Here is a 57,671-nt window from a genome sequence, read left to right on the forward strand (position 1 = left end):
GGATGACGGAGCCGATGCGGCGGTCGCCGCGGGAGAGCAGGCCCTCCACGATGCCGGGCTTGCCGTCGTGATAGCGGAAGCCGATCGAGCGGCCGTACTTCTTGTCGCCGCGGATCTTGTCGCGGAGCTTCTCCAGGCGGGCGTCCGTGTCCTCGGCGGACAGCTGCGGCGCCCACTGGAAGGGGGTGTGCGGCTTGGGGACGAAGCCGCCGATCGACACCGTGCAGCGGATGTCGTTCTGGCCGGAGACCTTGCGACCCTCGGCAATCACGTTCATCGCCATGTCGGCGATCTGCATGACGTCCTCGTCCGTCTCCGTCGGCAGGCCGCACATGAAGTACAGCTTCACCTGGCGCCAGCCGTTGCCGTACGCGGTGGAGACGGTCCGGATCAGGTCCTCCTCCGAGACCATCTTGTTGATGACCTTGCGCATCCGCTCGGAGCCGCCCTCGGGGGCGAACGTCAGGCCGGAGCGCCGGCCGTTGCGCGTCAGTTCGTTGGCCAGGTCGACGTTGAAGGCGTCCACGCGGGTCGAGGGGAGGGAGAGGCCGATCTTGTCTTCCTCGTACCGGTCCGCCAGGCCCTTGGCGATGTCACCGATCTCCGAGTGGTCCGCGGAGGACAGGGACAGGAGGCCGACCTCCTCGAAGCCCGTCGCCTTCAGGCCCTTCTCGACCATCTCGCCGATGCCCGTGATGGAGCGCTCGCGCACCGGGCGGGTGATCATGCCCGCCTGGCAGAAACGGCAGCCGCGCGTACAGCCGCGGAAGATCTCCACCGACATCCGCTCGTGGACCGTCTCGGCCAGGGGGACGAGGGGCTGCTTGGGGTAGGGCCACTCGTCGAGGTCCATGACGGTGTGCTTGGACACGCGCCACGGGACGCCCGACTTGTTCGGGACCACACGGCCGATGCGGCCGTCCGGGAGGTACTCGACGTCGTAGAAGGCCGGGATGTAGACGCTGCCCGTCTTCGCGAGACGGAACAGGACCTCCTCGCGGCCTCCGGGGCGGCCCTCCGCCTTCCAGGCGCGGATGATCTCCGTCATGTCGAGCACGGCCTGCTCGCCGTCGCCGATGATCGCCGCGTCGATGAAGTCGGCGATCGGCTCGGGGTTGAAGGCCGCGTGGCCGCCCGCGAGGACGATCGGGTCGTCGATCGTGCGGTTCCGGGACTCCAGCGGGATGCCCGCGAGGTCCAGGGCGGTCAGCATGTTCGTGTAGCCCAGCTCCGTGGAGAAGGACAGGCCGAACACGTCGAAGGCCTTCACCGGGCGGTGGCTGTCGACGGTGAACTGCGGGACCCGGTGCTCGCGCATCAGCTCCTCGAGGTCCGGCCACACGCTGTAGGTGCGCTCGGCGAGGACGCCCTCGCGCTCGTTCAGTACCTCGTAGAGGATCATGACGCCCTGGTTGGGCAGGCCGACCTCGTAGGCGTCCGGGTACATCAGCGCCCAGCGGACGTCACAGGACTCCCAGGGCTTGACCGTGGAGTTGAGTTCTCCGCCGACGTACTGGATCGGCTTCTGCACATGCGGGAGCAGAGCTTCGAGCTGTGGGAAGACCGACACGGCGGTTTCGGCAGGCATCTCGCGAACCTTCGTGAGCTGATGGGGGTGACCATCTAGCGTAACGCGGCCGGAGGGCCCCGCCGCACCGCCGGACGGGCAGCGGGGGCCCGGCGCAGCTCGTCCCGGCCCCTGACCTGCGACGACGACGCCGGAGCCCAGTCTGCGGCAACGCTGTCACAGCTCGATCCGGGGCGATGTCGTCAGAGCCCGGTCTGCGTCGACTCCGTCAGCGCCCGGTCTGCGTCGGCGCCGTCACAGCTCGGTCTGCGTCGCGATCGCCTCCCAGGCCCGGGGCAGCTCCGCCTCGGCCGCGGCGGCGCGCTGCTCCTCGCGGCCGTAGAGCACGCCGTACGTGAACGTGTTCTCCCCCGCGGCGTGGGCGAGGGCCGACAGTTCCCGCAGGGCCTCCCGGGTCATCACGCTGTCCTGGTGGTCGCCGAGCAGGCTCTGGAGCGACTTCATCGACTTGACCAGGCCCGCGGCCGGCCCGCCCAGGGCGGGGGCGGCGGCCTCGGCGGCGTAGCGGGTGCGCTTGGCCTTCTTGCGGGCCTCGTGCATGGCGTGGTCGCGGTCGGCGCCCGGGGGCTGGCCGAGGGCCTCCTCCACGAGGCCGGAGACCTTGGCGAAGTCCTTGCGGACGGCCTTCGCGATCGCCTTCGCGGGGTCCTGCCCTGCCGCCCGGAGCAGCGGCGGGTCGGTCACGAGGGCGTCGAGCGTGGTGAGCAGCGCCAGGTACCGCTTTCCGTCGAGAACGGCGATCAGACGGCGCCTGGAGCCGCCCCGGCGGGCGTTCGCCCAGGTGCGCAGCCGGGTGCGGACGGGTCCGGAGACAAGGGTGCGGGGCAGCCCGCCGAGGGACTCGGTGAGCCGCTCGGTCAGGACCTCGTGATCGCGGTCCACGCCGAGTTCGCCGGCCAGCCATTTGAGCTCGTCGCCGATCGGGTCGGTGACGGCGCGGTCGAGGATCTTCCCGTACGAGCGGAAGGTGCTGCGCATCCGGCGGGTGGCGACGCGCATGCTGTGCGCGGAGTCGGGGAGGTCGCGGCGGACGGCCGGGTCGAGCTCGACGATGGCGTCGAACTGAGCACGGAGGTAGGCGAGGACGTGGTCGCCCGCGGTGACCGGGGCCGCCTCGGGGGCGGGCTTCCCGGCCCCGCGGCCCTCGCCGCTCCCGGAACCCTTGCCGGCCCCAGAACCCTTGCCGAGTGCCGATTTCCCGGCCCCGGACGCCTTCCCGGCCCCGGACACCTCCCCGGGCACGGGCGCGGCCTTCCCGGCCCCGGCGCCCTTGCCCCCCGCGGCCTTCTCTGCCCCGGAACCCTTCCCCCGTACGGGTTTCCCGGCCCCGGCACCCTTCCCGCCCGCAGGCTTCCCACCCTCGGCCCTCTCCCCCGGAGCGGCCTTCCCCGAAGCGGCCTTCCCCGAATCGGCCTCCCCAGGAGGGGCCTTCCCCGAAAGGGCCTCCCCCGGTGCGGCCTCCCCGGCCCCCACCCCGCCCGTCTCGGCCAGTGCCCTGGCCAGTTTGGAGGGCGAGTCGGAACGCTTGAACCCGGCCTTGCGGAGCTTCTTCTCGACCTTGTCGAGGAACGCGGGGTCGCCGTCGTCGGCGAGCTCCGCCTCGAGCTCGGTCCAGGCCGCGCTGCCCGCGCTCGCGCCCCCGCCGAGCCGGTCCGCACGGACGCGGTCGAGGCTGACCTCGGCCAAGAGCGCGCCGGAGTCGTCGACCAGGTGGCGGATGTCGCGGGCGGAGCGCAGCCGGACGACGGGGACGAGTTCGGCGTCGCGGACGCGGGAGCGGACGAGGCCGGCGATCGCGCGGGGCACGGTGTCCGAGAGAGGGGCCTGGATCTCGTCGCGCACGCCCTCGGAGACGGGGAGTTTGAGATGCCAGCCGGCGTCCGCTCCGCCGGTGCGGCGGCGCAGGGTGATGGAGGCGGCGGCGAGACGTTGGTCGGGGGTGTCGTAGTAGGTGGCGTCGAGTTCGGCGACACCCTTGTCGACGACGCCCGCGACGCCCGGGACCCGGCTCAGGTCCGGCATCACGGTGTCGCCGTCGGTGTCGCCTTCGGCCGCCGGACCCTCGTACTTACGCTCGATCTCGCGCTTCGTGTCCGCCATGAACCGAATCTAGACGGGTTTGGGGGCCGTGGGCAGTACCCAACCGGCCCCTGCTCGACCGGCGGGTGCCTTTTCCCGTTGGCCCGGGTGTCACCTCGTGTTCTCCGAGGCGCCACCCGGACTCCGACCGGGGGTGTTGCGAGCTGTGCGGCGGCCCGGCTAGGCCGACATCGGGCGTTGCACCCGGATCGACTGCAGGAGGCCGATCGCCACCCAGACGGCGAACATCGAGGATCCTCCGTAGGACACGAAGGGCAGGGGCAGACCGGCGACCGGCATGATCCCGAGGGTCATGCCGATGTTCTCGAACGCCTGGAACGCGAACCAGGCGATGATCCCGGCGGCGACGATCGTGCCGTACAGCTCGGTCGTCTCGCGGGCGATGCGGCAGGCGCGCCACAGGACGATGCCGAGGAGCATTAGGATCAGGCCCGCGCCGACGAAGCCCAGTTCCTCGCCGGCGACCGTGAACACGAAGTCGGTCTGCTGCTCGGGCACGAACTGGCCGGTGGTCTGCGAGCCGTGGCCGAGGCCGGTGCCGAAGAGACCGCCGGAGCCGATGGCGATGCGGGCCTGGTTGGTGTTGTAGCCGACGCCGGCCGGGTCGAGGTCGGGGTTGGCGAAGGCGGCGAAGCGGTTGATCTGGTACTCGTCGAGGACGTGCAGCCGCCAGGCGGCGACCGCGCCGAGGGCACCGGCGCCGATGAGGCCGAACACCCAGCGGTTGGAGGCGCCGGAGGCGAGCAGCACGCCGAGCACGATGACGACGGCGACCATGATCGTGCCGAGGTCGGGCATGAGGAGCACGATCATCATCGGGACGGCGGCGAGTCCGAGCGCCTGCACCACCGTGCGGTGGTCCGGGTACATCTTGTCGCCGGCGTCCACCCGGGTGGCCAGCAGCATGGCCATGCCGAGGATGATCGTGATCTTGATGAACTCGGCGGGCTGGAGCGACAGTCCGCCCGCGACCAGCCAGTTGCGCTGGCCGTTGATGGTCGCGCCGAGCGGGGTCAGCACCAGCAGGATCATGAAGACCGAGAGGCCGTACAGGATCGGCACGGCCGTCCGCAGGGTGCGGTGGCCGAGCCAGATGGTGCCGATCATCAGGCCGAAGCCGATGCCGGCGTTCATCACGTGGCGGATGAGGAAGTAGTACGGGTCGCCCTGGTTGATCTCGGTGCGGTTGCGGGTCGCCGAGTAGACGAGGGCCGAGCCGATGGCCGAGAGCGCGACGGCCGACAGCAGTATCGGCCAGTCGAGCCGGCGGGCGATCGAGTCGCGGGCGAACAGGCGTGTCCAGCCGCCGCGCTCGGGTCCGTACCCGGAGACGGAGAAGTTGTTGGCTCCGGTCATGTCAGGATCCTCTTCCCCCGCCCCTTCGGCGGGCGGGCCGTACGCCTTCGGGTGACGCGGTTGCCGCCGGTGGGCGAGGCGGTGGTGCCGGCGGGCTGGTTCGGGTCGGGGGTGGTGTCCTTGGGGTTCTGGCTGGCCTGCTGGTCCTTGGCCGGGTCCTTGGTGATGCGGCCGGACTCGATCGTGCCGTCGGTCTGGATCTTCGGCAGGCCCTTCTGCGGGGTGGGCAGAAGGCCGTTCTTCTTGTTGATGGTGCCGTCGGCGGAGACGCCGTAGAGCGCGTTGTAGATCTTGCGCACGGCCTCACCGGAGGCTCCCGAACCCGTACCGGCCTGGGAGATCGTCATGATGATCGCGTAGTCCTTGGAGTACGTGGCGAGCCATGACGTCGTCTGCTTGCCGTAGACCTCGGCGGTACCGGTCTTGGCGTGCAGCGGGATCTTGTCCTGGGGCCAGCCGCCGAACTTCCAGGCGGCGGTACCGCGGGTGACGACGCCGGCGAAGGCCTCGTTCATGCCCTTGAGCGTGGCCTTGCTGACCGGCAGCTTGCCGTTGACCTTGGGCTTGATCTCCTGGACGGTCTTGCCGTCGGCGCTGACGACGGCCTTGCCGATGGTGGGCGCGTACAGGGTGCCGCCGTTGGAGACCGCGGAGTAGATGGCGGCTTCCTGGATCGGGGTGACGAGGGTGTCACCCTGTCCGATGGAGTAGTTGATCGAGTCGCCCTCGCGCATCTTGTTGCCCTCGAGGCAGTTCTCGTACTCGATGCGCTGGACGTAGCTGCCGTTCTTCTTGCCGGTCTTGCACCAGGCGTTCTTGTTGGCCTTCCAGTAGTTCTGCTTCCAGGTGCGGTCCGGGACGCGGCCGGTGACCTCGTTGGGGAGGTCGATGCCGGTCTCCTGGCCGAGCCCGAACTGGTGGGCCGTCTTGTAGAAGTAGTCCTTCGGCTTCTTCTTCGGGTTGATCCCGCCGTCCTTCTTCCACTCGTTGTCGGCGAGTCCGTAGAAGACGGTGTCGCAGGAGACCTCGAGCGCCCGGCCGAGGGAGATCGGGCCGAAGCTCTCGCCCTCGAAGTTCTTGAAGACCTGGCTGCCGACGGAGTAGGAGCTGGTGCACGGGTAGTGCCCGTCGAAGGGGTATCCGGCCTGGACCGCGGCGGCGGTGGAGACCACCTTGAACGTCGAACCGGGTGCCGACTGACCCTGTATGGCGCGGTTCAGCAGCGGGTAGTTGGACTTCTTGCCGGTCAGCGCGGTGTAGTCCTTGCCGGAGATGCCGCCGACCCAGGCGTTCGGGTCGTACGTCGGGTTGGACGCCATGGCGACGACACGGCCGGTCTTGGCCTCCATGACCACGACGGCGCCGGAGTCGGCCTTGTAGTTCTCGCCGGTGATCTTGTCGAACTGGGTCCGGGCGACCTTCATCGCGTAGTTCAGCTCGTACTCGGCGACGCGCTGGACGCGGGCGTCGATGCTGGTGACGAGGTTGGCGCCGGGTTCGGCCTTGTCGCTCTTGGCCTTGCCGATGACCCGGCCGAGGTTGTCGACCTCGTAGCGGGTGACGCCGGCCTTGCCGCGCAGGGCCTTGTCGTACTGGCGCTCGAGGCCGGAGCGGCCGACCTGGTCGGAGCGCAGGTAGGGCGAGTCGGTGTCCTTGGCCTTGGTGATCTCGTCGTCGGTGACGGGCGAGAGGTAGCCGAGGACCTGGGCGGTGTTGGCCTTGCCGGGGGCGGCGTAGCGGCGCACGGCCTCCGGCTCCGCGGTGATGCCGGGGAAGTCCTCGGAGCGCTCACGGATCTGCAGGGCCTGGCGGGCGGTGGCCTTGTCGGTGATCGGGATCGGCTGGTAGGGCGAGCCGTTCCAGCACGGCTGCGGCGTCTTGGCGTCGCAGAGACGGACCTTCTGGATGACGTCCTGCGGCTTGAGGCCGAGGACCCCGGCGAGCTTGGTGAGGACGGCCTTGCCGTCGTCCGCCATCTTCAGCAGGTCGGTGCGCGAGGCGGAGACCACGAGCCGGGTCTCGTTGTCGGCGATCGGAACGCCGCGCGCGTCGAGGATCGAGCCGCGCACGGCGGGCTGGACGACCTGCTGGACGTGGTTGCCCGACGCTTCCTTGGCGTACTGGTCGCCGTTGCGGATCTGGAGGAACCAGAGCCGCCCGCCGAGCGTGCCGAGGAGGGAGAGGACGAGAATCTGGATGACGACGAGACGGATCTGGACCCGTGGGGTCCGGCCGGTCTCCGGGATGTTGGTCACTGCTGCTGCCTCCCCCTCTCAGTGTGTGTACGAGTCATACGAGTACACGGCGAACCTGTGGGCGCCGGCCTCGGCGCCGGTCAAGTCGCGTGGCGTGTCGGGCGCTTGGCCCTGGTGCCGGACGGTGCTCGTCGCCGCTCTCACAGGCGCTTGACCCCCTTGATGCGTCCGGCGCGGGCCACCCGGGCCTTGGCCGCCTTCACCCGCAGACCGCCGCGCTGGCTGCCGATGCGCAGGCCGGTGCCGGAGGAGGAGAGCCAGCCCGAGGAGACGTCGGCCGCCTTGGAGGCCGCGCCGCCGTCGGCGAGCGGATCGTTCTCGGCCCGCCGGGCCAGCGCCATCAGCACCGGCACGACGAACGGCGCGAGCAGCAGGTCGTAGAGGGCGGCCGTGATGAGCAGGCTGCTGAGCCCGACGTGGCGGGCGGCGGTGTCGCCGACGAGGGCGCCGACTCCCGCGTAGAGCACGGTCGAGCCGATCGCGGCGGCCACGACCACGACCATGGGTCCGGTCGCGGACTTGAGGCGGCCGTTCTCGGGCTTGGCCAGTCCGGCGAGGTAGCCGACGACGCAGAGCACGAGGGCGTAGCGTCCGGCGGCGTGGTCGGCGGGCGGGGCGAGGTCGGAGAGCAGGCCGGCGCCGAAGCCGATGAGCGCGCCGCCGACGTGGCCGTAGACCAGGGCGAGGGCGAGCACGGTCAGCAGCACCAGGTCGGGGACGGCGCCCGGGAGATGGAGTCGGGCGAGGACGCTCACCTGGATCACCAGGGCGACGACCACCAGGGTGACGGAGAGCAGCATCCGGTTGAAACGCATGGGATTCGGCTCCTCCTGATTACTGCTGCTGGCCGAGGTCGGGGGCGCTCGCCGAGGGGGTGACCGTCACGGTCACGGTCGGCGTGGGCGTCGGTTTGGGTTTCGGGGGCAGCACGGTGTCGCGCGGGTCGCTCTTGGGCGCGGCGACGACAACACCGACGATGTCGAGCTTGGTGAACGAGACGTAGGGCGTCACGTAGATCGTGCGGGTGAGGTCGCCGCCGGACGGGTCGACCCGGGAGACGACGCCGACGGGGACGCCGGGCACGAACGGCTTGTCGGACTGCGAGCCGAAGGTGACCAGCCGGTCGCCCTTCTTGATCTTCGCCTTGGCGTTGAGGAGCTCGACGCGCAGCGGGCGGTCGCCCTGGCCGGAGGCGAAGCCGAGTTCGTCGCTCGACTCCATGCGGGTGCCGACGGTGAAGTCGGGGTCGTTGGCGAGCAGGACGGTCGCGGTGTCCGGGCCGACGGTGGTGACCCGGCCGACCAGTCCGCTGCCGTTCAGGACGGTCATGTCGCGCCGGATGCCGTCGTTGGCGCCGACGTCGATGGTGACGGTCCAGGAGAAGCCCTGGGCGGCCCCTATGGCGATCACTTCGGCGCCCTTGATGCCGTACTGGCCCTCGCCCGCCACCTTGATCATCTTGTCGAGCTGCTTCAGGCGGCTGCGGTTGCGGTCGTCGCTGCCGAGCTTCGCCTTCAACGCCGCGTTGTCGTGCTCCAGTTGCGCGATGCGATCGTGCCGTTCGCCCGAGTCGCGGACGGCGGAGATCGCGTTGCCGACGGGGTCGACCGCGGACGCCACCCCGTTCTCGATCGGGCCGAAGACCGTCGCGGCGGCCTGGCGGGCACCGTCGACCGGTGAGTCCTGCCCGCCGCGGATGTCCACCGTGATCAGTGCGAACGCGATGGCGATCAGCAGCACCAGGAGCAGCCGGCTCTCTCGTGTGTCCCTCACGTGCGGCGGCCGTGCCTTCCTCGTCGTATTGGGTCAACAGGGGCGCGCCCTGGGCGAAACGGATGCCCACGGTGCGATGAGGCTGGGGTGGGGGTGGTGTGACGGGGTGGCTGTTATGGGGGAGGTTATGACTCTATGTCGCAGGAGTTTATGCCTCCATACCAACGATCCGCCGCACGAGAAGGGGTGATCTCGTACGGCGGAATCGAAGTGTTACTTCATCTGCGGGGCTGGGCGTCCAGGACCTGCTGGAGCGCCTCGAACTCCTCGACGCACTTGCCGGAACCGAGCGCCACGCTGTCGAGCGGGTCCTCGGCGATGTGGATCGGCATGCCGGTCTCGCGGCGCAGCCGTTCGTCCAGGCCGCGCAGCAGGGCCCCGCCGCCGGTGAGGACGATGCCCCGGTCCATCACGTCACCGGAGAGCTCGGGCGGGCACTTGTCGAGCGTCGTCTTCACGGCGTCGACGATGGCGTTGACCGGCTCCTCGACCGCCTTGCGGACCTCCGCGGCGGAGATGACGACCGTCTTGGGCAGACCGGAGACCAGGTCCCGGCCGCGGATTTCGGTGTGCTCGTCGGTGTCGAGGTCGTACGCCGATCCGATCGTGATCTTGATCTGCTCGGCCGTCCGCTCACCGAGAAGGAGGCTGTACTCCTTCTTGATGTACTGGATGATCGCGTTGTCCAGCTCGTCACCCGCGACGCGGATGGACTGGGCGGTGACGATCCCGCCGAGCGAGATGACCGCGACCTCCGTGGTGCCGCCGCCGATGTCCACCACCATGTTGCCCGTGGCCTCGTGGACCGGCAGGCCGGCGCCGATGGCCGCGGCCATGGGCTCCTCGATGATGTGCACCTGGCGGGCGCCGGCCTGGGACGACGCCTCGATGACGGCACGGCGCTCGACGCCCGTGATGCCGGAGGGCACACAGACGACGACACGGGGGCGGGCGAGATAACGCCGCTTGTGGATCTTCAGGATGAAGTAGCGGAGCATGCGTTCGGTGATCTCGAAGTCGGCGATGACGCCGTCCTTCAGCGGGCGCACGGCAACGATGTTGCCCGGCGTCCGCCCGATCATCTTCTTGGCTTCCGCGCCCACCGCGAGGATCCCGCCGGTGTTGGTGTTGATCGCGACGACGGACGGCTCGTTGAGTACGATCCCTCGACCCCTGACGTACACCAGCGTGTTGGCGGTCCCGAGGTCGACAGCCATGTCACGGCCGATGAACGACATTGAGTTCCCCATCAGGATTCGTCTGGCCTTCCCAAAGCGAACGTTGACGGCTTTTTAGGGACGGCGCGAGGTTGGTGCAGCGACGTGAACGCTTCCATCGTAGACGCGCCTGCACGAACACTGCGCGAGGGTCTTGGCCATTGTCGGCAGATGGCGGAGCGACTCGCTTGTGGAGACGGGCCATCGGGGTCACGCGTTCCCCCGATCAGCGCGCATATGCCACGGGACGGCCGGATTTTTCACGGCCGTCCCAGGTCAGACTGTCGGGGAGCTGCTGACGCAGTCTCAGAAAATTCTTTGAAAAATGTACTGCGCGGCGCCGCCGTAGATCGTCCCGGGCGGCTTCCGGAGGGCCGCCCGTGACCTCGGCGAGGCCGTCCGTACGCGAGACCGTGACCGTCCGTGCTCACCGGCGCCCCACGAGAGCGCCGTGGAAGGGGTCAGGCGCGGCCGGGGAAGAAGATCTTCACCTCGCGCTCGGCGGACTCCTCGGAGTCGGAGGCGTGGATCAGGTTCTCGCGCACGATGACACCGAAGTCGCCGCGGATGGAACCCGGGGCGGCGGCGATCGGGTCGGTCGGGCCGGCCAGGGCGCGCACGCCCTCGATGACCCGCTCGCCCTCGACGATCAGCGCGACGACCGGGCCGGACGCCATGAACGTCACCAGCGGCTCGTAGAAGGGCTTGCCCTTGTGCTCGCCGTAGTGCTGCTCCAGCGTGTCCTGGTCCAGGGTCCGCAGCTCCAGCGCGGTGATCTGCCAGCCGGCCTTGCGCTCGATGCGGCTGATGATCTCGCCGGTCAGGCCGCGACGGACGGCGTCGGGCTTGAGAAGGACGAGGGTGCGCTGGCTCACGGGAAAGCTCCTTCGGGTCACTCTTGTGCGGATGAACGAGGCTACAGGGCGTGTCCGGGTGGCGGTCCCGGCGTGCCGGGTGCTAGGCGCTGTCCGAGACGCTCCCAAGGGGCGCACGACTCCGGGGTCCGGTGGCACGCGGCCGCTCGGGCCCCGGCCAGGGTGTGCGGCCGGGGGCTCAAGTGCCACTCCCGGCGGCCGGGGTGCCCTCCGGTCAGGCCGGGTGCCTGTGGCCGGGGTTGGGTGCCCTCCGGTCAGGCCGGGGTGCCAGGTCCTGCTAGGCCGGGGTGCCGTCCGGTCCCGACTGGGCCTGGGCCTGGGCGGCGAATCTGGCCTTGGCCTCGTCGATCTTGCGGCCGTAGTGCACCGAGGCCCACCACAGGGCCGCGAAGGCCGCGCCCAGGATGAACATCGAGGGCACGACGAACCCGCCGGCGATCAGCAGGACCTGCAGCGCCCAGCCGAGCTGGACGCCGCCGGGCCGCGTGATCATGCCGCACAGCAGCACGCTCAGCGCCATCAGGACCCCGCAGACCGTCCAGACCGTGGCCGTGGACAGATCGGGTTCCTTCATGGCGACGAGCCCGGCGAAGCCGATGACGAAGAACTCGCCGATCAGCGTGGAAGCACAGAGCGTACGCACGTGGGTCAGCCCCTCCCGAGGAGCAGTCGGGCCTCGCCGACCGTGATGACGGATCCGGTGACCAGGACGCCCCCGCCCGCGTACTCGCCCTCTTCCTCGGCGAGCGTGATGGCGGCCTCCAGGGCGTCGTCGAGCCGCGGCTCGACCTGCACCCGGTCCTCGCCGAAGACCTCGACGGCGATCCCGGCGAGTTCGTCCGCGTCCATCGCGCGATGGCTGGTGTTCTGGGTGACGACGACCTCGGCGAAGATCGGCTCGAAGGCCTCGAGCACCCCCCGCACGTTCTTGTCGCCGCTCGCGCCGACGACACCGATCAGCCGGCTGAAGTCGAAGACCTCGCTCACCGCCTCGGCGGTGGCACGGGCGCCCGCGGGGTTGTGCGCGGCGTCGAGCACCACGGTGGGCGAGCGGCGCACGATCTCCAGGCGGCCCGGCGAGGTGACCGAGGCGAACGCCTTGCGCACGGTGTCGATGTCGAGCCGCTGGGCGTGCGCCGAGCCGACGCCGAAGAACGCCTCGACCGCGGCGAGCGCCACGGCGGCGTTGTGCGCCTGGTAGGCGCCGTGCAGCGGCAGGAAGACCTCTTCGTACTCCCCGCCGAGGCCGCGCAGCGTCAGCAGCTGTCCGCCGACCGCGATCTGCCGGGACACGACCCCGAATTCGAGGCCCTCGCGGGCCACGGTCGCGTCGACCTCGACGGCCTTCTTCAGCAGCACCTGGGCCGCGTCGACCGGCTGCTGGGCGAGGATGACGGTGGCGTCCTGCTTGACGATGCCCGACTTCTCGGCAGCGATCTCGGCGAACGTCTCCCCGAGGCGGTCCGTGTGGTCGAGGTCGATGGGGGTCACGACGGCGACGTCCCCGTCGATCACGTTCGTGGCGTCCCAGCTGCCGCCCATGCCGACCTCGACGACGGCGACGTCGACGGGCGCGTCGGCGAAGGCGGCGTACGCCATCCCGGTGAGCACCTCGAAGAACGACAGCCGGTACTCCTGCTGCCCGTCGATCATCTCGACGTAGGGCTTGATGTCGTTGTACGTCTCGACGAAGCGCTCGGCGGGGATCGGCACCCCGTCCAGGCTGATCCGCTCGGTGATCGACTGCACGTGGGGGCTGGTGTAGCGGCCGGTGCGCAGGTCGAACGCGCCGAGCAGCGCCTCGACCATGCGGGCGGTGGAGGTCTTGCCGTTGGTGCCGGTGATGTGGATCGAGGGGTACGCGCGCTGCGGCTCCCCGAGCACGTCCATCAGCGCCTCGATCCGGGCGACGGACGGCTCCAGCTTGGTCTCGCCCCAGCGGGTGGCGAGCTCGGCCTCCACCTCGCGCAGCGCCTTGTCGACCTCGGGGTCGGCGGGCCTGGCGGGTACGTCGGCCTGGTGACCGCCGGCGCCCTGGGTCCGCAGGGTGCGGCTGCCGGCCTCGATCACGGCGAGGTCGGGGTCGCGTTCCGTCTCGTTCGCCACGATCTCGTCGAAGAGGCCGTGCGGGTCACGGTCTTCCGACTCGTCGGACGCGCTGCTGTCGTGCGGGGGGAGGTCACTCACGGGGCCAGTCTACGGAGACGTCGGGGTGTGGGGTCTTTCGCCCCCTCCGCCCCTACCCGTCCCGTCACGGGGGCGCTGCCCCCGGACCCCCGCTCCTCAATCGCCGGAGGGGCTGAACTTTTCCCCGCCGGGGAGTTCCAGCCCGTCCGGCGATTGAGGACGAGGCCGTCCAGGCCGAAGCGGGGGTCCGGGGGCGGCAGCCCCCAGGGACGGGACGGGTAGGGGCGGAGGGGGCGAGAGAAGGTCGGGTGCAGACCGAAGGCCCCCGGAACTGGGGAGTCCCGGAGGCCTTCGGTCGGGCTGGGAGGCTACGCCTCCGGCAGCCGCTCCAGCTGGGTCTGGATGCGGGCGATGTCCTCGTCAGCCTTCGCGAGCCGGCCGCGGATCTTGTCCACGACGTTGTCCGGAGCCTTGGCGAGGAACGCCTCGTTGCCGAGCTTGGCGTTGGCCTGGGCCTTCTCCTTCTCGGCGGCGGCGAGGTCCTTGGCCAGCCGCTTGCGCTCCGCGGCGACGTCGATGGTGCCCGACAGGTCGAGCGCGACCGTGGCGCCCGCCACCGGCAGCGTCGCCGTGGCCGAGAAGCCCTCGCCCTCCGGCTGGAGGCGCAGCAGCTGGCGGATGGCCGCCTCGTGCGGGGCGAGCGCCGTCCCGTCGAGGGTCAGCCGGGCCGGGACCCGCTGGCCGGGCTGGAGGCCCTGGTCGGCGCGGAAGCGGCGGACCTCCGTGATGACCTGCTGGAGCTTCTCGATCTCCTGCTCGGCGGCCTCGTCGCGGAAGCCGCTGTCCTTGGGCCAGTCGGCGATGACGACCGACTCGCCGCCGGTGAGCGTCGTCCACAGCGTCTCGGTGACGAAGGGGACGATCGGGTGGAGGAGACGGAGGGTGACGTCCAGGACCTCGCCGAGGACCCGGCCGGAGACCTTCGCGGGCTCGCCGCCGGCCATGAACGTGGTCTTGGACAGCTCGACGTACCAGTCGAAGACCTCGTCCCACGCGAAGTGGTAAAGGGCGTCGGAGAGCTTCGCGAACTGGAAGTCCTCGTAGAACGCGTCGACTTCGGCGATGGTCTCGTTGAGCCGGGAGAGGATCCAGCGGTCGGTCGCCGACAGCTCCTCCGGCTCGGGCAGCGGACCCTCGACCGTCGCGCCGTTCATCAGCGCGAAGCGGGTGGCGTTCCAGATCTTGTTGGCGAAGTTCCGGGAGGCCTGGACCCAGTCCTCTCCGATCGGCACGTCGGTACCGGGGTTGGCGCCCTTGGCGAGGGTGAAGCGGACGGCGTCGGAGCCGTACTTGTCCATCCAGTCGAGCGGGTCGACGACGTTGCCGAAGGACTTCGACATCTTCTTGCCGCGCTCGTCGCGGACCAGGCCGGTGAGGGCGATGGTCTTGAACGGGACCTCGCCGTCCATCGCGTACAGGCCGAACATCATCATCCGGGCGACCCAGAAGAAGATGATGTCGTGGCCGGTGAGCAGGACATCGGTCGAGTAGAACTTCTGCAGGTCGGGGGTGTTCTCCGGCCAGCCCAGCGTGGAGAACGGCCACAGGCCGGAGGAGAACCAGGTGTCGAGGACGTCGGTGTCCTGCGTCCAGCCCTCACCCGTGGGCGGCTCCTCGTCGGGTCCGACGCAGACGACCTGTCCCTCGGGCCCGTACCAGACCGGGATGCGGTGCCCCCACCACAACTGGCGCGAGATGCACCAGTCGTGCATGTTGTCGACCCAGTCGAAGTAGCGCTTCGACATGTCGGCGGGATGGATGGCGACCCGGCCGTCGCGGACCGCGTCACCGGCGGCCTGCGCCAGCGGGGCGACCTTGACCCACCACTGCATCGACAGGCGCGGCTCGACCGTCGTCCTGCAGCGCGAGCAGTGGCCCACGGAGTGGACGTAGGGGCGCTTCTCGGCGACGATCCGGCCCTGCGAGCGCAGTGCGCCGACGATGGCGGAACGGGCCTCGAAGCGGTCGAGTCCCTGGAAGGGGCCGTGGACCGTGATGACGGCGCGCTCGTCCATGACCGTGATCGACTCCAGGCCGTGGCGCTGGCCGATCGCGAAGTCGTTCGCGTCGTGGGCGGGGGTGACCTTGACGGCACCGGTGCCGAACTCGGGGTCGACGTGGGTGTCCGCGACGACGGGGATGGAGCGGTCGGTCAGCGGCAGCTTGATCCGCTTGCCCACGAGGTGCTTGTAGCGCTCGTCGTCCGGGTGGACGGCGACGGCGGTGTCACCGAGCATGGTCTCGGCACGGGTGGTGGCCACGACGAGGGTCTCGTCGCCCTCCCCGTACTTGATGGAGACGAGCTCGCCGTCGTCCTCCTGGTACTCGACCTCGATGTCCGAGATGGCCGTGAGACAGCGCGGACACCAGTTGATGATCCGCTCGGCACGGTAGATCAGCTCGTCGTCGTAGAGCTTCTTGAAGATGGTCTGGACGGCCTTGGACAGCCCCTCGTCCATCGTGAAGCGCTCACGGTCCCAGTCGACGCCGTCGCCGAGGCGGCGCATCTGGCCGAGGATCTTGCCGCCGTACTCTTCCTTCCACTGCCAGACCCGCTCGACGAACTCCTCGCGGCCCAGGTCGTGACGGGACTTGCCCTCTTCGGCGAGTTGCTGCTCGACCTTGTTCTGCGTGGCGATTCCGGCGTGGTCCATGCCGGGGAGCCAGAGCGCCTCGTACCCCTGCATGCGCTTACGACGCGTCAGCGCGTCCATCAGCGTGTGCTGGAAGGCGTGCCCCAGGTGCAGGCTTCCGGTGACGTTCGGCGGCGGGATGACGATGGTGTACGGAGGCTTCTCGCTCTTCGCGTCGGCGGCGAAGTAACTCCGTTCTACCCAGCGCTCGTACAGCTCCCCCTCTACCTCGGCCGGCGCGTACTGGGTCGGCAGTTCGGTGTTGGGCTCTGATGGCTGCTGATGAGCGTTCTCGGTCACGGGATCAGTTTAGGGGCGTCACGCCGGTGTCCCGAAACGGGATTACTTCGTAACGGTGCACCCCCTGCGGACCTGGGGGCCTGACCTGTGCGTCAGGATGTCAGGAACACATAAGGCATCTGGAGGGGAACCCAGAAATGAGCTACAACCAGCCGGGCCCGTACGGCGGGCAGCCCCAGCAGCCCGGACCCTACGGTCAGCCGGGCGGCCAGCCCGGCCCCTACGGCCAGCAGCCGCCGGCCCCCCAGCCCGGCTACGGCTACCCCCAGCAGGCTCCCCCGGCGCAGCCCGGCTACGGATACCCGCAGCAGGCTCCGGGCGTGCCGCCGCAGACCCCTCCGTACGGCCAGCCGCCCGCCTACGGGCAGCAGCCGCCCTACGGCACGGTCCCGATGCCCCCCGCGCCGTCCGGCGGCAAGAAGAAGACGGCCCTGATCATCATCGGCGTGGCCGTGGTGGCGGCGGTCGCGGTGGGCGCGTACCTGGTGTTCGGCGGCAGCGGCGGCAACGGTGACGTGGCCGACGACGGGCCCCACAAGCTGACGACGCCGGCGACGGTGATCGACGGCCAGTACAAGCGCATGGGCAAGGACCAGGGCCCGCAGGACCCGTCCTCCGGGGACGCCAAGGACCTGGCTGCCAGCGGCATCACCAACTCCAAGTCGGTGAGCGGGATCTACTCCACGATCGACCTGAGCAACCCGGACACCCTGAAGGACCCGACCGCGATCGCCGGGTCCAAGGCCATCACCTTCTCCGGCCTCTACGGCAAGGTGAAGGACCCCGCGGCGGCCATCGACGCCTCGTTCGCCAACATCAAGAAGGACTCGGCCAAGGAGTCCACCTCCAAGATCGAGTTCGTGGGCGACGCCAAGTCCGTGAGCCCGGCCGGCCTGGACGGCGCCATCATGAAGTGCCAGGAGGCGAAGGCACTCAACTCGGCGACGGGCAAGACGGACACCCAGTACATGTGCATGTGGGCCGACTACAGCACGCTCGGCTTCGGCGTGGCCGCCCAGGGCGGCCAGGGCGTGAGCATGGACGAGTCGGCCCGGGTGACCGCGGCGCTGCGCAAGGACATCCGCGTCCCGGCGTGACCTTCCGCCCCGCAGAAGACGAAGAGGCGCCCGGCGTTCCCGCCGGGCGCCTCTCGTCTGTCCGGTGACTACGCGGTCTTCGCCTCGCCCGGGCCGCCGCGGCGGGCGTCCCTCGGGATCAGGGTGGGGTTGACGTTGCGCAGGACTACGTCTGCGGTGATGACGACGCGGGCGACGTCCTTGCGGGACGGGACCTCGTACATTACGGCCTGGAGGACTTCCTCCATGATGGCGCGCAGGCCGCGGGCGCCGGTCTGGCGCAGGATGGCCTGGTCGGCGATGGCCTCCAGCGCCTCGCGCTCGAAGTCCAGCTCCACGCCGTCGAGTTCGAAGAGGCGCTGGTACTGCTTGACCAGCGCGTTGCGCGGCTCGACCAGGATCTGCAGGAGCGCCTCGCGGTCCAGGTTGTGGACCGAGGTGATGACGGGCAGACGGCCGATGAACTCGGGGATCATGCCGAACTTGACCAGGTCCTCCGGCATGACGGCCTCGAACTGGTCCTTGGACTCCAGCTCGCGCTTGGAGCGGATCGTCGCGCCGAAGCCGATGCCCTTCGCTCCCGCCCGGGACTCGATGAGCTTCTCCAGGCCCGCGAAGGCGCCGCCCACGATGAACAGGACGTTCGTCGTGTCGATCTGGATGAACTCCTGGTGCGGGTGCTTGCGTCCGCCCTGCGGCGGCACCGAGGCCGTCGTGCCCTCGAGGATCTTCAGGAGCGCCTGCTGCACGCCCTCACCGGAGACGTCGCGCGTGATCGACGGGTTTTCGCTCTTACGGGCGACCTTGTCGATCTCGTCGATGTAGATGATCCCGGTCTCGGCCTTCTTGACGTCGTAGTCGGCGGCCTGGATCAGCTTCAGCAGGATGTTCTCGACATCCTCGCCGACGTACCCCGCCTCCGTCAGCGCCGTGGCGTCGGCGATGGCGAACGGGACGTTCAGCATGCGGGCGAGAGTCTGGGCGAGGAGCGTCTTGCCGGAGCCCGTGGGGCCCAGCAGGAGGATGTTGGACTTCGCCAACTCGATGGCGTCCTCGCGGTTCTGGCCCGTGGCGTTCTCACCGGCCTGGACCCGCTTGTAGTGGTTGTACACCGCGACGGAGAGGGCCTTCTTCGCCGACTCCTGGCCGACGACGTACCCCTCCAGGAACTCGTAGATCTCGCGGGGCTTGGGGAGTTCCTCCCAGCGCACCTCGCTCGTCTCGGCGAGCTCCTCCTCGATGATCTCGTTGCAGAGATCGATGCACTCGTCGCAGATGTACACACCGGGGCCTGCGATGAGCTTCTTGACCTGCTTCTGGCTCTTGCCGCAGAACGAGCACTTGAGCAGATCGCCGCCGTCACCGATGCGTGCCACGGTGTGCTTCCCCTTCGCCTGGGAGCCGCCTGGGTCCAGCGGCTCCTGGTGCTGCCTTATGTCCGACGGTACCTTGCCGAGCCCCTCGTTCGGGCCCCCCTTGGCGCGGTTCACTTTGTCGTGAACCGCGCCAAGGAGCGGCAGACGATACAGCGATACGTCACACCACCGCGGAGTTGTTCATCTTCCGGGTGGAAATGATCTGGTCGATCAGGCCGTAGGCCAGCGCGTCCTCGGCCGTGAGGATCTTGTCGCGCTCGATGTCCTCGCGGATCTTCTCGATCGGCGTGGTCGAGTGCTTGGCCAGCATGTCCTCCAGCTGACCACGCATACGAAGGATCTCGTTCGCGGCGATCTCGAGGTCGGAGACCTGTCCCCGACCGGTCTCGCTGTAGGGCTGGTGGATCAGCACACGGGCGTTCGGAAGTGCCATGCGCTTGCCCGGGGTGCCGGCGGCCAGCAGGATCGCGGCGGCCGAGGCGGCCTGGCCCATGCAGACCGTCTGGATGTCCGGCTTCACGAACTGCATCGTGTCGTAGATGGCCGTGAGGGCCGTGAACGAGCCGCCGGGGCTGTTGATGTAGACCGAGATGTCGCGGTCGGGGTCCATCGACTCCAGGCACAGCAGCTGCGCCATGACGTCGTTGGCGGAGGCGTCGTCGATCTGCACGCCGAGGAAGATCACGCGCTCCTCGAACAGCTTCGCGTACGGGTCGTACTCACGCACGCCCTGCGAGGTGCGCTCGACGAAGCGCGGGATGACGTAGCGGGACTCCGCGCGAGGACCGGTGTACTCGGCCTGCGTGCGGGCGTAGAGGCCGCTGCCGGGGAAGTCGTTCACTGTGTCTCCTGGAAAACCTGAAAAGGGCTGAGCGGTCGGCTGAGGGCGCGCGACGGGCCTGGACCCACCGGGAGGCGGGCAGAGGCCCCGCGCCGCCCTCGGGGGCGCTGGAGGGGCTTACGACGCCCCGGTGCCGCCGCCGCCCGGCATCCCGGCAGCGGTGGGCACGATGTCGTCGATGAGGCCGTACTCCTTGGCCTCGATCGGGTCGAACCAGCGGTCGCGGTCCGAGTCGCGCGTGACCTGCTCTACGGTCTGACCGGTGTGGAAGGCGGTCAGCTCCGCCATCCGCTTCTTGGTGTGCAGCAGCCGCTCGGCGTGGATCTTGATGTCCGACGCGGAGCCCGCGAGACCCGCGGAGGGCTGGTGGATCAGGATCTCGGCGTTCGGCAGCGCGAAGCGCTTGCCGGGGGTGCCGGCGCTGAGCAGGAACTGGCCCATCGAAGCCGCCATGCCCATGGCGATCGTCACCACGTCGTTCTTGATGAACTGCATGGTGTCGTAGATCGCCATGCCGGCGGTGATCGATCCGCCGGGGCTGTTGATGTAGAGGTAGATGTCCTTGTCCGGGTCGGCGGCAAGGAGCAGCAGCTGCGCCGTGATCTTGTTGGCGATGTCATCGTCGACCGCCTGGCCGAGGAAGATGATTCGCTCGCCGAGCAGTCGGTTGTAGACCTGGTCGCCGAGGCCACCACCGATGGGGTCGCCGGCAGCTGTGGGCATCAGATTCGTCACGTATCCACCTGCTCGTCTTACGACGGCGCCGGGCCGTCTCACGTCTTCTGCAGGGCCTGGGACCCCGGGTTCCGCGCCGCCTCCCGACGGCGTCCGGAGACTCCCCTGCCCTCGTATTCATGGACCCTAACGCGCGGGTCCCTCCGGGGAATCCCGCAGAGGGAACTGTTCGCTGTGAGCGCATGCGCTGCGCGGGCTTCACCAGGGTGCCGGGCGCCCTTGCCCGGCGGGCTCGCGGGGTGAGGGGCACCCTCGAACGGCCGCGCCCGCGACGCGGGGGTCGGGCTCGTGCCGGGCCGGCTCGGCGCCGAGCGGCTGCCGCCCGGGCGCCGCGGGCGGGTGCGGGCTGTCGTGGGCCGCTCGCGCGGTTCCTCGCGCCCCTGGGTGGGCCGGTAGGGCCTGCGGGGAGGTGTCCCCGGGGCTGTGGGAAGGCGGGTCGCGGGCTGCGGGGAGGCGGGTCGTGGGCTGCGGGGAGCCGGTGAGGTTCCGGCGCCCTTGTCCGGGTACGGCGACGGGCCCCCGGGGACGTGGTGTTCCCGGGGGCCCGTCGGAAGGTCTACCGCTGAGGCGATCAGGCCTCGGTGGTCTCCTCGGACTCGGTGGTGGCCTCGACGGTCTCGCCCGTCTCGTCCTCCTCGTCGTCCAGGTCGACGATCTCGCCGTTCGTGTCCTTGACCGTGGCGGCCTCGACGACGACCGCGAGCGCCTTGCCGCGGGCGACCTCGCCGACGAGCATCGGGACCTGGCCGCCCTCGACGACGGCCTGGGCGAACTGGTCGGGGGACATGCCGGAGGAGGCCGCGCGCCGCATGAGGTGCTCGGTGAGCTCCTCCTGGTTGACGTTCAGCTTCTCCTTGTTGACGAGCTCGTCGAGGACGAACTGCGTCTTGATGCCCTTGACCGCGGCTTCCTTGGTCTCGGCGTCGAACTCTTCCTCGGTCTTGCCCTGGATCTCCAGGTACTTCGCGAGGTCGAGGCCCATCTGGCCGAGCTGGTGGTGCTCGAGGTTGTGCTTACGGGTGTTGATCTCGTCCTCGAGCAGCTTCTCGGGGACGGGCACCTCGACGAGCTCCAGCAGCTTCTCCAGGACGCGCTCCTGGGCCTGCGTGGCCTGGTCGTACTGCTTCATGTTCTCGAGGCGCTTGCGGCTGTCGGCCTTCAGCTCGTCGAGGGTGTCGAACTCGGAGGCGAGCTGCGCGAACTCGTCGTCCAGCTCGGGCAGTTCACGCGCGGCGACCTGGGTGACCTTGACGGTGACCTCGGCCTCCTTGCCGGCGGCGGAGCCGCCCTTGAGCTCGGAGGAGAAGGTGGCCTCGCCACCGGCCTCCAGGCCCTTCACGGCCTCGTCGATGCCGTCGAGCAGCTCGCCGGAGCCGATGGTGTACGAGACGCCGCTGGCGACACCGTCCTCCAGGACCTCGCCGTCGACCTTGGCCTCGAGGTCGATCGTGACGACGTCGGCGTCCTGGGCGGCACGCTCGACCGGGGAGGTCGACGCGAAGCGCTCGCGCAGGTCGGAGACGGCCTTCTCGACGTCCTCGTCGCTGACCTCGATGGCGTCGACCTCGACCTCGATGCCGGAGTAGTCCGGGATCTCGATGGCGGGACGGACGTCGACCTCGGCGGTGAAGTTCAGCGTCTCGCCGTCCTTCAGCTCGGTGATGTCGACCTCGGGCTGGCCGAGGACGTTCAGCTCAGCCTCGTTGACCGCTTCGGTGTAGAACTTCGGGAGCGCGTCGTTGACGGCCTCCTCGAGCACGGCGCCCCGACCGAACCGCTGGTCGATGACGCGCGCCGGGATCTTGCCCTTCCGGAACCCCTTCACCGTGACCTGCTGGTTGATCTTCTTGTACGCCGCGTCGAGGCTGTCCTTGAGCTCCTCGAAGGGCACCTCGACAGTGAGCCGAACCCGGGTCGGGTTCAGGGTCTCCACGGCGCTCTTCACGGTTCGGTCTCCTTGTGGCTGACTTCTTGGGGGGTTCTGCTGCGTGCCGCTGCCGGCCGGGCAGAGCCCTGGGCGGATTCCGCGGCCCTTGAGAGACGTAACAGTGCAGACATACGGGCACGCAGCTTGCATAGTAACCGCAGGCGGTACACGGCCCAAAAGGCGATCTTGTCCGGGCGGATCCTGCGCGGCCCTGCCGGTGGTCGGGGTGGCGGGATTTGAACCCACGGCCTTCCGCTCCCAAAGCGGACGCGCTACCAAGCTGCGCCACACCCCGTCGGTGCGACACGTAGGGTACATGCCCGCAGACGCTGCGGCGGCCGCATTTCGCGAGCGCCGACGCGGGCGGGAACGGGGTGTGCATTGCGGGCCCTCGACCCGCTACGATGCATCCTGTGCCGCGGTCGCTGACCTGCGGCGCGTGCCGTGCGGGTGTAGCTCAATGGTAGAGCACTAGTCTTCCAAACTAGCTACGCGGGTTCGATTCCCGTCACCCGCTCCAGATGGCAGAAGGCCAGGCCGGAAGACAATTCCTCCGCCTGGCCTTTGTCGCATCCGAGGGCTCCGATCAGCCCTCCGTGCCCGCCCCGTGCCCGTCGGGCTTCTTATCTTTCTTCTTGCTTCTACGCGCCCCCCGTTTGCGCCCCTTTTTCACCAGCCCGCTCACCGCGTCGGCGATCAGCCGGTCACGGTCTGCACTGGCGTGCTGATAGATCAGTGCGGCGCGGGCGGTGCTGTGCCCCATGCGTGCCATCAGCTCCCGCGTGCTCGCTCCCGTGGAGGCGGCGAGAGTGTTCCCCGTGTGCCGAAGATCATGAAAATGCATGCCCGTGATCCCGGCGTCCGCGCAGGCCCGGCGCCACAGCAGGTTGACGTGGTTGCGGCGCGGGGTGGCCCCGTCAATGTCCGCTCAGGTTGGTTGTGGTCGCGCTTTACCGGTTCGTTTGGCGAGCAGGCCTGCCAGCAGCAGGACGATCAGGCTGCATCCCACGCCGACCAGCGTCCACAGCAACCGGTAGCCCTCGGCGGCATAGTCGGAGGGCTGTGGAAGGTCCACCAGGATGAGCGCGCCCGCGGCGATGGCCGCACTGTAGAAGCTGTAGTTCCAGAAGCGGATCCCCGCCCCGTGCATCAGCAGGACGAGCGCCACCACTTCAAGGCCGCGCTCGACCGCAAAGAGTCTGAGTCCGTGTTCGCCGGCGGGCACCAGCAGCAACAACCCGGCTGCGACCGCGCCGATCAACGTTCCGACAAGACGTTGCGCGCTGACGAGCGCGGCCTGTTCCAGACTCGGCTTCATCGCGACCATGGCCGCGATCGGGATCCAGGAGCCGTGCGTCAGATCCAGTCCGAACGCCAGCGCAACGGTGCCGGCGATGACCACGGCGCGGATCACCGCGAACAGGATCAGCGGCGAGGTCAGCTTCCTCCGCGAGTTGTCGCCCGGGAGCTCCGAGAAGGGCTGGTTCTGATCCGTACGTCCCCGGATCAGCCACCACAGGAACGTCACCGCGATCCACAGCGCCGCGCCTCCGCTCCAGGCGAGCACCTGGGCCCAGAGGTGGCTGGTGACGTGGACCGCCTTGTGGACGCCGAACTCGTATCCGATGGCGACGACGAACCAGATGTTGAGCAGCATGGCGTTGATGAATCGGTGGACCCCGAAGGCGACGGCCAGCCCGGCCGCCAGTGTGACCACGAAAGCCGCGAGCACCATCCAGCCCCAGGCATCCGCCCCGACCTCGAACGCCAGCGCGGTCACGCCGGCACCCACCAGCGCGAAAACGGCGACGGAAAGCGCCCGGTGCCCGTAGCTGCCTCCCGGGTCGCTCAGCGCCGCGAACAGCAGCCCGAACACTGCGCTGAGCAGGTAGACCTCATGCCCGATCGCCCAGAAGACGAACAGCGGCACCAGTCCGGCATCCAGGAACGCCACCGCTCGCGGCCAGTTCAACCCTGCGGCATTGAACTCGAACACCTTCGACAGCCAGCTCATGACCTTTCCCCTGCCAACGGGCTGTGCGGCTCGGCTGCTTGCGCTCGCCACGGGTGTCTCTCTTCCGATCATCACAAATGCCGCTCATCGAGCGTCGCGGTACGGCTCCGCATGGGGATTCGTCGGCGAACCAGCTCCGAGCGCTTGCGCCCGCTTACTGCGGACCTGAAAAGCCCCTGGCGGCACCAGGGGCCGGCAGAGGGTGCCCGCTCGGTTCACTCGGCGTCGGCTTCGGGCGCATGATCGGCAGACGCCTCTCGGGCCTTCCTCATTGCCTCCTCGGCCTTCGCGGCGGGATCGTCCTGACCGCTCTTGGCCTTGTCCGCGGCTTCCCTCGCCTTGTCCTTGAACTGATCACTGAGTCCCATGACTCTCCTCGCGGTGGGTTCGACGTCCTGCCCCCCTCAGGAACTCACGGAAGCACGTGCCCCCACCTCCCGAGTTCCACCGACCGGGTGAGCACGCGACGCAGCCGACACCACCCGAGTGCATGACCAGTCAACGAGGCCACATCGCGACCTACTCGAATCCGGTCGGAATCAACCACACTTGAACACATGGGTGGTTTATCCGATCAATCCCAGTTCACATGTGATCGCTGTGGTGTCGGCGGCTCCACCGTGCGCGAGCGAGGGCGCATCGACCTCATGGCCAGGCTCTGCGATGCCTGCTGGAACACCGTCGCCAACGAGGTGGCCGAAGTCGACAGGGCCACGGCTGCCCCGCGACCGGATCCCGACCCGGACGACGCGTCATGGATCGAGCCACCCACTTGCCCCACATGTGGCGCATTGGTTCAGGTATGTCCCACGAACTATGACCGCTGGGTCAGCCTCGCCACCGTGGAGTTGCCTGCCAAGGACGTCCCAGAGCCCTTCCGGTGGCGTTTGACGAAGCTCCCGGCCAGATCCCCCATCGTCACGGACATCGTCGCCGTACGGGTCCGTGGAGTCGACCCGCTCCCGGGTGAGCCCGTCGCGCCGGCCCACCGCATGATGTGCGCCCCCGAGTAGCGCGCGACGTCGATCACAGCGCGAGGTCCGCGGGCCGCCGTGCCCGCTGCGCGCCCGATCGAGCGGCGACCCGCGGGGAGTCGCGGGGAACGTCGGTGGGCGGTGCGAGATCTCGCACGTCAGCGTCTCGCCGGCTCAGCCCGGACCCTCGTATGCGATCTTCCAGACCTTCCGCCGCGTCCCGATTCAGAAGCTGATCGAGTTGATGGTCTGCGCTATCGAGTCGAGGAACCGGTTGATGGACGGCGCCATGCCGGTCGACGCGAGGAAGAAGCCGAAGAGCACCGCGACGATGGCGGGTCCCGCCTTGATCGATCCCCCTCGGATCAACACCACGAGGATGATCGCCAACAGCAGCACAACTGACAGCGAAATGGCCACAACTGATCACACCCTACGGTCGGTCGCTCTCCCGGCCCGGGAGTGCAGCCCCGCACACCCCCGCCAGAACCATCGTGCCACCAACCGGCCACTCGTATGCGGCGGGTGACGCATCGTTGGCCGACGATCGGCCCGGCGGTGGCCCCGAGTCCCACCCGGGCGGCACGGCACCGCCTTCCCCGGGCGGCACCGGAGCACACCGGGCGACACCGCCCGTGGCGCAATTCGGCGGCTCGTCCACAGTGAATTCCCAGGAACCGTTGCCATGTCCACACATCCCGTTCGCCGGCAATTCGAATTGTTGCCAGACGCACACCGCGAGCATGGATCCGGTGTCCCGTAATGGCCTCTAATCGGACATATCGCCAGAGTCGCCCGCGGGCGTTATGCACTACTTCATCACCATCAAACAGGACAGAACGCCCCTCGCGGGTAAGCGAATCGATATACGGAACCACTTGCGGACCGGGAGGCACACATCTCCGAATCCGGGGTAAGCGCAGGCGATAAGCAGGAATGACACAGGGCGTTTTACGAGAACGCACAGACGACGCTAGGGTGCCTCAGATGTTCCACGCCGCCACGCCCCCCGATCGCGCAGCGAGGTCCAGAATCGTCCCCCGGAGTTCTTGGCGGGAGGGCCTGTGACGAACTCGCTCCGACCCCACGGCCACCACAGATCACCGCTCCCCCCGGCCCCGCGGCCGGCGGACGGAGTGCCGAGTCCTCGCTCGCCCCGGACGGCCGTGACGACGGTCGCCCCGGCGGGCGCCGCACCGGGCGCCAAGCCCGCCAAGCAGCGCGACGCCTTCTTCGACAACGCCAAGTACCTGGCGATCGTCCTCGTGGCCATGGGTCACGCGTGGGAGCCGCTGAAGGGTCAGAGCCGCTTCCTGGAGGCGCTGTACACGGTCGTGTACACCTTCCACATGCCGGCCTTCATCATCATCTCCGGCTACTTCTCGCGCAGCTTCGACATGCGTCCCGACCGGCTGAAGCGGCTGGTCACCGGCGTCGTCGTCCCCTACGTCCTGTTCGAGACCGCCTACTCGCTCTTCGACCGCTGGGCCGGCGGGGACCCCGACCAGGCGATCAGCCTGCTGGACCCCTGGTACCTCACCTGGTTCCTGGTCGCGCTCTTCATCTGGCGGCTGACGACGCCCCTGTGGAAGGTGGTGCGCTGGCCGATCCCGCTGGCCGTGTGCCTCGCCCTCCTCGCGTCCGTCTCCCCCGAGATCGGCGACGACCTGGACCTCCAGCGGGTGCTGCAGTTCCTGCCGTTCTTCGTCCTCGGCCTCTTCATGAAGCCCGAGCACTTCCAGCTGGTGCGCCGCCGGGAGGTGCGCCTGCTGTCGGTGCCGGTCCTGGCCGTCGCGCTGCTCGTGGGCTACTGGGCCGTGCCCCGGATGAACACCGCCTGGTTCTTCCACCGCGACAGCGCGCAGGAGCTGGGCGCCCCCTGGTGGGCCGGCGTGGTCATGACGCTCGCGCTCTACGGCTGCTCGCTGGTGCTCACCGCGTGCTTCTTCGCCTGGGTCCCGCGGCGCACGTTCTGGTTCACGGCGCTCGGCGCGGGCACGCTGTACGGCTATCTGCTGCACGGCTTCGTCGTCAAGGCCTCGGAGTACTGGGGCTGGTTCGACCACGGGTGGCTGCACAAGCCGGTGGGCGAAGTCCTCGTGACCGTGGCCGCGGCCGCGCTCGTCACCGTCCTGTGCACCCGGCCCGTCCAGCGGGTCTTCCGGTTCTCGATGGAGCCGAGGATGGAGTGGGCGTTCAAGCGGGACGCGGCGGAGGTCGCCAGGGAGCGGGCCAAGGCCGGCGTGTAGCCGGCGGACGCCGCGCGGCGGGCGAGAGCCTCCCGCGGCACGTGAGGCGTACGTGAGGCACGTGAGCCGCACGTGAGGGGCGGGACCCGGAACTCCGGACCCGCCCCTCACGCATGTCGACTCGGCACTCCGGGCCCGACTTCACGCATGCCGGCACGGGATTCCGGGTCCGCCCTCACGCATGCCGGCGCGGGACTCCGGCCCCGTCCCCCCATCCCGGAGCTCAGCCCGGCGGCAGCCCCAGCAGGCCGCGCATCGTCGCGTACTTCCGCGTCAGGCGGGCCCGGGTGAGTTCGTCCAGGACCGCGAGGCGCCCGGGATCGGCGTTGTGCGCCAGGTCGGACGCCTTGACCAGCAGGGCGCCCCGGGTGGTGCGGATGCGCTGCGCGTACGACTCCGGGGACTCGCCCTTCGCCTTGGTGAGCGCGCGCACGATGTCCTTCGTACGGGGGCTCAGCGCGGCCTCGTCGAGCCAGTCACCGGTGAGGGCGTCGTCCTCGACGGCGTCGTGCAGCCAGGCCGCCGCGATCTGGTCGTCGTCCCCGCCGCGCTCCCGGACGCCGTCCGCCACGGCCTGGAGGTGCTCGGCGTACGGCCGGCCCGCCTTGTCGGTCTGGGCGGCGTGCGCCGCGCGGGCGAGCGCCTCGACTTCGGCCAGGGTCAGCAGGGGTCGGGTCACGCGATCAGTGTCTCCTCGGTGCGGGCCGCCTTCACCGCGGGTTTCCGCGGGGCGCGGTCAGCGTACCGGGGCCAGGCCGTCGCGGCAGATGAGCAGGAGGGCCCGGTCGTCGTTGACGTCCCTGGCCACCGCCTCGATGAGATGCCAGGCGGCACCGTGGAAGCCGCCGGCGACATAGCGGTCGGCCTCACCGGTGAGCCGGTCGATGCCCTCGACGATGTCCCGGTCGGCGGTCTCGACCAGTCCGTCCGTGAACAGCATGAGCACGTCCCCGGGCCGCAGCGAGCCCTTCACCGGGTCGAACTGGGCGCCGTCGTACACGCCGAGCAGGGGGCCTTCGGCGGCCTTCTCCTCCCAGCGGCCGCTGCCCGCGCTGAGCTGGAGGCCCGGCGGGTGTCCGGCGGAGAAGAGTTCGTAGTCGCCGGAGTCGAGGTCGAGCACCAGATGGATCGAGGTCGCGAAGCCCTCGTCCCAGTCCTGGCGCAGCAGATAGCCGTTCGCGGCGGGGAGGAAGGCGTGCGGCGGCAAGGAGCCGAGGAGGCCGCCGAAGGCCCCGGACAGCAGCAGGGCGCGGGAGCCCGCGTCCATTCCCTTGCCGGAGACGTCGGTGAGGACGACTTCGAGGGTCCGGCCGCCGTTCGTCCGGGCGGCCACGACGAAGTCGCCGGAGAAGGACTGGCCGCCCGCCGGGCGCAGCGCCATCTCGCGGTGCCAGCCCACCGGCAGTTTGGGGAGCTTGCTCTGCACCCGGATGCGTTCGCGCAGGTCGAAGAGCATGGTGCCGCCCCGCCGCCAGGGAACTCCCACCCGGCTGCGGAACTGTGCGATCAGCAGTCCGAAGAAGCCGCAGGCCGCGACCACGAGGACCACGCCGGGTGTCACCCGGGAGGGGCCCTCGGTGTACGGGCCGAGCTTCACGGACTCCACTATCAGCGCGGTGGCGGCGGCCGCGTACAGCCCGAGCAGGCTGGCGGGCCGCAGCAGCAGTCCGCCGGCCACGATCGGCAGGACCAGGGCTGCGGGCGAGCACCACACCGAGTTGACCAGCGTGGTGGAGGCGATCACCGGGATCATGATCAGCAGGCCGGCCAGCGCGATCCAGTCGGAGCCGTCCCCGCGGAAGTAGTCGACGGCGGATCTGCGCAGCCCTGTGCGGGCCCGGTGCCATTGCATCTTCAACCGGGCCGTGAACGTATCGGCTTCAGCGCGCCGCTCTCGTCCTGCTGCCATTAGTTCGGGACCCTATCCATCGGACCAGGCGCTTGGCACGTGAGGTCCCACTTGTCCCCCCTCCGAGCGCTCAACTTCACAGGGAACCGCTGCGGCGCGTTCCGGTCGGGGGCTGTCACGGCCGGGCGAAATTCCCTCGCTCGTACCGCATTGCCCTGGTAGGCATGGGCTATGACGACTGACGTTCGGGTACTGCGGCAGGCCGACTGGGACGAATGGTACGAGAGCCTGCTCCGGGCGTTCGGGGGTGTGGCGGAGTCGTCCGAGGAGCGCGAGCTGTGGAGCGAGCTCACAGAGTACGACCGATCGCTGGGTGTGCGGGACGGAAAGGACTGGGTGGGTACGGCGGGGGCCTTCTCCTTCCGTGTCACGGTCCCCGGCGGCGCCTCGGTGCCGGCGGCCGGCGTCACGATGGTCAGCGTCGCGGCCACGCACCGGCGGCGCGGGGTGCTCACCGCGATGATGCGGCGCCAGCTGGACGACGTACGGGCCGCGGGTGAGGCGCTCGCCGTCCTGGTCGCCTCGGAGCCGGCGATCTACGGACGGTTCGGCTACGGCATCGCGACCTCCTCCCTGAGCGCGGAGATCGACACCGCCCGGGTCCGGCTCTCGGTGCCGCCCGGGACGGACGGCGTGAAGCTGCGGTACGCGGCGCCCGGGGACGTGCTGGAGGCGTGCGAGGCGGTCTACGCGCGGCTGGTGCCGGGGCGCCCCGGGATGCTGGCCCGCCGGCCCGGGTGGCAGCGGCTCGGGCTGCTCGACCCGGCGAGCGAGCGCGGCGGGGCCTCGCCGTTGCAGTGCGTGGTCGCCGAGCGGGACGGCGAGACCGTCGGGTACACGCGTTTCCGGGTGAAGCCGGAGTGGGGCCCGGCCGGGCACAACGGCGTGGTGACGATGGTGGACCTGGAGGGTCTGGACCCGGCGGCGCGGGCCGCACTGTGGCGGTTCCTCTTCGACATCGACCTGACGTCCACGCTGCGCACCCGTTCCCGTCCCGTGGACGACGCCTGGCAGCACCTGGTCTCCGACATCCGCCGCTGCCAGGTGCGGCTGAAGGACTCGCTGCACGTCCGGCTCGTCGAGGTCGGGGCGGCGCTGGAGGCGCGGACCTATCAGGCGCCGGTGGACGTGGTGTTCGAGGTCGAGGACGCCTTCTGCCCCTGGAACGAAGGGCGTTGGCGGCTCACCGGCGACGCGAAGGGCGCGGTGTGCGTACGGACCGAGGACGCGCCCGATCTCGCGCTGTCGGTGCGGGAGTTGGGGGCCGCCTATCTCGGCGGGGTGTCGCTGGCCTCGCTCGCGGCCGCGGGCCGGGTGCGCGAGCTGCGCCAGGGGGCGCTGGCGGAGGCGGCGACGGCGTTCGGCTCGACGGTCGCGCCCTGGCTGCCGCACGGGTTCTAGCGTTCTCCCCCGGTGGTCCGGGTCCGGTGCGGGGTCAGGACCGCTGGCAGGCGGGGCACCAGAAGAGGTTGCGGGCGGCGAGGTCGGCGGTGCTGATCTCGCCGCCACAGATGTGGCAGGGCAGGTCGGCCCTGCGGTAGACGTAGACCTCGCCGCCGTGGTCGTCCACGCGCGGCGGGCGGCCCATCGCCTCGGGGGTGTGCTCCGGCCGGACCGTGTCGATGCGGTTGTTGCGGACGCCCTCGCGCATGAGGTCCACGAGGTCGGCCCAGATCGCGTCCCACTCCGCGGCGCCGAGGTCCTTGCCCGCGCGGTAGGGGTCGATGCCGTGCCGGAAGAGGACCTCCGCGCGGTAGACGTTGCCCACGCCCGCGATGACCTTCTGGTCCATCAGCAGCGCGGCGATCGTCGTGCGGCTGCGCGCGACGCGGCGGTAGGCGGCCGCCGGATCGGCGTCCGGGCGCAGCGGGTCCGGGCCGAGCCGGTCGTGTATCGCGTGCTTCTCGTCGTCCGTGATCAGCGCGCAGGTGGTGGGGCCGCGGAGGTCGACGTACGCGGTGTCGTTCACCAGCCGCAGCCGGACGGTGTCCGTGGGCGGCGGGGCGGGGGTGGCGCCGAATCCGACCTTGCCGAAGAGGCCCAGGTGGATGTGGACCCAGCGGCCCGGGCCGAAGCCGAGGAACAGGTGTTTGCCGTGTGCCTGCGTCCCGGTCAGGACGGAGCCGTCGAGGAGGGCCGCGGCGTCGCCGAACTTGCCCTGGGGGCTGGTGACGCGGGCGCCGCGGCCACCGAACGCGGCGAGGTAGTCCTCGGCGAGCCGGTGAATGGTGTGCCCCTCGGGCACCGTTCCTCCTGCTGTCCGTCCGGTCCGGCGGTCCGGGTCGATCCGTCCCGCCGGTCCGTCCGCCGGTGTTACGGCTGCTGCGGGTGGTGGGCCGGGATCGGCGGGAGTTCCCGGGTCTTCTCGTAGTCCGCGAGCATGTCGATGCGGCGGACGTGCCGCTCCTCGCCCGTGAAGGGCGTGCCCAGGAAGGTCTCGACGAACTTCGTCGCCTCTTCCTCGGTGTGCATGCGGGCGCCGACGGAGATGACGTTCGCGTTGTTGTGCTCGCGGCCCAGTGCGGCGGTCTCCTCGCTCCAGGCGAGCACGGCCCGCACCCCGGCGACCTTGTTCGCGGCGATCTGCTCGCCGTTGCCGGAGCCGCCGATGACGACGCCGAGGGCACCCGGGTCGGCCACGGTGCGCTCCGCGGCGCGGAGGCAGAACGGCGGGTAGTCGTCCTGGGCGTCGTAGATGTGGGGCCCGCAGTCGACGGGCTCGTGGCCGGCGGCCTTGAGCCACTCGACGAGGTGGTTCTTCAGTTCGAGACCGGCATGGTCGGATCCGAGATACACGCGCATGGTCCGAGTGTGACATGGCCGTTTCCGGCCGGCCGCGCCGGGTCCCGCACGGCAAAACTGTGACTCAGCCTACAGAACCTCAAGAAAACCTCAAGTAACGATCTGGATTCAAAGGTTCACGAATTCCTTTGCCTCCGTTTCACTGGACCAACTTGTACGCCGACCCCTACAACGGATCGGTGGGCGCCCCGTACACCGCTCGTACGGATTGGGTGCTCTGTACGGGAATCTGCTCATCCGGCGCAAAGGAATCCCCCTCATGACCTCGCAGCCGACCCCCACGAAGGCCTCACAGGCCCCCGGAGGCCCCGGAGAACCCGGTGCCGGCCTCCAGGCCGGGCTCAAGAACCGCCATCTGTCGATGATCGCCATCGGCGGTGTCATCGGCGCCGGGCTCTTCGTCGGCTCCAAGGCCGGCATCGCCACGACCGGCCCCGGCATCCTTCTCTCGTACGCCCTCGTCGGCACGCTCGTGGTGCTGGTGATGCGGATGCTCGGCGAGATGTCCGCCGCCAATCCGACCTCGGGCTCGTTCTCCGCGCACGCCGACCGCGCGCTCGGCCGCTGGGCCGGGTTCTCCATCGGCTGGCTGTACTGGTTCTTCTGGGTGGTGGTGCTGGCCGTGGAGGCCACCGCGGGCGCGGACATCCTCCAGAGCTGGATCCCCGCCGTACCGCAGTGGGGTTGGGCGCTCATCGTGATGGTGGTGCTGACCGCCACCAACCTGGTCTCCGTCGGCTCCTACGGCGAGTTCGAGTTCTGGTTCGCCGGGATCAAGGTCGTGGCCATCGGCGCGTTCATCGTCGTCGGCGGTCTGGCCGTCTTCGGGCTGCTGCCCGGTGCCCACGCCGACAAGGCGGGGCTCGGCAATCTGACCGACCACGGCGGATTCCTGCCGCACGGACCCGGCGCGATCCTCACCGGTGTGCTGCTGGTCGTCTTCTCCTTCATGGGCAGCGAGATCGCCACGCTCGCCGCCGGTGAGTCCGAGGACCCGCAGCGGGCCGTGACCAAGTCGACGAACAGCATCATCTGGCGCATCGCCGTCTTCTACCTGGGCTCGATCCTCGTCGTGATCACCCTGCTGCCGTGGAACGACCCGTCGATCAAGGACAAGGGCTCCTACGTCGCCGCTCTCGACTCCCTCGGCATCGCGCACGCCGGTCAGATCATGAACTTCATCGTGCTCACGTCCGTGCTGTCCTGCCTCAACTCCGGTCTGTACACCGCCTCCCGCATGGCCTTCTCGCTGGGCGAGCGCGGGGACGCCCCGAAGGCGTTCGCCAGGACCACCCGGCGCGGCGTTCCGATGGCCGCCATCGTCGTCTCGGTCGTGTTCGGCTTCGTCGCCGTCTTCTTCAACTACAAGTTCCCGGACTCGGTCTTCCTCTTCCTGGTCAACTCCTCCGGCGCGGTGGCCCTGTTCGTGTGGCTCGTCATCTGCTTCTCGCAGCTGCGCATGCGGAAGATCATCGAGCGCGAGTCGCCGGAGAAGCTGGTCGTACGGATGTGGCTCTACCCGTATCTGACCTGGGCGACGGCCGCGATGATCGTCTTCGTCCTCGGCTACATGCTGACCGACACCGAGCACGACGGCCGGGAGACCGTGCTGCTGTCGCTGCTCGTCGCGGCGGTCGTCCTCGTCATCGCCTTCGTCCGGCAGAAGGCCGGCGCGGGTGCCCGCACCACCGCGGAGCCGCTCACCGACGGCTCCCGCGAGAAGACCCAGGCCGAGGTCGGCGCCTGACCCGCCACCTCGACCTGAGAAGGGGAGGGGCCCGCGGCTGATCGCCGCGGGCCCCTCCCCTTTCCTGCCCGGCCGGTGCCTCACGGCCGGTGTGTCACGGCCGGTGGGATCGTCGCCGCACCGGCGCGGACGTCACTTCTTGTCGACGAGCTTCCACGCGGTGGGCAGGATGCCCATCGCCAGCGCGGCCTTGAGGGCGTCGCCGATCAGGAACGGGGTCAGGCCCGCCGCGACGGCGGCGGTCGCCGACATGCCGGTGGCCAGGGCCAGGTAGGGAACGCCGACCGCGTAGATGATCGCCTCGCCGAGCAGCATCGAGCCCGCCATGCGCAGCGCGGAGCGGTCGGCACCGCGGCGGGCCAGGGCGCCCACGACGGTCGACGCGAGCAGCATGCCGAGGATGTAGCCGAAGGACGGGGCCGAGGCGCCGGAGCCGCCCTCGGCGAACCACGGGACGCCGGCCATGCCCGCGATCGCGTACACCGCGAGCGACAGGAAACCGCGACGGGTGCCGAGCGCCGTGCCCACGAGCAGCGCGGCGAAGGTCTGGCCGGTCACCGGCACCGGGGAGCCCGGGACGGGCAGGGAGATCTGGGCGGCGAGACCGGTGAGCGCGGCACCGCCGAGCACGAGGGCGGCGTCACGGACGCGGGAGGCCGGAAGAAGGTCGGCGAGGACCTCGCCGGGGCGGGCGGGCGTGGCGACAGCGGTGCTCATGAGGACTCCGGCGAACGGGGATACCCCCTCGGCTCTGGTGGAGCCCCGGGGGAGGACAGGGTCGGAACACGGCGACGCTATCCCAGCGGCACACGGGTGATCACCGTCAGCGGTCGACAAAGCACGGATCTGGAGCTTGGTGGGCTCCTTACAAAGAGTGCCTGGTACACCTGTCCGAAGGTGATGCTGGTCACGGAGGTGACGTCGGTTTCGCCCCGGGCGAGTCCCGGGAGCGGACTGTGGGGACTCACCAAAGAGCGGGGCGCGTAATGCGCCGGCGGCCGGGGGGGGGCCCCCCGGGGGGCCCGCCCGCGGGGCGGCAACGGGCCGGGGCTGTCCGGTCCTTGGGCGCGGCCTGGCGGGTCCCCCGGACGGCCCCTACCCTTCACCCATGGTTCCCCAGGCCCTGAACTTCGCGTCGCGTCGCTACGTCGACCTGCGACGCCAGGGCACGGCCACCTGTCGCCACCGCTTCTGAGGCGGGGCGGAGCGGATCCGGCCCGCGGAGACCACAGCGGACCACACCAGGCGCGCCCGCCGCTTCCGTGGCGGCGGGGCGTATGTGACGGCGCTCGGCCGGACCAGCTCCCGAGGAAGAACTCCATGCCCACTACGGCGGCACCCCCTTCCCTGTCCCCTCCTACCCCCGTCCTCGACCGGCGCCGGGCGAGCGCCAGCGTGATCCTGCGGTCCGTGCTGGAGCACGGGCCCGTCGCCCGCAGCACCATCTCCCGGCTGACCGGGCTCTCCCCGGCCTCGGTGACCGACTACTGCGCCCGGTTCACCGAACGGGGCCTGATCCGGGAGGCCGCCGCGCCCCTGCGGTCGGGCGGGGTCGGACGGCCGCACCTGCCCGTGGACCTGGACCACTCCCGTTTCGTGGTCGGCGGGGTGCACGTGGCCGTGCCGTACACGACCGTCGCGCTCCTCGACCTGCGCGGACGGGTTCTCGCCGAGCGGCGTCTGCGGCACGACAGCACCGAGTCGGGCCTCGTGCTGGCGAACGCGGCGGACGCGCTCACCGAACTCCTCGCCGGTGTCCCCGGCCGGTGCGCCCTCGGCGTCGGGGTGGCGGCCGGCGGCTGGGTGGACCCGGACTCCGGCACGATCGTGGAACACCCGCTGCTGGGCTGGCGTGACGTCGCCGTCCGGGAGGCGATCGCGGCCCGCACCGGGCTGCCGGTCCATGTGGACGGCCACGGGCGGGCGCTGGTGAACGGGGAGCGGCTGTTCGGACGGGCCCGGGGCAGCCGGAGCGTGCTGCACCTGTTCGTCGGCAACGTGGTGGACGCCGCCTTCGCCACCCACGACCAGGTGCACTACGGGCCACGGTCGCAGGCCGGCGCGATCGCCCATCTGCCCCTGACCGGTGGGTCGCAGCGGTGCGACTGCGGCCGGACGGGCTGCCTCCAGGCCGAGCTGAGCGAGCGGACCCTGAGCCGGCGGGCCCGGGAGCGCGGTGTCACGGACGGCTCGAACCCGATGGACGTGGTCCTCGCCGCGGCCGCGGGCGATCCGGTGGCGGTGGAGCTGCTGACGGAGCGGTCCCGGATGGTCGGACGGGCGGCGGGGCTGCTGCTCGACGTGCTCAACCCGGAGACGGTCGTCGTCACCGAGGTGGGGGTCATCCACCGGGAGGACTGCCTCGACGCGCTGCGGGAGGCGGTGGGGCCGGAGCGGGCGCCCGCGGTCGTGCCGAGCAGCTTCGCCGATTCGGTGCTGGCGGTGGCGGGCGGTTCGGTCGTGCTCGACGTCCTGTACCGCGATCCGCTGGGCTCCCCGGGCTCCCCACCAGGGGTCAATTAATTCAGAAAGTCGGAATGTTGACAGGGCTCGTTCGCGAACAGGAGCATCGTGGGCATGAGCAGCGCGCGGGTGCAGGTTCCGCTCACCAAGTGCCGTGTGGTCGACCTGATGCGGGTCGCACGCACACGTTGTTGCTGACCCCTCGTCGCCGGCCGGCCGTTCCTGACGTTCCGTCATCGGCACCGTGTCGCCGATCCCTTGAGACGCCGCTGCGCTGACGCGCCCGTTCGCCGGCCGGCCGGTCCTCTCTCCGGCTGATCCGCCGGAGCGCGGGGTTCGCTCGCCGGTCCCCGCCGAACGGTCGCCCTGGCTCGGTCGGCCCCGCGCGTCACGTCTCCCCCATGGATCGGCGGGCCGACGCCCCACGGGCCGCGCGTGCCGTTCTGCCGTCGACGTCTGTGTCCCCAGTTCCTCCAGGCACGCCGCCGGCGTGTGTCCCTTCGGTGCGCCCGCGTCCCTTCCGGCTTCGCCCTGCCCGGAGCTCCGCTCGCCCTCCCGCCACTTGGAATCCCCGGAGTCCTTCCATGCCACCACTGTCCGCACGGTCCACCCGTTTCTCCTCTCCCCTGTCCACGTCCGGTGTCGACCGGCGCGTATTCCTCTCCACGCTGCTCGGTGCCGCGGCGGCGGCCGGACTGAGCGGCTGCGCCGACGCCGACGCGGCCGGCAGCCGGTCCCAGGGGGACCTGTCGGCCCCCCTGGCGGACAAGGTGCCGCAGGGCACCAAGCTCGCGATCGCCTCGTACCAGGGCGTCCAGGAACTCCAGTTCAAGCTGGCGGGGCTGTCCGGGCTGCCGTTCACCGTCTCGGACTGGGTGAACATCGGCGCCGGACCCGATGTCATCAACGCCTTCCGCGCCAAGTCCCTGGACGTGGGCAACAACGCGGGAATCCCACCGATCCAGGCGCACTTCCAGGGCTTCGACGCGAAGATCGTCGCGATCAACATCACCCGTAAGCCCAACTACCTCTTCGCCACCAAGCCCGGCAGCGGCATCAAGGACGTCCAGGGCTTCAAGGGCAGGAAGCTGGCCTTCTCCCAGGGGCAGGCACAGGGTGTCGTCCTGCTGCGCGCGCTGAAGCAGGCCGGTATCGCCTACGACGACGTGAACCTCGTACCGCTGACCAGCAACCAGTTCCTCACGGCGCTCCAGGCGGGCCAGGTGGACATCGCTCCGCTCGCGAACAGCCAGGCGCCGGCCTATCTCAAGCAGTACGGGTCCAAGGGCGCCCACACGATCGCCACCGACGTGGTGGATCTGCTCAACCTCCTCTGGGCACCCGCCTCGGTGCTGGCCGACCGGGCCAAGGCGGCCGCCGTCGCCGCGTACATCCCGCGCTGGGCGAAGGGCCAGGTGTGGGCGTACGAGCACCCCGACGCCTGGAACGAGGAGTTCTACGTCAAGACGCAGAACCTGACCCTCGACCAGGCCCGCTCGATCACCGCCCTCGCCAACAAGCCGCTGTTCCCGCCGAGCTGGGACGAGGCCGTCAAGTGGGAGCAGGAGACCGCCGATCTGCTCGCGGAGGGCGGCTTCGTGAAGGAGTTCAAGGTCGACTCGCTGTTCGACCGGCGCTTCGAGGCCATCGCGGCCCGGGCCGTACCCGCGGAATACCGGAGGTGACGGCCATGACGACCAGGACCACGACGACGACCACCGCTCCGGACACGACCGACACCGGGAACGGGACCGAGGCCGGAGCCGACACCGCCACCGACACCGCGACTGCGGCCACGACCGCACCCGGCACCGGAACCGCGGCTCCGGCCGTACCCGCGTACGGGACCGATACCGCTGCTGCGGCCGCGCCCGGGACGGGGACAGCGGCGCCGGCCACGGCCGGGAACGCTGCCGGCACCGCAACGACCGGGACGGAGCCGGGCGCGGCGGAAGCGGTCGGTGGGGCCGAGGCGGGCGACCGCCGGTCGTGGCGGACTCCCCGTGCGCGGCGGCGCGGTCTCGCGCCCGGCAAGCGGCTGCCCGCCTCCCGGCTCATCGGTCCGGCGCTGTTCTTCGCCCTGTGGGCCGTCGCGTCCGCCGCCGGACAGCTCGACCCCGGCGCGATCCCCGCGCCCTGGACGGTGCTGAAGACCACTGGGCATCTGTGGACCGAGGGCACCCTGCCCACCGATGTGCTGACCTCCCTGGAGCGCGCGGGCTACGGGTTCGCCCTCGGCCTGACCGCCGGTGTCCTGCTCGCCCTCGCGTCCGGGCTCAGCCGGGTCGGCGAGGCACTGATCGACGGGACCGTGCAGCTCAACCGGGCGATCCCGACCCTCGGTCTGATCCCGCTGTTCATCCTCTGGCTGGGCATCGGCGAGACCTTCAAGATCGCGATCATCGCCATCGTCGTCTACATCCCGATCTATCTGAACCTGCACTCCGCGCTGTCCGGCATCGACCACCGGTTCGTGGAACTCGCCGAGGTCCAGGGGCTGTCACGGCTCCGCTTCGTCCGGGAGATCGTGATCCCCGGGGCGCTGCCCGGCTTCTTCGTCGGGCTGCGGCTCGGGGTGACCGGCTCCTGGCTCTCCCTGGTGGTCCTGGAGCAGATCAACGCCACCAGCGGCCTCGGCTACATGATGTTCCAGGCCCAGAACTACGGCCGGACCGACATCATCCTCGTCGGCCTGCTCATCTACGGCATCTTCGGGCTCGTCTCCGACAGCGCGGTTCGTCTCGTCGAACGAAAGGTGCTGTCATGGCGACGCACGCTCAGCAGCTGACCCGCTCCGACACGGTCCGGCTGCGCGGGCTCACCCGATCGTTCGAGGGCCGCACGGTCCTCGACGGAATCGACCTCGACCTCCCGGCAGGCCAGTTCACGGCCCTGCTCGGCCACAGCGGCTCCGGCAAGAGCACCTTGCTGCGCGCCGTCGCCGGCCTCGACCACGGCGTCGCCGGGAGTGGTGAACTCACCGCCCCGGACAGGGTGTCCGTCGTCTTCCAGGACTCCCGGCTGCTTCCGTGGCGCCGCGTCCTCGACAACGTCCTGCTGGGAACGGACGGCCGGGAGGCCGCGGAGAAGGGCCGCTCCGCCCTCGCCGAGGTGGGGCTCGCGGGGCGCGAGAGGGCCTGGCCCAACGAGCTGTCCGGCGGCGAGGCACAGCGCGCGGCCCTCGCCCGCTCGCTCGTCCGCGAACCCGAACTGCTGCTGGCCGACGAGCCGTTCGGTGCGCTGGACGCGCTCACCCGGATCCGGATGCATGTGCTGCTGCGCGAACTGTGGGAGCGCCACCGGCCGACGGTGCTGCTCGTCACGCACGACGTGGACGAGGCGATCGTGCTGGCCGACCGGGTGCTCGTGCTCGACCACGGCCGCATCGACGTCGACCTGACCATCGACCGCCCGCACCCCCGCTCCTACCGCGATCCCCTGCTCGGCGAGTACCGCGAACGCCTCCTGAACGCCCTCGGGGTGACCGAGGACGTGACAGGAGGCACGGCAAAGACCCCATCCGGGGCGAAGGCGGAACCCGCGGCGAGGACGGAACCCGCGGCGGCGGCACGCACCGCGGCCGAACCCGACACGGCGGCGGACGGCGGCGCCGGGCCCGGCGTGTCCGTACCCCGGAAGGAGAAGCACCTGTGACCAGCTCGCGCCGGCTCCATCTCAACGCCTTCCTCATGAACACCGGCCACCACGAGGCCTCCTGGCGGCTGCCGGAGAGCGACCCGTACGCCCATGTCGACACGGCCCATTACGTGCGGCTCGCGCGGATCGCCGAACGCGGCACCTTCGACTCGCTCTTCCTCGCGGACGGCCCCGTCCTGTTCAACAGCGTGGCCCAGCGCCCGTCGGGCTCGCTCGAACCCATCACCCTGCTCACCGCGCTGGCCACCGCGACCGAGCACATCGGCCTGATCGCCACCGCCTCCACGTCCTACAACTCGCCCTACAACCTGGCCCGCAGACTCGCCTCCCTCGACCACATCAGCGGCGGCCGCGCGGGCTGGAACATCGTGACCACCGCGGGCGCGGAGGCCGCCCGCAACTTCGGCCTGGACGACGAACCCGCGCACGCCACCCGCTACCGGCGGGCCGCCGAGTTCCTGGACGTGGCGCTCAAGCTCTGGGACAGCTGGGAGGACGACCTCGTCGTCGCCGACAAGGCGGCGGGCGTCTGGGGCGACCCCGGCAAGATCCATCCGGCGCGCCATCACGGGACGTACTTCAGTGTGGAGGGCGCCCTCAACGTGCCCCGCACGCCGCAGGGTCACCCCCTTCTGGTGCAGGCGGGCTCGTCGGAGGACGGCAAGCGGTTCGCGGCCCGGTACGCGGAAGCGGTGTTCACGGCACAGCAGACCCTCCCGGACGCCCAGGAGTTCTACGCCGACCTCAAGGCCCGCACCGGGCGCGCGGGCCGGAACCCGGACCACATCAAGGTGCTCCCCGGCATCGTCCCGGTCATCGGCTCGACCGAGGCCGAGGCGCGTGCCCACGAGCGGGTCCTGGAGGACCACATCGTGTACGAGCACGGGGTGAACCGTCTGGAGCACCTGCTGCACCTGGAGCCGGGCACCCTCGGCCTGGACGCGCGGCTGCCCGACGGCCTGCCGCCGGAGAGCGCGATCGAGGGAGCCAAGAGCCGCTACACCCTCGTCGTCGAGCTGGCCCGGCGCGAGCGGCTCACGGTCCGCGAGCTGATCGGCCGGCTCGGCGGCGGGCGGGGTCATCTGACCTTCGCCGGGACGCCCGAGCAGGTCGCCGACGCGATCGAGGAATGGTTCCGCGGCGGCGCCGCCGACGGCTTCAACATCATGCCCGCCGTGCTGCCCGCCGGGCTCGACCTCTTCGTCGACCACGTGGTGCCGATCCTGCGCGACCGGGGTCTGCTCCGTCGGGAGTACGGACCCCGCCAGACCCTGCGGGAACGCTACGGGCTTCCGCGCCCGGCCAACCAGTACGCGACACCGACGGCGGCCACGCCCCCGCCCGCGGCATCCGCGCAGGACCCGGCGACGGTCTCCGCCCTCGCCTGACCCCGCTCGCGCCGTCCCACCCTCCGACCCTCGAATCCCCGCATCCCCGTACCGAAAGGACCCGCAGCCATGACCGAGATCGAGATCCAGAAGGTCACCGCGCACATCGGTGCCCGTGTCCTGGGCGTCGACGTCTCCAAGCCGCTGGACGACATCACCGTCTCCGCCCTGCGCGCCGCGCTCAACGAGCACAAGGCGCTGGTCTTCGACGACGTCGACCTGGACGACGAGGGCCAGCAGGCCTTCGCCCGCCACTTCGGCGACCTGACCACCGCGCACCCCACCGTGCCCGCCGTGGACGGCGCCCCGAACGTGCTGCCCGTCGACAGCGAGCGGGGCCGTGCCAACCACTGGCACACCGACGTGACCTTCGTGCTCAACCCGCCGCAGGCCAGCACGCTGCGCAGCATCACGATCCCCCCGTACGGCGGTGAGACGCTCATCGCCAACTCGGCCGCCGCCTACCGCGATCTGCCCGAACCGCTCCGCGCGTTCGCCGACACCCTGTGGGCCGAGCACACCAACGACTACGACTACGCGGTGCCGGACGAGAACGTGGGCGACGAACAGGCCGCCCAGCGGGCCCAGTTCACGTCCATCACGTACCGCACCGCGCACCCGGTCGTCCGGGTCCACCCGCTGACCGGTGAACGCGGCCTGTTCATCGGCGGGTTCGCGCAGCGGATCGTGGGGCTGTCGGTCGGCGAGTCCCGCAAGATCCTCGACCTGCTCCAGGCGTACGTCACCCGGCCCGAGAACGTCCTGCGCTGGCGCTGGTCCCCGAACCAGCTGGTCCTGTTCGACAACCGGATCACCCAGCACTACGCGGTCGACAACTACGACGGCCGGCCGCGCCGGCTGCACCGGGTGACGGTCGCCGGTGACGTGCCGGTCGGCGTCGGGGGCGAGGAGAGCCGCTCGATCACGGGCGACGCCTCGCACTACACCTCGGTGGCCGGGTGACGCCCGGAAGGTGACGGGTGCCGGGCCGGTTCCCGCGGGCGGCGGCTCGCGGGGGCCGGCCCGTCACGGTCCGCACGGCACGTTGAGCGAGACCAGCGCGGCCGCCCCGTCCTCCATCCGGAGTTCGGTGACCGCCGCGTTGCGCAGGCTCGGCAGCACGCGGCGGTACTCGCCCAGCGGGATGGACAACGCGGTGCACAGCACCAGGCGCAGCAGGGTGTTGTGGGCGACGACCAGCACCCGTCCGCCGGGATGCGCGTCGGCGACGCGCCGCAGGGCGCGGGTCCCCCGGGCCGCCGCCGTGCGCGGGTCCTCCGCCTCGGGGAACGGGTAGGACACCGGATCGGAGCGGTACGCCTTGGCGCGGACGGGGTTCTCCCGCTCGTACTCGGCGAGCGTGCGGCCCTCCAGCACCCCGAAGTCGCACTCGCGCAGGCCGGGTTCGCGCCGGGCCACCAGCCCGAGCGCGCGGCAGGCGGGCTCCGCGGTGGCGACGGCACGGGACAGGGTCGAGGTCCAGACCGCGTCGACGGGGTGCTCGGCGGCCCAGCGGCCGAGCGCCTCCGCCTGGGCGAGGCCCTCCTCGGTGAGGGCGATGTCGCTCACTCCGGCGTAGCGGTTCTCCGCGTGCCAGACCGTCTGTCCGTGCCGGGCCAGGAGGAGGGTCGTGCGGCGGCTCGTAGTACTCATGAGCCCGCAGTATCCAGGTCGGGCCGCCTCCGCGGGCGCGCCACGGGAAGTCCCGGGACCCGGAGGGTGGTTTCGTCCCTCCTCCGGCCCCGTGGCGCGGGCGCTCGCGGGGCCGGAGGCCGGTCGCCGTGCCGCGTGGGCCCGGTCCGGGACGTGCCTACAGGTTGCTGAAGTCCGGTCCGGCCGTCCGCGTGCGCTTGATCTCGTAGAAGCCCGGCACGGAGGCGACCATGAGCGTGCCGTCCCAGAGCTTGGCGGCCTCCTCGCCCTTGGGGGCCGGGGTGACGACCGGGCCGAAGAAGGCGAGCTGCTCGCCGTCGGAGCCGGGGACGGCGATGACCGGGGTGCCGACGTCCTGGCCGACCTTGTCGATGCCCTCCTTGTGGGAGGCGCGCAGCTCGGCGTCGAACTCGAAGTTCTCCTGGTCGGCGTAGTCGATCAGGTCGGCGGGCAGTCCCACCTCTTCGAGGGCGCCGGCTATGGCCTCCTTGGTCGGGCCCTGGCCGTCGTTGTGGAAGCGGGTGCCGAGCGCGGTGTACAGCGGGCCGAGGACGTCGTCGCCGTGCTTCTGCCAGGCCGCGGTGACCACCCGGACGGACTGCCAGGCGGTGGTGGCGAGCATCTCGCGGTAGTGGTCGGGCAGCTCGTCCAGCTTCGGCTCGTTCAACACGGCAAGGCTCATGATGTGCCAGCGGACCTCGATGTCGCGGACCTTCTCCACTTCCAGCACCCAGCGCGAGGTCATCCAGGCCCAGGGGCACAGGGGATCGAACCAGAAGTCGACGGGGGTCTTGCCGGAACCGGTCTGAGCGGTCTGCTCGGGCATGGCTCTCCTCGGAATGCGATGTTTCAGACTTGAACAACGCCGGTCGCCCGTGCCATTCCCGCGCACCGGTGCGATTCCCCGGTGTCGCCCCGGTCCCGCCGCCCGCAGTAAGGAGCGCATGGCAGGATCGGCCCTGTTCGCACCTGTCGATGACGCCATGAGGGAGTGCAGCCGTGCCCGGTGAGAATCTGTCCCGCGACGAGGCCCAGGAGCGGGCGGCGCTGCTGTCCGTCGACGGCTACGACGTCTTCCTCGACCTGCGGTCGGCCGTCGGGGAGACGGAACCCGGAGAGGCGGCCGGCGGGCCCCGCACCTTCCGCTCGGTCACCACGCTCCGCTTCCGCTGCGCCGAGCCGGGCGCGGCGAGCTTCGCGGACCTGATCGCGCCGCGTGTGACGGCCGTCTCCCTCAACGGCCGGGACCTCGACCCGGGGGAGGTCTTCGACGGCTCCCGCATCCGGCTGGACGACCTCGCCGCCGAGAACGAGCTCGTCGTCGACGCGCAGTGCGCCTACTCCCGCACCGGCGAGGGCATGCACCGCTTCGTCGACCCCGAGGACGGCGAGGTGTACCTGTACACGCAGTACGAGCCCGCCGACTCGCGGCGCGTCTTCGCGAACTTCGAGCAGCCGGACCTCAAGGCGCCCTTCCGCTTCGAGGCGCGGGCCCCCGAGGGCTGGACGGTCTGGAGCAACGGGGTCGGCGAACTCGTCGACGGGGTGTGGAAGTTCGCCGAGACGAAGCCGATCTCGACGTACATCACCGCGGTCCTGGCGGGCCCGTACCACCATGTGACGGACTCCTACTCCCGCACCTTCGACGACGGCACGAAGCTGGAGATCCCCCTCGGCGCGATGTGCCGCAAGGGCCTGGCCCCGCACTTCGACGCCGACGACGTGTTCCTGGTGACCAAGCAGGGTCTGGACTTCTTCCACGACCACTTCGACTACCCGTACCCCTTCGGGAAGTACGACCAGGCGTTCGTGCCCGAGTACAACCTCGGCGCGATGGAGAACCCGGGGCTCGTCACCTTCCGCGAGGAGTACATCTTCCGCGGCAAGGTGACGCAGACGTCGTACGAGGCGCGGGCGAACGTCATCCTGCACGAGATGGCGCACATGTGGTTCGGCGACCTCGTCACCATGGTCTGGTGGGACGACCTGTGGCTGAAGGAGTCCTTCGCCGACTTCATGGGCACGTTCGCGAACGTGGGCGCGACCCGCTTCACCGACGCCTGGATCACCTTCGCCAACCGCCGCAAGGCCTGGGCCTACCGCGCCGACCAGCTGCCCTCCACCCACCCGATCACGGCCGACATCCGCGACCTGCAGGACGCCAAGCTGAACTTCGACGGGATCACCTACGCCAAGGGCGCCTCCGTCCTGAAGCAGCTGGTGGCCTACGTCGGGCAGGACGCCTTCCTGGAGGGGGCGCGCCGCTACTTCAAGCGCAACGCGTACGGGAACACCCGCCTCGGCGACCTGCTGTCGGCCCTGGAGGAGACGAGCGGACGGGACATGGCCGCCTGGTCCCGGTCCTGGCTCCAGACCGCGGGCGTCAACTCGCTGACCCCGCAGGTGATCCTGGACGCCGAGGGGCGCGTCGCCGAGCTGACGGTGCTCCAGGAGGCCCCCGAGTCCCACCCCGAACTGCGCCCGCACCGCGTGGCCGTCGGCCTGTACCGGCGCGAGGACGGCACCGGGCCGCTCGTCCGGTACGCCCGCGCCGAGGTGGACGTCGACGGGCCGCGCACGGTCGTCACCGAGCTGGCCGGGGCGGACGCCCCCGAGCTGGTCCTCGTCAACGACGACGACCTCACCTACTGCAAGATCCGCTTCGACGAGGGCTCGCTCGCCACGCTGCGCGAGGCGCTCGGCGACATCACCGACCCGCTCGCCCGCGCGCTGTGCTGGTCCGCGCTGTGGAACCTCACCCGCGACGCGATCCTGCCCGCCCGGGACTTCGTCGACCTGGTGCTGCGCTTCGCGGGCCGCGAGTCCGACATCGGCGTCCTGCAGATGCTCCAGGCCTGGGCGGACTCCGCGCTCGTCAACTACGCGGCGCCCGACTGGCGCGAGCGGGGCGGGGCGCTGCTCGCCGAGGGCGCGCTGAAGGAGCTGCGGCTCGCCGAGCCGGGCGGCGAGCACCAGCTCGCCTGGGCCCGCTTCCTCGCCGTCGTCGCGTCGGGCGAGGCCGATCTCCAGCTGCTCCAGGGCCTGCTGGACGGGACCGCGACGGTCGACGGGCTGGATGTGGACCAGGAGCTGCGCTGGGCGTTCCTGGAGCCGCTGGCCGCGCACGGCGTCGCCGACGAGTCCGTGCTCGCCGCCGAACTCGCCCGCGACGACACCGCCTCCGGCAAGCGGCACCAGGTCCGGTGCCTGGCCGCCCGTCCCTCGGCCGCGGTCAAGGCCCAGGCCTGGGCGGCGGTCGTGGAGTCGGACGCGCTGTCCAACGCGCTCGTCGAGGCGACGATCTCCGGTTTCGGCCGGCCGTCCCAGCGGGAGCTGCTCGCGCCGTTCACCGAGAAGTACTTCGCCGCCATCGACCGGGTGTGGGCGGAGCGCTCCATCCAGATCGGCATGGACGTGGTCCGCGGGCTGTTCCCCATGCTCCAGGACTCCCCCGCGACCGTGGCCGCGACGGACGCCTGGCTGACGGCGCACGAGGACGCGCCGCCCGCGCTGCGCCGGCTGGTGCTGGAGTCGCGGGACGACCTGGCGCGGGCGCTGCGCGGGCAGGCCTGCGACATCGCCGCCGCGGGCTGACCGTCCTTCCCGAGCGGAACCCGGCCTGACGAGGGCACCGGCGCCACGTGCGTCGGTGCCCTCCGCCGTACCGGGCCCGAGGCCGGGCCCGTCCGGCGCTGTGCCCTTCCGTGCGCGTTGATCGACTGATCGGACGCGTGCGCTGATCGACTGATCCGACACATGAGCCGGTCCACTGATCCGATGCACGGATTCGTCGACTGATCCGATGCACGGATTGGTTACGAAATGCAGGTATTCAGACCCGTAACCCCTATGAACACGCGGGCGGACCAGCGGCTTTCCCCGGCCGAACAGGCGTGCTTTCGGGAGCTGTTGTCCCGATTCGCCGACGGGCGGGTAACAGCGGTTAGAAGGCGGCGCCCCGGCGGGAACTCCCGGACCATGAACCACAGCGCCCCGCTCTCCCCCCGCACCCTCGGCCAGCCGTCCCCGGTACGGCGGCTGGTCCTGACCACCGCCCAGTTGCGCGACCGCGGGATGACCACCACGGACGTCAACGAGCGGTGCCGGCCCGGCGGGCCCTGGCAGCGGCTCCTGCCCGGCGTCTACCTCCTGCGCCCCGGTCCGCCCTCCCCCGAGGAGCGGCTGCACGCCGCGCTGCTCTACACCGCCCGTCCCCCGTCCCCCCGTACGGCACCCCGTGTCCCCGCCCAGCCGGGCTCCGCGGAACCGGCCGCCCCGAGGCCCTGCGCGGACGCGCTGATCACCGGCCTTGCGGCACTGGCACTGCACGGCCTGGCCTGCGCCCCGCCGCTCCCCTCCCTCGACACGATCGACGTCCTGGTCCCCCGGCTGCGCCGGCTGCGGTCGACCGGCTGCGTCCGCATCGTGCGCACCACCGTGCTGCCGGAGCCGGTGTTCGTGGCCGGTGTGCCGGTCGCCGCCGTCCCGCGCGCGCTGGCCGACGCGGTCGCCGAACTGACCGACGCCGAGGCCGTGCGCGGGCTGCTGACGGAGGCGGTGCGCCGGGGCCTGTGCGAGCCGCGCGCGGTGGTGGAGGAGCTGACGGCCGCCCGGCTACTCGACCGCCCGCACGTGATCGACGCCGTGGACACGCTGGTGGCGGAGGGCCGGGCGATCGCGGAGAACCGTCTGTACCGGATGGTCTTCGAGAACGGGCTGCCCGACCCCCTGTGGAACGTGGCCCTGCGGCTGCCCGGCGGCCCGGACCTCGGCGCCGTCGACGCGTACTGGCCCGACCAGGCGGTGGCTCTCGAGCTGGACACCCGGCCGCTGCTCCGGGGCGCCGAGGCCGGACGGTCCGAGCAGGCCCGCCGCCGCGAGCGGCTGGAGCGGCTGGGCGTGACCGTCGTCCACGTCACCCCGCGGGGGCTCAGGGACGCGATGGCACAGCAGGCCACGCTCGTGCGCACCGCGCTCATGGCCGCGAACGACCGCGATCCGGCCGCGTATGTCGTGGTGCGGCCCCGGTAGTGACGGACCGGGCCGCACCCGGAGGGGAGGGAGAGGGTCCACGGGCTGTCCGCGTGGGCCCTCTCCCGTGTTCCGGTGGTGTTGTCAGTGGGCCGATCTAGTGTGGGGAGGGCGGGAATTCCCCGGCCCGAGCCGGCCGGCCTTCCCGTCGCGACGAGCCGGAACGAGCGACAGGAGAGTGCGATGACGACCCTGCCCGACCGCCCCAACACGGCCCTGCTGGTGATCGACATGCAGCAGGGAGTGGTGGACGGCGCCCACGACCTCGCGGCGGTGACCGCGAACATCGACACCCTCGTGGCCCGGGCCCGCGCCGAGGAGGTGCCGGTGATCTGGGTGCAGCACTCCGACGACCAGCTGAAGTACGGCAGCGCGTCGTGGAGTTACGTGCCCGAGCTGGTCCGCGAGGACCCGGAGCCCGTCGTCCACAAGCTCTACGGCGACTCGTTCGAGGCCACCGAGCTGGAGGACCTGCTCGCCGAGCGGGCCGTGGGCCATGTCGTGATCACCGGCGCCCAGACGGACATGTGCGTCCGCTCCACCCTGCACAGCGCCTTCACCCGGGGGTACGACGTGACGCTGGTCGGCGACGCCCACACCACCGAGGACCTCACCGCGTACGGCGCCCCCACCCCGGCCGAGGTCGTCGCCCACACCAATCTGTACTGGGGGGAGCAGCGCGCGCCCGGCCGGCGCGGGGAGACGGTCGAGACGGCGAAGGTGAGCTTCGCCGCACGAGCCGAGGGCTAGAGCCGGTTCGGTGATTGCCGCCGGTCCGCCAGGAGCCCGGCGGGTGCGGGTGCGGCGGAGCGGGGCGCCGCGGCCGGCCGTGTTCCGCAGAACTCCGCCTCGACCACCGCCTCCGCGTTCCCGGTCCAGTCTCCGTTGAAGTTGAAGGCGATGGAGTGGCGGCCGTCCTCGGTGGTGACGGCCACCGAGGACGAGCCGTGGATGCCGCCGTCGTGGCCCCAGATCCGGACACCGCAGCTCAGCGTCTGCTCCAGCAGGCCGAGTCCGTAGCCGCCGTTCGGGACGCCGTCGATGCGGACGATCGACTTCATCTCCTTCAGCTGCTCGCGCGGCAGGAGCCCGCCGCGCAGCAGGGCGCCGTAGAACCGGTCCAGATCGGCGTTGTCGGAGATCACCTCGCCCGCGGAGGAGGCCATGGAGGGGTTCAGGGCGGTGACGTCGTAGGTCGCTCCGGTGGTCGTCTCGGCCAGTTTGGAGTAGGCCCTGCTGTGCGGCCCGGGGACCGCCGACCGGGTCCCGGGCAGCGAAGTGGCTTGCAGGTTCAGGGGCTTGATGATCCGGTCGCGGATCTCGGAGGCGTAGGAACGGCCGGTGACCTTCTCGATCACCATGCCGGCCAGGACGTAGTTCGTGTTCGAGTAGTTCCAGGACGTGCCCGGGGCGAAGTCCGGCTTGTGGGCCAGGGCGACGGCGACGAGCTGTCCGGGAGTCAGCGTGTCGTAGCGGTGGCGGAGGAAGCCGTCCCTCGCGAAGTGCGTGGCGACGAAGTCGTCGTCGGCCGTGTAGTTGAAGATCCCGCTGGTGTGGTTCAGGAGCTGACGGACGGTGATCTTCGAGCCGTCGTAGCCGTTGCCGCGTACCACGCCGGGCAGCCAGGTCTCCACGGAGTCGTCCAGGGACAGCCGCTTCTCCGCCTCCAGTTGCAGCAGGACGGTGGAGACGAACGTCTTGGTGATGCTGCCCACCCGGTAGCGGTCGGCCGAGGAGCGCGGTGTGCCGGTCCGCAGGTCTCCCACGCCCGCGGTGGCGGACCAGCGGCCGCGGCGGTCCACGGCCGTCGCCGTCACCCCGGGCACCCCGTCGTGCACGGCCGCGCGGACGGCCTCCCGCGTCGCCGTGTGCCCGTCCCGCGCGGGCGCCGCCGCCGCGACGCCCGCCTGCGTCACCGCGGCTCCCGCGACGATCGCCCCCACCAGTGCCGTACGTACCCTCATGTCTTCCCCGTCTCGCTGTGGGACTCGGTCGGGGGGACGGACCCGGGAAGCCGCCGGCGGGTTGCCCGGCACGGGCGGGTTGATCCTTTTTCAGCCCTTCTTCAGGACCAGCTCGGTGTTGCGGTCGCGGGAGGCGCCCGAGAGGTCGGTGCGGGCGCCGGGGGCGTTGAAGGAGAGCTCCCGGTAGAGCGCCGCGAGGCCCGTCTGGCTGAGGTCGGAGAAGTCCGTGGCGTGCGGGGCCGCGGACTCGACGAGCGTGGTGAACAGCGAGAGCGTGCCGTCCTTGTTGTCGACCAGCTCGACGATCCGGGCGAGCTGGGGGAAGTCGACGTGGGAGGCGGTGCAGATCTCCCAGAAGGAACGGTTGCCCGCGGCGGCGTGCGGGATGATCTCGTTCTTGTGGGTGTGGCCGTTCACCCAGGCCAGGGTGTTGGCGTACTTGGCGAGAAGGGCGACGACCTCCTCCCCGCCGTGCCGCCGCTCGGACGGGTGCGCGGGGTCGGGGTGGGTGTTGCGCATCGTCTTGCTGGTGTGGTGGCTGAAGACGACGGCGTACGAGTCGCTGTTGTCGCGCAGGGTCTTCTCCAGCCAGCGCAGTTGGGCCGTGCCGATGGACCCCTCGTAGTGGCCGCCGGGGTCGGTGGTGTCCAGGCTGATCCCGATGACGTCCTCGGCGATGCGGAACGTGTAGTACTGGGTGCCCGCGGAGAGGTTCGCGGTGGAGTAGCCGTGGCCGATGGGGCCCGGCCCGGTGTGCGCGGGGTCGAGGTGCGCCTTGACGTACTCGGCCGGGGTGAACGGGGCGCGCTTCTCGTCGGGGGTGACCGAGCGCATCTGGCGGGTGTGCGCGCGGAGCAGGTCGTGGAACGCGGCGCCCTTGGGGCTGGTGCCGTTCTTGATGCTCTTGGCGAGCGCGGTGGCCTCCGTCGCGCCCAGCGACATCAGCTTCTTGCCGCCGACGGCGAAGTCGGTGAGGTAGGAGTCGCCGCGTGATCCGTAGCAGCCGAGCGGGAGCGCGTCGTGATTGCCGACGGTGGAGTACCAGGGCAGGTTCAGGCCGGGGCTGCGGACCTCGCGGATCGCCGCTTCCAGGAAGCCCTGGATGCGCGGGAAGCCGATCTGCTTGTCGGCGTCGCGCAGGGCCGCGTCGGGCTGCCAGTAGGTCTTCAGACCGCTGGCCTGGACGCCCTCGTAGTGCCGCGGGTCACCGCTGTTGGGGGTGATGCGGCCGCCGCTCATGACCTTCAGGAACCACTCCAGCTCCGTCTTGGAGTTGTTGTCGGTGTTGTCCCCGGTGGTCATGACGAAGTGCAGCGGGGAGCCGGTGACGGGGGATCCGTGCAGGGCGTTGACTCGCTCGATCAGCGAGACGGCGCCGGCGACGGTCAGCGCCTCCTGCGGGCGCCAGGCGCTCTTGTTCTGGGAGCGCAGGTACTCCAGGCGCAGCGGGTGCTGGGCGTCGATCAGGTGCAGATCGGTGAGCTGCACGAACGCGGCGAGGGTGGTGCGCCGGTCGGCCCGTCCCGCCTTGGCCGCGGCGAGTTCGTCGCGCACGACCCGCTTCCAGCCGGCCCCGTCGCCGAGCCGGCGGTAACCGGTGGAGCCGGAGCGCGGGGCGGCCACGGTGTTCACGGTCGTGCCGCGGGTGTACGGGACGAGCGCGGCCGGGGCGCGGCCGGACACGGAGGCCGGGCTCTGGGCGTGGGCGACGGAGTCGGCGACGGGTGCCTGGGCGGCGGTCGCCGCGTGCGCCGGGGACTGCGGGCGCAGGGCCAGGCCGAGGCCCGTGGTGAGGGACACCGCGCCGGTGGCGGCCAGCAGGGCACGGCGGTTGAGGGCGGGTACGGTGGCGACAGAGCGTGTGCGCGGCATGGCGCGGTCTCCCCGAGTGCGAACGCGTCGACAGTGGCCGCGGGGCGCCCGGATGGCGAACTCCCCGCTCGTACTGGATCGTTGGCACTGGGGATGACCTGCGCGTTAACTGGACGGCAACGGGTGACGCCGATCACCGTACGTCGATCTCGGCGCACCCTGGGCGTCCATGGAGTTCCCTCCGAACGGCCGGTGGAGGGTCACTCCGCGTTCATCTTGCGGGGTAGGGGAGGTGGATCCGGGTGCGCCGGCCGCCGGTTCACGGATTGGCCGGGGAGTAGGCGGGGGCGGACCAGCACAGCGGACTGGCGGCGGGGGTCTCGACGGCCCCGGCGAGCGTGAAGCGGACGGTGCGCCCGCCGTCGGGGGTGAACTCGGTGCGGGCCGTGCCGGTGAGCTGGAGTGCCGTTCCCGAGGTCCAGTCCAGGAAGAGCAGGCCGGCGCGCGGGTCCTCGGTGAGGTTGCCGAGGCTCAGGAACATGGAGTTCCCGGGGTAGTCGCGCCAGCTCAGTTCGCCCGGCGTCTCGACGCGCACGAAGCCGGGGTTGCCGCCGCGGTGACTCGCGTCGGCGCCGCGCGCGTGGACGGTGGCGAGGAAGAAGGTGTCGGCCCTCTCGACGAACTCCCGCTGGTCGGGGGTGAGTTCCCCGCCGTGGCGGGCGGGGCCCGGCGACCGTCCCGGCACCGTCTCGTAGGTGTCCCTCTTCTGGAGGTACTTGGGGCAGTTGGCGAAGACCCGGTCCGCCTCCACCGCGAAGCCGCGGGGGGCCGGCCGGACCCGGCCGTCCAGACGCATACGGCGGCGGGTGCGCGGGTCGAGGGCGATGGTGCCGACGGCGGTGCCCCGGGTGCCGAGCGCGGCCGTGAGCGGATCGCCGGCCGGGAGGCGGCCCGCGACGGAGAGCAGGCGGGACCCGACGGCCCGGACGAATCCCGGCGGCCCGGTGAGCAGCGAGGCCCACACTCCGCCTCCCCCGCCCTGAGCCGCCCCGCCGCCCTCCTCTTCGCCTCCGCCCTCCACGGCCGCCGCGCCGACGACCAGGAAGGGCTGGAGTTCGAGGAAGGCGGCCGCGACCGGGCGGATGTCCTGTCCGAGGGACCGGCCCACGTGGTCGGCGAGGTCCCGGACGCCGACGCGGTCCTGGATCGCCCGCGAGCCGGAGTGATACGTCATGACATCTCCCGGTCCTAGAAGAAGCCGCAGGTCGGTGCGGAGCCGTTCGGCGCCGGGGCCTCCCCGGCGCCGCTCGCCGTGAAGATCTCCAGCCGGGTGCCGTCCGGGTCGTGGAAGAAGACGCCGCCCGAGACCGCGCCCTCGCGGTGGGCGACCACGCCGTCGTGGGCGAACGTCACGCCGTACTCGCGCAGGGCGCTCTCGTACTCCCGGACCTGTTCGAGGGAGTCGGCCTCGAAGGCGAGGTGGTGCAGGCCCGCGCGAGCCGCGTCGAAGCCGCCGCCCGCCTGCTGCCACAGCGTGAGCACGGGGCGCCCGTCCCCGGACAGGGGCCCGAGGAACGCGTACCGCCGCTCGCCCTCTTCGCCCTCCTCCTTGCCCTCGCCCAGCACCCCGAAGCCGAGGACGTCGCGATAGAAGGCGAGCGAGCGGTCGAGGTCCGTGACGTTCAGGCCGACGTGGCCGGTGCGCAGCGTCATGACAGTCCCTTTCTGCCGATGGCCGCCCCCACAGGGGCTAACCCTTGACATTGACATTAAAGGTTAGAATCGAGAGCGTCAACCAGTGACCTACTCTTGACTGGTTAGCAGCGAAGGGAGACCCCCATGTCCACCGGTCCCGACCCCCGGCCCCTCACCGGCGAGCCGGTCTCGCTCGACCTGCTCAACACCCGCTGGGTCCACGACGGCGCGGTGCGGGACCTGCTGGCGGACACCGAGGGCCTCGCGGTGTGGCTGGCGGGCAACGACCTCGACTTCCCGGCCGACGGCACGGTCCTGCGGCACACCCTCGAGGCCCGGGACGCCCTGCGCGCCGCGGTCGACACCCCCCACGGGCAGGACGGGGACCAGGACCCCCGCTTCCCGGCGCAGGCCGCGGCCCGGGTCGACGCCGTCCTCGCCCACGGACGGGTCCGGCTGACGCTGACCGACCGCGGACCGGGCGGGACACCGGAGTTCGACGACCCCTCCTGGGGGCCGGCCTGGCTCGCCGCGCGCGACTACCTGGAACTGCTCCGGGCTGCCCCGGACCGCATCCGGCGGTGCGCCCACGAGGCGTGCGTCCTGCACTTCTTCGACACCTCGCGCAACGGCACCCGCCGCTGGTGCTCGATGGCGGCCTGCGGTAACCGCGCGAAGGCGTCCCGCCACTACGCGCGCACAAAAGAGAGCTGAATCGACAAAGCGAGACACCGAGCCGTCCGGGATATCCGTTCATAGCGGGTCATCGACGGCATGACGCATGGCGGAAGTACGCCATGCGTCCATCCCCGCTTGGTCAACTCTCCCCAAACAACTACCCCTTGGGTAAAGCTGAGCGGTCATCCGGGTCCACATTCCGGACTGATGCGGCCGGTCCCGAAAGAACCGCCGGAACCGGTCGTTCCGCGCTCGTTCCTTTACCTACAAGGGATGCAGATGATCTCCGACCCTCAGCGCGCACCGATATCGGGCGCGAGACGCGTGGCCCGCCTGGCCATGGCAGCGGGCCTGGTGGCCGCGCTCTCCGCGGCCGGGCCGATACCCATGGCCTTCTCCGCGGACGCGGGTGCGCCCACGGCCGACCCCGGCACCAAGTCCGCCGCCGCCAAACTCGGTTCGAACGACGCCGACCTGCTCGCCGAGGCCAAGGCCAACGGCGACAAGAACGTCACGATGATGATCGCGACGGCTCCCGGCCAGACCGAGCAGGTCGCCAAGGAGCTGGACGCGGTCAAGGGCGGCTCGGTGGGCCGCAGTTACGACAAGCTCGGCTACGTCCGCGCCACCGTCCCCACGGGCAGGGCGGACGCGGCCATCGCCGCCGCCGCGAAGCTCTCCTCGGTGCACGGGATCGACCTGCGCCAGGAGATCGCGCTGGACGACCCGACCCCGAGCGCCGACACGGCCCGGCACGGCTCCAACACCTCCACGGCCACCACCTATTCGGGTCCCGGCAAGAACACCCCCGCCACCAACCCGTACAACCCGTCCTTCGAGACCGGTGCGGTCGACTTCGTCAAGGACCACCCGAAGGCGGACGGCCGGGGCATCACCATCGGCATCCTGGACTCCGGCGTCGACCTGGGCCACCCCGCGCTGCAGAAGACCACCACCGGCGAGCGCAAGATCGTCGACTGGGTCACGTCGACCGACCCGATCCTCGACAGCGACGCGACCTGGCGCCCGATGGTCACCCCGGTGGCCGGGCCCACCTTCACGTACAGCGGCAAGACGTGGACGGCGCCGGCGGGTTCGTACGAGATCAGCACGTTCCGGGAGTCGGCGACGGCGGGCGGCGACGCCGCGGGCGACGCGAACCGCGACGGTGACACCACCGACGCGTGGGGCGTCCTCTACGACCCGGCGGCGGGCACGGTCACCGTCGACCTGAACAACAACAGCGACTTCACCGACGACACCCCGATGAAGCCGTACAAGGACGGTTTCCAGATCGGCTACTTCGGTACCGACAACCCGGCGACGGACGTCGTCGAGCGGCAGCCGTTCGTCGTGGAGATCCGCAAGGACGTACCCATGGACCCGTACGGCGGGACCTGGGTCGGCAAGAAGGCCGACTTCGTCAACATCGGCGTCATCGAGTCCGAGCACGGCACCCACGTCGCCGGCATCACCTCCGCCAACGGGCTGTTCGGCGGGAAGATGAACGGCGCCGCGCCCGGCGCGAAGATCGTCTCCTCGCGCGCCTGCACCTGGACCGGCGGCTGCACCAACGTGGCGCTCACCGAGGGCATGATCGACCTCGTCGCCAACCGCGGCGTGGACATCGTCAACATGTCCATCGGCGGTCTGCCCGCGCTCAACGACGGCAACAACGCGCGCGCCGAGCTCTACACGCGTCTCATCGACACCTACGGCGTCCAGCTGGTGATCTCCGCCGGCAACTCCGGCCCCGGCGCGAACACCATCGGCGACCCGGGCCTGGCCGACAAGGTCATCTCGGTCGGCGCGACCATCTCCAAGGAGACCTGGGCCGCCAACTACGGCTCCCAGGTGGAGACGAAGTACGCGATGCTGCCCTTCTCCTCGCGCGGCCCGCGTGAGGACGGCGGCTTCACGCCGACGCTGAGCGCGCCCGGCGCCTCCATCAACTCCACCCAGACCTGGCTGCCCGGCTCCCCGGTCGCCGAGGCGGGCTACTCCCTCCCGGCCGGTTACTCGATGCTCCAGGGCACTTCGATGGCCTCCCCGCAGGCCGCGGGTGCCTCGGCGCTGCTGCTGAGCGCCGCGAAGCAGAAGGGCATCGCCCTCACCCCGGCCACCCTGCGCACCGCGCTGACGTCGACCGCCGACCACATCAAGGGCGTCCAGGCGTACGCGGAGGGCGCGGGCCTGATCGACATCGACGCCGCCTGGGACTCCATCCGGGACGGCGCCACCGCCCACGACTACACCGTCAAGGCGCCGGTCGACACCGCGATCGACTACGCGCTGAAGACCCCGGGCTTCGGCACCGGCCTGTACGACCGCGAGGGCGGCCTCAAGGCCGGCCAGCGCAAGACGTACGACGTCACCGTCACCCGCACCTCGGGCCCGGACCGGGCGGTCCGGCACGAGCTGTCCTTCGAGAACAACGCCGGTGACACGTTCCGGATCCTCGGCAAGGACGAGGTGAACCTGCCGCTGAACCAGCCGGTGACCGTCAAGGTCCAGGCCGCGCCGAAGTCGGCCGGGCTCAAGAGCGCGATCCTCGAGGTCGACGACCCGCGCACCGAGGGCGTCGACAAGCAGATCCTGACGACCGTCGTGGTCTCCTCGCCGGTGAAGTACACCTACGCGGCCTCGGGTTCGGTGCAGCGCAACAGCACCACCTCGTACTTCGTGACGGTCCCCGAGGGCGCCACGTCCCTGGAGGTCGCCATCGGCGGGCTCAAGGACAAGAGCCAGACCCGCTTCATCGCGATCCACCCCTACGGCGTCCCGGTCGACAACACCAGCACGCCGTACTGCTACAACAACTACCTCGACGGCAACGGCTGCAAGCCCGACGTGCGTTCGTACGCCGCCCCGCAGCCCGGCGTCTGGGAGATCGAGGTCGAGGCGCGCCGCACCTCGCCGCTGCTCGACAACCCGTACAAGCTCGACGTCGCCGTGCTCGGCGCGGCCTTCGACCCGGCCGTCGTGACCGTCCCCGAGGCCAAGGTCGGCACCCCGGCCACCGCCTCCTGGAAGGTGACGAACAAGTTCGCGGCGCTCGACGGCACCCTGAAGGGCGGTCCGCTCGGTTCCTCCAAGAACGCGCGGCCGACCATCACCGAGGGCGCCACCCAGGTCACCACGGTCGAGGTGCCCGCGGGCGCGGCCTCGCTCGACGTGGCCATCGGCAACGTCTCGGACAACGCCGCCGACCTCGACCTGACGGTGAAGAACGCCGCCGGGACCGTCGTCGGCCAGTCCGCCGACGGGGACTCGGAGGAGGCCGTCTCCATCGCCTCCCCCGCCGCCGGGACCTACACGATCGAGGTCGCCGGCTACTCGGTGCCCTCGGGTTCGACCGCCTACGACTACCGGGACGTGTTCTTCTCCAGCGCGCTC

45 protein-coding genes, 2 tRNA genes and 2 pseudogenes (2 of these 49 cut by a window edge) are annotated in these 57,671 nt (G+C 70.7%); 17 read left to right on the plus strand and 32 right to left on the minus strand.

Features of this window, described 5'->3' with window-relative positions; genetic code table 11:
- From IO36_RS10740 to IO36_RS10790, 11 genes are all read right to left on the minus strand, one after another.
- A protein-coding gene (locus IO36_RS10740; RefSeq protein WP_037618805.1) for a TIGR03960 family B12-binding radical SAM protein crosses the window boundary here: on the minus strand, window positions 1-1,588 show its 5' portion. Its footprint begins 383 nt before the window's first position; 1,588 of the gene's 1,971 nt are visible here — the first part of the coding sequence; the start codon lies at window positions 1,586-1,588; its stop codon lies beyond the left edge, outside the window.
- Window positions 1,589-1,822: 234 nt separating this feature from the next.
- A complete protein-coding gene (locus IO36_RS10745) occupies window positions 1,823-3,688 on the minus strand; it encodes a CYTH and CHAD domain-containing protein (RefSeq protein WP_037618807.1) in 1,866 nt (621 codons plus the stop codon).
- Between the two features lie 159 nt (window positions 3,689-3,847).
- Window positions 3,848-5,044, minus strand: coding sequence for a rod shape-determining protein RodA (rodA, locus tag IO36_RS10750; protein WP_037618808.1), 1,197 nt, complete (start codon window positions 5,042-5,044; stop codon window positions 3,848-3,850).
- A complete protein-coding gene (gene mrdA / locus IO36_RS10755) occupies window positions 5,041-7,299 on the minus strand; it encodes a penicillin-binding protein 2 (RefSeq protein WP_037618809.1) in 2,259 nt (752 codons plus the stop codon). The genes rodA and mrdA overlap by 4 nt, the downstream gene beginning before the upstream one ends.
- A gap of 140 nt (window positions 7,300-7,439) precedes the next feature.
- The gene (mreD, locus tag IO36_RS10760) at window positions 7,440-8,114 is read right to left on the minus strand and encodes a rod shape-determining protein MreD (protein ID WP_037618810.1); all 675 of its coding nucleotides are present in this window, start codon (window positions 8,112-8,114) and stop codon (window positions 7,440-7,442) included.
- 19 nt (window positions 8,115-8,133) lie between these two features.
- Window positions 8,134-9,072 carry a rod shape-determining protein MreC gene (mreC, locus tag IO36_RS10765; protein ID WP_037618811.1) on the minus strand — a complete coding sequence of 313 codons (939 nt, stop codon included), beginning with the start codon at window positions 9,070-9,072 and terminating at the stop codon, window positions 8,134-8,136.
- Between the two features lie 218 nt (window positions 9,073-9,290).
- On the minus strand, window positions 9,291-10,310 hold the full coding sequence (locus IO36_RS10770) for a rod shape-determining protein (protein ID WP_037618813.1): 1,020 nt from the start codon (window positions 10,308-10,310) through the stop codon (window positions 9,291-9,293).
- A gap of 440 nt (window positions 10,311-10,750) precedes the next feature.
- Complete coding sequence (gene ndk / locus IO36_RS10775; protein ID WP_037618814.1) at window positions 10,751-11,164, minus strand: nucleoside-diphosphate kinase; 414 nt, start codon at window positions 11,162-11,164, stop codon at window positions 10,751-10,753.
- A gap of 277 nt (window positions 11,165-11,441) precedes the next feature.
- Entirely contained in the window at window positions 11,442-11,807 is a 366-nt protein-coding gene (locus IO36_RS10780) for a DUF4233 domain-containing protein (RefSeq protein WP_037618816.1), read from the minus strand.
- A gap of 5 nt (window positions 11,808-11,812) precedes the next feature.
- Complete coding sequence (gene folC / locus IO36_RS10785) at window positions 11,813-13,351, minus strand: bifunctional tetrahydrofolate synthase/dihydrofolate synthase (protein ID WP_037618819.1); 1,539 nt, start codon at window positions 13,349-13,351, stop codon at window positions 11,813-11,815.
- A gap of 308 nt (window positions 13,352-13,659) precedes the next feature.
- Entirely contained in the window at window positions 13,660-16,284 is a 2,625-nt protein-coding gene (locus tag IO36_RS10790; RefSeq protein ID WP_037618820.1) for a valine--tRNA ligase, read from the minus strand.
- Window positions 16,285-16,421: 137 nt separating this feature from the next.
- Between IO36_RS10790 and IO36_RS10795 the strand changes: the two genes are divergently transcribed.
- Window positions 16,422-17,381, plus strand: coding sequence for a membrane protein (locus IO36_RS10795; protein ID WP_037618821.1), 960 nt, complete (start codon window positions 16,422-16,424; stop codon window positions 17,379-17,381).
- 68 nt (window positions 17,382-17,449) lie between these two features.
- On the opposite strand, the gene clpX is transcribed toward IO36_RS10795, so the two are convergent.
- From clpX to IO36_RS10820, 5 genes are all read right to left on the minus strand, one after another.
- Window positions 17,450-18,736 carry an ATP-dependent Clp protease ATP-binding subunit ClpX gene (clpX, locus tag IO36_RS10800; RefSeq protein WP_037619383.1) on the minus strand — a complete coding sequence of 429 codons (1,287 nt, stop codon included), beginning with the start codon at window positions 18,734-18,736 and terminating at the stop codon, window positions 17,450-17,452.
- 160 nt (window positions 18,737-18,896) lie between these two features.
- The gene (locus IO36_RS10805; RefSeq protein ID WP_037618822.1) at window positions 18,897-19,577 is read right to left on the minus strand and encodes an ATP-dependent Clp protease proteolytic subunit; all 681 of its coding nucleotides are present in this window, start codon (window positions 19,575-19,577) and stop codon (window positions 18,897-18,899) included.
- Window positions 19,578-19,694: 117 nt separating this feature from the next.
- Complete coding sequence (locus IO36_RS10810) at window positions 19,695-20,300, minus strand: ATP-dependent Clp protease proteolytic subunit (RefSeq protein WP_037618823.1); 606 nt, start codon at window positions 20,298-20,300, stop codon at window positions 19,695-19,697.
- 583 nt (window positions 20,301-20,883) lie between these two features.
- Window positions 20,884-22,257, minus strand: coding sequence for a trigger factor (gene tig / locus IO36_RS10815; RefSeq protein WP_037618824.1), 1,374 nt, complete (start codon window positions 22,255-22,257; stop codon window positions 20,884-20,886).
- A gap of 200 nt (window positions 22,258-22,457) precedes the next feature.
- A tRNA-Pro gene (locus IO36_RS10820) sits at window positions 22,458-22,534 on the minus strand.
- A 151-nt stretch (window positions 22,535-22,685) separates the two neighbouring features.
- On the opposite strand from IO36_RS10820, the gene IO36_RS10825 reads away from it, so the two are divergent.
- Window positions 22,686-22,759: transfer RNA gene (locus IO36_RS10825), tRNA-Gly, on the plus strand.
- Window positions 22,760-22,825: 66 nt separating this feature from the next.
- Here the strand turns inward: IO36_RS10825 and IO36_RS49310 are convergent.
- The 4 genes and pseudogenes from IO36_RS49310 to IO36_RS47375 form a co-directional block, all read right to left on the minus strand.
- Window positions 22,826-23,002: an integrase gene (locus IO36_RS49310; RefSeq protein WP_425535524.1), complete on the minus strand. Its 177-nt coding sequence runs from the start codon at window positions 23,000-23,002 to the stop codon at window positions 22,826-22,828.
- A 9-nt stretch (window positions 23,003-23,011) separates the two neighbouring features.
- Window positions 23,012-23,083 (minus strand): annotated as a pseudogene (locus IO36_RS49315) (tyrosine-type recombinase/integrase); the annotation flags it as partial.
- Window positions 23,084-23,167: 84 nt separating this feature from the next.
- Window positions 23,168-24,253 carry an FUSC family protein gene (locus IO36_RS10835; protein ID WP_051900294.1) on the minus strand — a complete coding sequence of 362 codons (1,086 nt, stop codon included), beginning with the start codon at window positions 24,251-24,253 and terminating at the stop codon, window positions 23,168-23,170.
- Between the two features lie 215 nt (window positions 24,254-24,468).
- A complete protein-coding gene (locus tag IO36_RS47375) occupies window positions 24,469-24,621 on the minus strand; it encodes a hypothetical protein (RefSeq protein ID WP_167347391.1) in 153 nt (50 codons plus the stop codon).
- A 279-nt stretch (window positions 24,622-24,900) separates the two neighbouring features.
- Here IO36_RS47375 and IO36_RS48040 point away from each other — a divergent pair, with 279 nt between their 5' ends.
- Window positions 24,901-25,266 carry a DUF6083 domain-containing protein gene (locus IO36_RS48040; RefSeq protein WP_245173234.1) on the plus strand — a complete coding sequence of 122 codons (366 nt, stop codon included), beginning with the start codon at window positions 24,901-24,903 and terminating at the stop codon, window positions 25,264-25,266.
- A 186-nt stretch (window positions 25,267-25,452) separates the two neighbouring features.
- On the opposite strand, the gene IO36_RS10850 is transcribed toward IO36_RS48040, so the two are convergent.
- Window positions 25,453-25,647: a hypothetical protein gene (locus IO36_RS10850; RefSeq protein WP_037618829.1), complete on the minus strand. Its 195-nt coding sequence runs from the start codon at window positions 25,645-25,647 to the stop codon at window positions 25,453-25,455.
- Between the two features lie 644 nt (window positions 25,648-26,291).
- Here IO36_RS10850 and IO36_RS10855 point away from each other — a divergent pair.
- Window positions 26,292-27,476, plus strand: a complete 1,185-nt coding sequence (locus tag IO36_RS10855) for an acyltransferase family protein (protein ID WP_037618831.1) — start codon at window positions 26,292-26,294, stop codon at window positions 27,474-27,476.
- A 223-nt stretch (window positions 27,477-27,699) separates the two neighbouring features.
- On the opposite strand, the gene IO36_RS10860 is transcribed toward IO36_RS10855, so the two are convergent.
- Window positions 27,700-28,155, minus strand: coding sequence for an HD domain-containing protein (locus IO36_RS10860; protein WP_037618832.1), 456 nt, complete (start codon window positions 28,153-28,155; stop codon window positions 27,700-27,702).
- 57 nt (window positions 28,156-28,212) lie between these two features.
- Complete coding sequence (locus tag IO36_RS10865) at window positions 28,213-29,385, minus strand: PP2C family protein-serine/threonine phosphatase (protein WP_037618834.1); 1,173 nt, start codon at window positions 29,383-29,385, stop codon at window positions 28,213-28,215.
- A gap of 171 nt (window positions 29,386-29,556) precedes the next feature.
- On the opposite strand from IO36_RS10865, the gene IO36_RS10870 reads away from it, so the two are divergent.
- A complete protein-coding gene (locus IO36_RS10870) occupies window positions 29,557-30,786 on the plus strand; it encodes a GNAT family N-acetyltransferase (protein ID WP_037618835.1) in 1,230 nt (409 codons plus the stop codon).
- 34 nt (window positions 30,787-30,820) lie between these two features.
- On the opposite strand, the gene IO36_RS10875 is transcribed toward IO36_RS10870, so the two are convergent.
- Together IO36_RS10875 and IO36_RS10880 are read right to left on the minus strand one after the other, a co-directional pair.
- Window positions 30,821-31,630: an Fpg/Nei family DNA glycosylase gene (locus tag IO36_RS10875; RefSeq protein ID WP_037618837.1), complete on the minus strand. Its 810-nt coding sequence runs from the start codon at window positions 31,628-31,630 to the stop codon at window positions 30,821-30,823.
- Between the two features lie 68 nt (window positions 31,631-31,698).
- Window positions 31,699-32,187, minus strand: coding sequence for a ribose-5-phosphate isomerase (locus IO36_RS10880; RefSeq protein ID WP_037618838.1), 489 nt, complete (start codon window positions 32,185-32,187; stop codon window positions 31,699-31,701).
- Window positions 32,188-32,446: 259 nt separating this feature from the next.
- Here IO36_RS10880 and IO36_RS10885 point away from each other — a divergent pair, with 259 nt between their 5' ends.
- Window positions 32,447-33,934, plus strand: coding sequence for an amino acid permease (locus IO36_RS10885; RefSeq protein ID WP_051900296.1), 1,488 nt, complete (start codon window positions 32,447-32,449; stop codon window positions 33,932-33,934).
- Window positions 33,935-34,066: 132 nt separating this feature from the next.
- On the opposite strand, the gene IO36_RS10890 is transcribed toward IO36_RS10885, so the two are convergent.
- The gene (locus IO36_RS10890) at window positions 34,067-34,651 is read right to left on the minus strand and encodes a biotin transporter BioY (protein WP_037618839.1); all 585 of its coding nucleotides are present in this window, start codon (window positions 34,649-34,651) and stop codon (window positions 34,067-34,069) included.
- Between the two features lie 603 nt (window positions 34,652-35,254).
- On the opposite strand from IO36_RS10890, the gene IO36_RS10895 reads away from it, so the two are divergent.
- The 6 genes and pseudogenes from IO36_RS10895 to IO36_RS10920 all read left to right on the plus strand — a co-directional run bounded on the left by IO36_RS10895 (window position 35,255) and on the right by IO36_RS10920 (window position 42,405).
- A complete protein-coding gene (locus IO36_RS10895; protein ID WP_037618843.1) occupies window positions 35,255-36,457 on the plus strand; it encodes an ROK family transcriptional regulator in 1,203 nt (400 codons plus the stop codon).
- A 524-nt stretch (window positions 36,458-36,981) separates the two neighbouring features.
- Window positions 36,982-38,082, plus strand: coding sequence for an ABC transporter substrate-binding protein (locus IO36_RS10900; RefSeq protein WP_051900299.1), 1,101 nt, complete (start codon window positions 36,982-36,984; stop codon window positions 38,080-38,082).
- Between the two features lie 5 nt (window positions 38,083-38,087).
- Window positions 38,088-39,185, plus strand: coding sequence for an ABC transporter permease (locus tag IO36_RS10905; RefSeq protein WP_245173207.1), 1,098 nt, complete (start codon window positions 38,088-38,090; stop codon window positions 39,183-39,185).
- A pseudogene (locus tag IO36_RS10910) lies at window positions 39,161-39,889 on the plus strand (ABC transporter ATP-binding protein); the annotation flags it as partial. The gene IO36_RS10905 and the pseudogene IO36_RS10910, both read left to right, overlap by 25 nt.
- A gap of 158 nt (window positions 39,890-40,047) precedes the next feature.
- Window positions 40,048-41,442 carry an LLM class flavin-dependent oxidoreductase gene (locus IO36_RS10915; RefSeq protein WP_280923721.1) on the plus strand — a complete coding sequence of 465 codons (1,395 nt, stop codon included), beginning with the start codon at window positions 40,048-40,050 and terminating at the stop codon, window positions 41,440-41,442.
- Between the two features lie 69 nt (window positions 41,443-41,511).
- Window positions 41,512-42,405 (plus strand): TauD/TfdA dioxygenase family protein, encoded by an 894-nt coding sequence (locus tag IO36_RS10920; RefSeq protein WP_037618844.1) that lies wholly within the window; start codon window positions 41,512-41,514, stop codon window positions 42,403-42,405.
- A 63-nt stretch (window positions 42,406-42,468) separates the two neighbouring features.
- Here IO36_RS10920 and IO36_RS10925 read toward each other — a convergent pair whose 3' ends face one another.
- Both IO36_RS10925 and IO36_RS10930 read right to left on the minus strand, forming a co-directional pair.
- Window positions 42,469-43,095, minus strand: a complete 627-nt coding sequence (locus IO36_RS10925) for a histidine phosphatase family protein (RefSeq protein ID WP_037618846.1) — start codon at window positions 43,093-43,095, stop codon at window positions 42,469-42,471.
- A 157-nt stretch (window positions 43,096-43,252) separates the two neighbouring features.
- Window positions 43,253-43,921 carry a mycothiol-dependent nitroreductase Rv2466c family protein gene (locus tag IO36_RS10930; protein WP_037618847.1) on the minus strand — a complete coding sequence of 223 codons (669 nt, stop codon included), beginning with the start codon at window positions 43,919-43,921 and terminating at the stop codon, window positions 43,253-43,255.
- Window positions 43,922-44,094: 173 nt separating this feature from the next.
- Here IO36_RS10930 and pepN point away from each other — a divergent pair, with 173 nt between their 5' ends.
- The 3 genes from pepN to IO36_RS10945 all read left to right on the plus strand — a co-directional run bounded on the left by pepN (window position 44,095) and on the right by IO36_RS10945 (window position 48,876).
- A complete protein-coding gene (pepN, locus tag IO36_RS10935; RefSeq protein ID WP_037618848.1) occupies window positions 44,095-46,689 on the plus strand; it encodes an aminopeptidase N in 2,595 nt (864 codons plus the stop codon).
- 384 nt (window positions 46,690-47,073) lie between these two features.
- Window positions 47,074-48,126: a hypothetical protein gene (locus IO36_RS10940; RefSeq protein ID WP_037618849.1), complete on the plus strand. Its 1,053-nt coding sequence runs from the start codon at window positions 47,074-47,076 to the stop codon at window positions 48,124-48,126.
- 183 nt (window positions 48,127-48,309) lie between these two features.
- On the plus strand, window positions 48,310-48,876 hold the full coding sequence (locus tag IO36_RS10945) for a cysteine hydrolase family protein (protein WP_037618850.1): 567 nt from the start codon (window positions 48,310-48,312) through the stop codon (window positions 48,874-48,876).
- Here the strand turns inward: IO36_RS10945 and IO36_RS10950 are convergent.
- The 4 genes from IO36_RS10950 to IO36_RS10965 all read right to left on the minus strand — a co-directional run bounded on the left by IO36_RS10950 (window position 48,873) and on the right by IO36_RS10965 (window position 53,615).
- Window positions 48,873-50,090 carry a serine hydrolase domain-containing protein gene (locus IO36_RS10950; RefSeq protein ID WP_078943113.1) on the minus strand — a complete coding sequence of 406 codons (1,218 nt, stop codon included), beginning with the start codon at window positions 50,088-50,090 and terminating at the stop codon, window positions 48,873-48,875. The genes IO36_RS10945 and IO36_RS10950 overlap by 4 nt on opposite strands.
- A gap of 90 nt (window positions 50,091-50,180) precedes the next feature.
- Window positions 50,181-51,962: a TIGR03767 family metallophosphoesterase gene (locus tag IO36_RS10955; RefSeq protein WP_037618852.1), complete on the minus strand. Its 1,782-nt coding sequence runs from the start codon at window positions 51,960-51,962 to the stop codon at window positions 50,181-50,183.
- Window positions 51,963-52,221: 259 nt separating this feature from the next.
- Window positions 52,222-53,136 carry a pyridoxamine 5'-phosphate oxidase family protein gene (locus IO36_RS10960; RefSeq protein WP_037618853.1) on the minus strand — a complete coding sequence of 305 codons (915 nt, stop codon included), beginning with the start codon at window positions 53,134-53,136 and terminating at the stop codon, window positions 52,222-52,224.
- Between the two features lie 14 nt (window positions 53,137-53,150).
- Entirely contained in the window at window positions 53,151-53,615 is a 465-nt protein-coding gene (locus IO36_RS10965) for a VOC family protein (protein ID WP_037618854.1), read from the minus strand.
- Window positions 53,616-53,741: 126 nt separating this feature from the next.
- Between IO36_RS10965 and IO36_RS10970 the strand changes: the two genes are divergently transcribed.
- Entirely contained in the window at window positions 53,742-54,311 is a 570-nt protein-coding gene (locus IO36_RS10970) for a CGNR zinc finger domain-containing protein (RefSeq protein ID WP_037618855.1), read from the plus strand.
- 243 nt (window positions 54,312-54,554) lie between these two features.
- Window positions 54,555-57,671 carry the 5' portion of a S8 family serine peptidase gene (locus IO36_RS10975; RefSeq protein ID WP_037618857.1) on the plus strand. The gene runs 192 nt beyond the window's last position, so the window shows 3,117 of its 3,309 coding nt (coding positions 1-3,117); it begins with the start codon at window positions 54,555-54,557; its stop codon lies off the right edge, out of view.

The sequence above is a fragment of the Streptomyces aureus genome (assembly GCF_000725495.1).
Classification (GTDB): Bacteria; Actinomycetota; Actinomycetes; order Streptomycetales; family Streptomycetaceae; genus Streptomyces; species Streptomyces aureus_B.

What these genes read in the sequence shown, in the direction of transcription:
- IO36_RS10745 (WP_037618807.1), bottom strand. Translation starts at nt 3,688, where the DNA reads ATGGCGGACACGAAGCGCGAGATCGAGCGTAAGTACGAGGGTCCGGCG.
- rodA (WP_037618808.1), bottom strand. Translation starts at nt 5,044, where the DNA reads ATGACCGGAGCCAACAACTTCTCCGTCTCCGGGTACGGACCCGAGCGC.
- mreD (WP_037618810.1), bottom strand. Translation starts at nt 8,114, where the DNA reads ATGCGTTTCAACCGGATGCTGCTCTCCGTCACCCTGGTGGTCGTCGCC.
- IO36_RS10770 (WP_037618813.1), bottom strand. Translation starts at nt 10,310, where the DNA reads ATGTCGTTCATCGGCCGTGACATGGCTGTCGACCTCGGGACCGCCAAC.
- IO36_RS10795 (WP_037618821.1), top strand. Translation starts at nt 16,422, where the DNA reads ATGAGCTACAACCAGCCGGGCCCGTACGGCGGGCAGCCCCAGCAGCCC.
- IO36_RS10810 (WP_037618823.1), bottom strand. Translation starts at nt 20,300, where the DNA reads ATGCCCACAGCTGCCGGCGACCCCATCGGTGGTGGCCTCGGCGACCAG.
- IO36_RS49310 (WP_425535524.1), bottom strand. Translation starts at nt 23,002, where the DNA reads ATGGGGCACAGCACCGCCCGCGCCGCACTGATCTATCAGCACGCCAGT.
- IO36_RS10835 (WP_051900294.1), bottom strand. Translation starts at nt 24,253, where the DNA reads ATGAGCTGGCTGTCGAAGGTGTTCGAGTTCAATGCCGCAGGGTTGAAC.
- IO36_RS47375 (WP_167347391.1), bottom strand. Translation starts at nt 24,621, where the DNA reads ATGGGACTCAGTGATCAGTTCAAGGACAAGGCGAGGGAAGCCGCGGAC.
- IO36_RS48040 (WP_245173234.1), top strand. Translation starts at nt 24,901, where the DNA reads ATGGCCAGGCTCTGCGATGCCTGCTGGAACACCGTCGCCAACGAGGTG.
- IO36_RS10865 (WP_037618834.1), bottom strand. Translation starts at nt 29,385, where the DNA reads ATGGCAGCAGGACGAGAGCGGCGCGCTGAAGCCGATACGTTCACGGCC.
- IO36_RS10870 (WP_037618835.1), top strand. Translation starts at nt 29,557, where the DNA reads ATGACGACTGACGTTCGGGTACTGCGGCAGGCCGACTGGGACGAATGG.
- IO36_RS10880 (WP_037618838.1), bottom strand. Translation starts at nt 32,187, where the DNA reads ATGCGCGTGTATCTCGGATCCGACCATGCCGGTCTCGAACTGAAGAAC.
- IO36_RS10885 (WP_051900296.1), top strand. Translation starts at nt 32,447, where the DNA reads ATGACCTCGCAGCCGACCCCCACGAAGGCCTCACAGGCCCCCGGAGGC.
- IO36_RS10890 (WP_037618839.1), bottom strand. Translation starts at nt 34,651, where the DNA reads ATGAGCACCGCTGTCGCCACGCCCGCCCGCCCCGGCGAGGTCCTCGCC.
- IO36_RS10895 (WP_037618843.1), top strand. Translation starts at nt 35,255, where the DNA reads ATGCCCACTACGGCGGCACCCCCTTCCCTGTCCCCTCCTACCCCCGTC.
- IO36_RS10900 (WP_051900299.1), top strand. Translation starts at nt 36,982, where the DNA reads ATGCCACCACTGTCCGCACGGTCCACCCGTTTCTCCTCTCCCCTGTCC.
- IO36_RS10905 (WP_245173207.1), top strand. Translation starts at nt 38,088, where the DNA reads ATGACGACCAGGACCACGACGACGACCACCGCTCCGGACACGACCGAC.
- IO36_RS10920 (WP_037618844.1), top strand. Translation starts at nt 41,512, where the DNA reads ATGACCGAGATCGAGATCCAGAAGGTCACCGCGCACATCGGTGCCCGT.
- IO36_RS10925 (WP_037618846.1), bottom strand. Translation starts at nt 43,095, where the DNA reads ATGAGTACTACGAGCCGCCGCACGACCCTCCTCCTGGCCCGGCACGGA.
- IO36_RS10930 (WP_037618847.1), bottom strand. Translation starts at nt 43,921, where the DNA reads ATGCCCGAGCAGACCGCTCAGACCGGTTCCGGCAAGACCCCCGTCGAC.
- IO36_RS10940 (WP_037618849.1), top strand. Translation starts at nt 47,074, where the DNA reads ATGAACCACAGCGCCCCGCTCTCCCCCCGCACCCTCGGCCAGCCGTCC.
- IO36_RS10945 (WP_037618850.1), top strand. Translation starts at nt 48,310, where the DNA reads ATGACGACCCTGCCCGACCGCCCCAACACGGCCCTGCTGGTGATCGAC.
- IO36_RS10950 (WP_078943113.1), bottom strand. Translation starts at nt 50,090, where the DNA reads ATGAGGGTACGTACGGCACTGGTGGGGGCGATCGTCGCGGGAGCCGCG.
- IO36_RS10955 (WP_037618852.1), bottom strand. Translation starts at nt 51,962, where the DNA reads ATGCCGCGCACACGCTCTGTCGCCACCGTACCCGCCCTCAACCGCCGT.
- IO36_RS10960 (WP_037618853.1), bottom strand. Translation starts at nt 53,136, where the DNA reads ATGACGTATCACTCCGGCTCGCGGGCGATCCAGGACCGCGTCGGCGTC.
- IO36_RS10965 (WP_037618854.1), bottom strand. Translation starts at nt 53,615, where the DNA reads ATGACGCTGCGCACCGGCCACGTCGGCCTGAACGTCACGGACCTCGAC.
- IO36_RS10970 (WP_037618855.1), top strand. Translation starts at nt 53,742, where the DNA reads ATGTCCACCGGTCCCGACCCCCGGCCCCTCACCGGCGAGCCGGTCTCG.